Raw genomic sequence first — 56,851 nt, 5'->3', positions numbered from 1 at the left:
AGCTGCGTGCCGGCGAGCGGCTTGCCGAACTGTTTTCTGTCGAGGCCGTATTGCCGCGCCCGCTGCCAGCAATCCTCGGCCGCACCCATGGCGCCCCAGGAAATGCCGTAACGCGCCCGGTTGAGGCAGCCGAACGGACCGCCGAGGCCCTTGGCATTGGGCAACAGCGCGTCCTCGCCGACCTCGACGCCCTCCAGCACCACCTCGCCGGTGATCGACGCGCGCAGCGACAGCTTGCCGCCGATCTTCGGCGCCGAAAGTCCCTTCATGCCCTTTTCCAACACGAAGCCGCGGATCTCGTCCTTGCCGTTGTCGCCCTTCAACTTCGCCCAGACGACGAAAACGTCGGCGATCGGGGCGTTCGATATCCACATTTTGGAGCCGGAGAGCTTGTAGCCGTTCGCCGTCTTCTCGGCGCGAGTCTTCATGCCGCCCGGATCGGAGCCGGCATCCGGCTCGGTGAGGCCGAAGCAGCCGATCCACTCACCCGACGCCAGCTTCGGCAGGTATTTCTTGCGCTGCGCTTCCGAGCCATAGGCATGGATCGGATACATCACCAGCGAGGACTGCACGCTCATCATCGAGCGATAACCCGAGTCGACGCGTTCAACTTCCCGCGCGACCAATCCGTAGGTCACGTATCCGGCGCCGAGCCCGCCATACTCTTCCGGAATGGTGATGCCGAGCAGGCCCGCCTCGCCCATCTCGCGGAAGATCGACGGATCGGTCTTCTCGTCGGCATAGGCTTCCTCGATGCGCGGCGCGAGCTTGTCGGCGGCGAAGGCGGCCGCGCCGTCGCGCACCATGCGCTCATCCTCGGAAAGCTGGTCCTCGATCAGGAAAGGATCGTTCCAGACGAAGGCGTTCTTCTCGGCGGCCATGGCCAACACTCCCGGCAAATTCTTGGATTGCCCGGCTTATCGGCCTCCACGTGCAAAAAATCAAACGAAATTGCATCACGGATCAATGAGCGTTAGTAATGGATCATGAACGTCCAGCGCCGCCTTCTGCCGAACACCGCCGCCCTTGCTGCCTTTGAAGCCGTAGCGCGCCTCGGCTCCTTCACCGCCGCCGCGCGTGAACTCGATCTGACTCAGGGTGCCGTCAGCAAGCAGATAAGCCTCTTGGAGGAACAGTTCGGCCGGACGCTATTCGAGCGTGACAGCCGCAATGTCCGCTTGTCCGCTGCAGGCGAGGTCTATACCGAGGCGGTGCGTTCCGCACTTGGCCAACTGCGCGACGCAGCACTTGTATTGATGAGCAATCGGCATGGCGGTGTCCTCAATGTTGCGATCCTGCCAACCTTCGGCACACGCTGGCTGATGCCGCTGATCCCGGATTTCGTCGCCCGCCACCCGGACATCACCATCAACTTCGCCACCCGAATCGGACGGTTCGATTTCGCCCGCGAGCGGCTGGACGCCGCGATCCATCACGGCATGCCCGACTGGCCGGAGGCCGACTGCACGCTCTTGATGCGCGAAACCGTGATGCCGGTCGTTTCGCCCGAATTCCTGGCCGCCCGCGCCGTCGCCACGCCGGCCGATATCGGCCGCATGCCGCTGCTGCATATGGCAACGCGCCCCGGCGCCTGGAGCGAATGGTTCGAGCATCAGGGGCTCGAGGCGCCGACCGGTCCCGGCATGCAGTTCGAGCAGTTTGGCACCGTCGCCCAGGCCTGCATGGCCGGGCTCGGCGTGGCGCTGTTGCCGGAAATCCTGATCGCCGGCGAACTGCAGCGCGGCCAATTGGTGCCCGCGCCTGGCCAACCGATGCAGAGCCGCAGCGCCTATTACCTCGTCGTGCCGCACGACAAGCGCGGCCACCCGCCGGTCGCCAGTTTTCGCGACTGGCTGCTGGGTCAGATCGGCAAGGAGCCGGCTGTCCTGGCCTGGTAGCTACTTCCGCTTCATCGCCTCGGCGAGCGCCGCGCCAAACGCGCCCTGTGACGGCCGCTCCGGCTGGCGCTGCGGCGCTGGCAAGCGCGGCGCCGGCTTGCCGCCGCCATTGTCGCGTGGGCCTCTCGGCGCTCCGCCCTCGCCGCCGTCCTTGCGCATCGACAGCCCGATGCGCTTGCGCTTGATGTCGACATCGACGACCCGTACCTTCACGACATCGCCGGCCTTCACCACCTCATGCGCGTCCTTGATGAAGCGGTCGGCCAGTTGCGAGACATGCACCAGCCCGTCCTGGTGCACGCCGATATCGACGAAGGCGCCGAAGGCCGCGACATTGGTGACGGTACCCTCGAGCAGCATGCCCGGCTTCAAATCCTTGATGTCGTCGACACCGTCGGCAAAGGTCGCCGTCTTGAAGCCGGGGCGCGGGTCGCGTCCAGGCTTTTCCAGCTCGGCGATGATGTCGCGCACCGTCGGCAGGCCGAACCGCTCATCGACGAAGACGCGCGGATCGAGCGCCTTGAGTGCGGCGCTGTCGCCCATCAGCGCGCGCACGTCGCGGCCGCAGGCAGCGACTATTCTTTTCGCCACCCCATAGGCTTCCGGATGCACCGATGACGCATCGAGCGGCTCTGCGCCGCTCGGGATTCGCAGGAAGCCGGCGCTTTGCTCGAACGCGCGCGGCCCGAGTCGCGCCACCTTGAGCAAATCCTTGCGGCTGGCAAACGGCCCGGCCGTGTCGCGATGCGCGACGATCGCCTCGGCGAGCGACGGCCCAAGTCCCGATACGCGCGCAAGCAGCGGCGCCGAGGCCGTGTTGAGATCGACGCCGACCGCGTTCACCGCGTCCTCCACCACCGCCTCCAGGGAGCGGCCAAGCCGGTACTGGTCGACATCATGCTGGTATTGCCCGACGCCGATCGATTTCGGCTCGATCTTGACCAGTTCGGCCAGCGGATCCTGCAGGCGCCTGGCGATCGACACCGCGCCGCGCAGCGAGACATCCAGGCCCGGGAATTCCGCCGCTGCCGTGGCCGAAGCGGAATAGACCGAGGCGCCGGCTTCGCTGACGATGACCTTGAGCGGCTTCGGTCCGGTAGCGGCCGGCAGGTCCGACAGCATGTCGGCAACTAGCTTCTCGGTCTCGCGGCTGCCCGTGCCGTTGCCGATCGAGATCAGCTCAACCTTGTGCTGGCGGATGAGGGCGGCAAGTTCGGCCTGCGTGCCGCGCACGTCGTTCCTTGGCGGGAACGGATAGACGGTCGTCGTCGCCACCAGCTTGCCGGTGCCGTCGACCACCGCAACCTTGACGCCGGTGCGGATGCCTGGGTCGAGCCCCATGGTTGGCCGCGAGCCGGCGGGCGCGGCAAGCAAAAGGTCCTTCAGGTTGCGGGCAAAGACATGGATCGCCTCTTCCTCGGCCCGCTCGCGCAAATCGCGCATCAGGTCGAGCGTCAGATGCAGCGACAGCTTTATCCGCCAGGTCCAGCCGGCCACCTCCATCAGCCATTTATCGCCGGGCAGGCTGCCGCCGATCGCATAGGCATTGGCGATCATGCGCTCGACCGGCTTCACCGGCGATTGATCGTCTGCATCGACCTCGATGTCGAGCGACAGCACTTCCTCGTTGCGGCCGCGCAGCGTGGCCAGGGCGCGGTGGCTTGGCACGCCCGCCCAGCGCTCGACATGGTCGAAATAGTCGGAGAATTTCGCGCCGGCCTCCTGCTTGCCGTCGACGACCCTCGCGCGCAGGAAGGCGCGTTCCTTCATATAGGCGCGCAGCTTGCCGACCAGATCGGCATTTTCGGCGAACTGCTCCGACAGGATGTCGCGCGCGCCTTCGAGCGCCGCCTTGGCGTCGGCCACCTCTTCCGTGACATAGGCGAGCGCAAGCTCGGCCGGAACTTTCGAGCGATCGGCCAGAATCGCCTCGGCGAGCGGCCCGAGCCCGCGCTCCCTGGCGATCTCGGCCTTGGTGCGCCGCTTCGGCTTGTAGGGGAGATAGATATCCTCGAGTTCGGCCTTGGTGCTTGCCGCCGCGATCTTGGCTTCCAGCTCCTCGGTCAGCTTGCCCTGCTCGCGGATGGAACTGACGATCGTCTCGCGCCGCGCGTCGAGCTCGCGCAGATAGGAGAGCCGCTCGGAAAGGTCGCGCAATTGCGTGTCGTCGAGCCCGCCGGTGACTTCCTTGCGGTAACGCGCCACGAACGGCACAGTCGCGCCCTCGTCGAGCAGCCCGATTGCCGCCGCGGCCTGCTCCGGCCGCGCGCCGATCTCGGCCGCGATGATTGCTGCGATGCGCTTGATGTCCGATGCCATGCTGGTCCCTGCGGAAAAGAGCGGCGACCATAGGCCGGGAGAACCGCTACGCCAACCGCAACGGTTTCATCATGCTCCGAAGGTCCACAGAAAACAGCCCTAGGAACCAACCCCGGGTCGGCTCAAACCAGCCCGCTCAACGCCTCGAAGAACGCCACGAGCTCCCCATCCAGCTTGTCGTCCACCGGTTCCGGCTGCGACGACATCTTGGCGATGACCACTTCGCTCTTCGGATTGACGTAAAGCCACTGGCCGTGGATGCCGATGCCGCAGAAGGCGCCGCTGTCATGGCCGGTCTGGTACCATTTGTTGCGGTAGCGTCCCTTCGGGAACAGGAACGCCATCGTGCCGCGTTGCCAGGCCTCAAAGCTGCCGCCGGTGGCGACCGTGTCTCGCACCCAGGCTTCCGGCACGATGCGGCGGCCATTGGCGGTGCCGCCCTGCCGCATCATCTCGCCGATGCGGGCAAGGTCGCGCGGCGTCATCGACATGCCGCCGGCCGTGCGCGCCGTGCCTTCCATGTCGACCGTCACCGACATTTCGCTTGCGGCACCCAGCGGCTGCCACAGTTTCTCGCTGAGCAATTGGCTGACGCGCTTGCCGGAGGCGCGTTCGACCAGGATGCCGAGCACATCGGAATTGGGCGAACGGTAGCGATAGGTCTGGCCATGCGGCTCGGCAAGCCGCTGGATCGTCATCAGGAATGCCGCGAGGCTTTCCGATCCGCCGCCGGGGTTCCACAACGTCGAGCGTCGGTAGCGGGCAAAGGCGCTTTCCGGATCGAGATAGGCTTCCTCGAAATCGAGGCTGACCGTCATGTCGAGCACGTTGCGCACGCTCGCATCGCCATAGGCGGAGCCCTTGGCTTCGGGGATGTATTCTGTAACCGGTGCGTCGAGGTCAAATATCCCCTCACCTTCCAGTATGCCTGAGAGAATCACCGTCACCGACTTGCTGATCGAAAAGATGATGTGGCGGGCTCCGAACGGCATATGCGGCGCCGACCAGTCGCCGATCAGCTTGCCCGCCTTGAGGATCGTCAGCCCGTCCGTGTCGGAACGCTTCAGGAAGCTCTCGACGGTCTCGCCGCCACCGGCGAGCGGTATCTTTTCCTCAAGCAATGCGCCGAGCGATTTCGCTTGGCTCTCGCCGCCGGGCGCCGCCGCGACATGCACGCTCGGCACCAGCTCGCCGACATTCTGGAAGGACCATCGGTTGAACGGCGCCAGTCGCCAGTTGTCGAGCCGCACATCCTTGCGGGCAAAGCCATATTTGGTCTCGAACGCGGTCTTGCCGGTCACGACACTCTCCCGGATCTTATTTGCGGTTTCAGGCCAGCGCGGCGGCGATGGCGTGCACCGCCTTCTGCGTCGCCACCGAATAGGCGGAGTTGAGGAAATCCGGATAGGTCGAAAGCTTCACCACGACCATCCGGTGTTCCCAGCTCATATGGATCAATTGGCCGAACACGCCGCGGCACATCAGCGAGCGCGAGCGCGAATCCTCGATCCAGAACTGGTTGCGGTAGCTGCCGTCCGGCAGGCTCGGGCTGAAATTCGGCCCGTGCTTGCCGTTGCGCGTCGCCTCGATCCAGTCGGCCGGGATCACGCCGCCGCCATTGTCGAGAATTAGTTGCCCGAAGCGGCCATAGTCGCGCAGCGTCGCGTTGAAGCCGCCATCGGCCAGCGCATAGCCGGCACTGTCGACGGTGAAGCAGGCGCTCTCGTCGGCGCCGAGCTTCTGCCAGAGTTCTTCGGAGACGAGCCGCGCCAGGCGCTTGCCGCTCACCCGTTCCATGATGAAGGCGAGCACATCGGTCTCGATTGAGCGGTATTCGAAGGCCTCGCCATGCGGGCGCACTCTGTCCTTCAGCCGCAGGATCAGCTCGAACAGGTGCGACGGCCACGCAAATTCCGGGTCGCTGCCCGGCGGGATGGGCTTCCAGCCGGTCGCGACATCGACCTGACCAATCTCGGAGTAGCGATCGGTGTATTCCTCGGAAAAGCGCACGCCCGTCGTCATGTCGAGCACCTGCAGCACGGTGGCGCCGGCCCAACCGGTCTCGCCGAGCTCCGGCAGATAGTCGGTGACCAGCCTGCCCGGATCGATCAGGCCGCGCCCGACCAGGATGCCGCACACCGCTCCGGTGACCGATTTCGCCATCGATTGCGACAGATGCAGCGTGCGCTCGTCCATGCCGTTGAAATAGCGCTCATAGGCTATTCTGCCGTCCTTCAGCACCAGGAAGCCGTCGGCATAGGTGTCGTCGAGCAGGCCGGCGAGCGTTGTCGGCGCTCCGTTGCTGTCCACGACAGCCAACCCATCGAGGTCGACTTCGTTGCGCTCCAGGCGATGGCGATGGCCGCTGCCGCGCCAGACCTCGACCGTCGGCAGGAATTCGCGGATGTGCTGGAAGGCCCAGCGGTTCCACGGCGGCCGGTCCCAATCGAGCTTCGGCGGCACCAGCTTCGGTGGCGAGCCCTGCATGATCGGCGGCCGTGGCTCGGAGTTGCGATAAGACGTCATAGTGTCCTCCCAGCAGACACAAGAAAGGGAGGCCGGAGCCTCCCCTCCTTCATGCGTTCCGGCAAAATTATTTGCGCAGGTTGGTCCAGATCTTGTTGTAGATCTCCACCACGTCAGGTGGGCATGGCGGCACGAATTCCGGCGTCGGCGAGCCGGCCGGAGGGCTGATTTCCGGCGAGTTGGCGAATTCCGTAGGCAGGAATTTGTGGCTGCCGGCGATGCCATTGTCGTAGCCGGCGAACTCCGAGATCAACGCCGCGTTCTCAGGCGCCATGACGAAGTCCTGGAACAGCTTGGCGTTCTCGAGGTTCTTGGCCCCCTTCAGCACCGCGACATTGTCCATCCAGCCTTCGATGCCTTCCTTCGGATAGGAATACTTGATCGCCGGTATCTTCTGGCGCGAGCGGTAGCTGGCGCCGTTCCACTGCTCCGACACGATGACGTCGCCGGAGGTGATCTTGGTGATGGTATCGTAGCTGAAGGTCTTCCAAGACGGCTTGGCGGCCATCAGTATGTCGTTGACCTTCTTCAGGCTGGCCTTGTCGGCGCCGCAGCGCGGCACGCCGGCGTAGCGCTCGGCCGCGTGCATGACGGTGTTGACGTCGTCGAGCACATTGATCTGGCCCTTGAGCTCGTCCGGCGGGTTGAACAGGATCGCCAGCGTGTTGATGTCGCCCTTGAACTTGTCCATGTTGACCGAGAACGCCGTCGTGCCGAACTGCCACGGTGCGGTGTAGTGCCGGCCGGAGTCCCAATAGACGTCGACGAAGCGCGGATCGATGTTCTTGCCGTTTGGCATCGCGTTTGGCTCGGTCTTTTCGAGCAGGCCCTCTTCGACCATGATCTTCACGGTATAGTCCGACGGCACGACGATGTCGTATCCGGAATTGCCGGCGCGCACCTTGGACAGCATCGTTTCGTTGGAATCGTAGTCGTCGAGCGTCACCTTGACGTTGTACTGCTTCTGAAACTTGTCGATCAGCTTGGGGTTGGTGTAGTCGCCCCAGTTATAGATATGCAGTTCGCCGTCGGCGAGCGCCGGTACTGCCCATAGCAGAACGGCCGCGGAAACGGCCGTCATCAGTTTTCCAGACATTTTATGTTCTCCTTGCCTTCCCATTGTTGTGTTGGAGCTCTTGGATCATTTTGCGCGTCGCCGTGCGATCAGGAACGAGACCGAGACGAACAGGATCGACACCAGGAGCAGGATGGTCGAGATGGCGTTGATCTCCGGCGTCATCGGCCGCCGGATCTGGTTCCAGATATAGAGGGGCAGCGTCGTCTGGCCGGGGCCGGCGACGAGCTGCGTGATGGTGAAATCGTCGAAGGAGACGATGAAGGCCAGCGCCGCGCCCGACATGATGCCGGGGACCAGCAGCGGCAGTGTGATGCGCTTGAAGGCGTTCCACGGCGTCGCGTAAAGGTCGGCCGCCGCATATTCCAGCGTCAGGTCCATGTCCTCGAGCCGCGCCCTGATCGGCATATAGGCGAAGGGGATGCAGAACACTGTGTGGGCGAAGATCAGATTGCCGATGCCGAAATTCAGCCCGAACGTCCCGGCGATCAGCGCGAAGAAGGAAAGCGTCGCCACCGCCGTGATGATCTCCGGCACCATCAGCGGCAGGTTGATGACCATGAATGCCGCGGCAAGCCCGCGCCATGGCTTCACCCTTGTCATGCCGATCGCGGCAAGAGTCGCGCAGATGGTCGAGACGATCGTCGCGGTCACCGAGATGATCAGCGTGTTCTTCGCGGCGCTGTGGAACTCCTCGTTGAGGAACGCGCTACCGTACCAATTGAGCGTGACGCCTTCCCAATGCGTGACCAGCGAGCCGCTGTTGAACGAGAAGATCATTAGGATCAGCACCGGTATATAGAGCACCAGCAGGCAGATGATGGCGATCGAGCGGAAGCCCGGCTGGTCCTTGATGTCCATGACGCGGGGCTCAGCCATGCTGCATCTTCCCCGACGTGTTGCGGACATAGAAGAACAACGCCACCAGCACCGCCGCCATCAGGATTAGTGCCTGCGCGCAGCCGAGCGGCCAGTTGCGGCCCGAACCGAATTGCTGCGCGATGAGATCGCCGATCATCAGGTGCACGCCGCCGCCCAGGATCAGCGGCGTCACATAGGCGCCGAGCGCCGGGATGAAGACGAGCAGGCAGCCGGCGATGATGCCGGGCTTGGACAGCGGGATGATCACTCGCCAGAGCACCTGCCGGCGCGTCGCGTAAAGATCGTAGGCTGCCTCGACCAGGCGGAAGTCGAGCTTCTCCAGGCTCGAATAGAGCGGCAGCACCATGAACGGCAGGAAGGCGTAGAGCAGGCCGAGCTGGATGGCGAAGTTGGTGTAGAGCATCGTGATCGGCTTATCGATCACGCCGAGCGCCAGAAGCGCGTCGTTGATCAGGCCCTCGTCGCGAATGATGAACATGATCGCCAGCGTGCGGACCAGAAGGTTCGACCAGAACGGGATAGTGATCAGAAGCACCCACCAGTTGCGCTGCGCCGGCGATCGCGTCGCCATGAAATAGGCGGTCGGAAACCCGAGCAGCAGGCAGATGATCGTCGTCACCACCGCGAACAGGAAGGAGCGCAGGTAGATGATCAGGAAATCCGGCGTGAATTGCAGCGTATCGTCGAAAATGTCCCGCTGGAACAGGAAGTTCAGATAGGCGTCGGTCGAGAAATGCCATTGCACGCCGCCATAGGGCGCGGCGACGAGGAACGAGTAGACGCAGATGATGATGAGCGGCAGCACGCCGAATATGCCGATGATGATCAGCGCCGGCAGCGACAGCAGCCGGTTGCGCCGCGCGCCGGCTTTCACCGCCTGGGCCTCGAACAACGCGGCCTTGGAGAGCGGTGGTTGCGACAGCGGGCTTGGGGAGAGCGTGGCTGTCGTCATCAGTCTTTCAGAACGCGGGCGGCGTCCTCCTCGAACTGGATGCCGACCTTGGCGCCGGTCGCGTAGGTCACCGGCGACGAGCGGCTGTTCTGATGGCGCACGATGAAATTGTCGCCGCCGTCGAGCTTCACGTGATAATGCGTGTCGGTGCCGAAATAGACGATGTTGGACAGCGTTCCGGCGATCGTGCCCTTGGCCGGATCGGGCACAAGATCGGCATGCTCGGGCCGCACCACCAGCGTCACCTCGTCGGTCGGATCGAAGCCTTCCGGATAGCCTGCGGCGATCGTCGCGTTGCTGGCGAACTTGACCGTCGCCACCCCGGCCTGCTTCGACACCACCGTGCCTGGCAGGAAATTCGTCTCGCCGATGAAGTCGGCGACGAAGCGTTCGGCCGGCCGGTCGTAGATGTCGCGCGGCGTGCCGACCTGCAGGATCTTGCCGGCCGACATGACCGCGATACGGTCGGACATCGTCAGCGCTTCTTCCTGGTCGTGGGTGACGAAGATGAAGGTGATGCCGGTTTCGTTCTGCAGCCGCTTCAATTCGATCTGCATTTCCTTGCGCAGCTTGTAGTCCAGCGCAGACAAAGGCTCGTCGAGCAGAAGCACCTTCGGCTGCGGCGCCAGCGCCCGGGCCAGCGCCACGCGCTGCTGCTGGCCGCCCGAAATCTGGCTGGTGCGGCGCGCCTTCAGCGCCTCCATCTTGACCAGCTTCAGCATCTGGGCGACACGCGCTTCGGTCTCCCCTTTCGGCTTGCCGAGCATTTCCAGCCCGAAGCCGATATTCTGCGCCACCGTCATGTGCGGGAAGAGCGCGTAGCTCTGGAAGACAGTGTTGACCGGGCGCTTGAAGGGCGGCAGCGGCGCGATGTCCTGCCCGTGCAGCAGGATCTCGCCGGCGGTCGGGAAATCGAAGCCGGCAATCAGTCTCAGCAGCGTCGTCTTTCCGCATCCGGACGGGCCGAGCAAAGTGAAAAACTCGTTTTCGCGGATCGACACCGACACCGTGTCGAGAGCGGCTACCTGGTTTTCGCCGGTACCAAAGACCTTGCGAACACCGCGAACTTCAATCGCGTTCTTACCCGGTTGTTCCGGCACGATTACCCCATTGAGAGAGCCTGCTCTTGTCGGCAGGTGTGTTCCTGTTTGATTGTCACCACAAGCCGGTCGGCTTGGCAACTGCGCAGCAGTGACTCGATCCGAGTCCCTATTCAATTAAGCAATTCCTATGCCATCGTTAGGCTTGGTAGGTGATCTTCCCTCCGCAGATGGTGGTCACCGGACGCACGGTGTGCAGCGCTTCCGGCGCGGTCGCCTCGATATCGGCCGACAAAACGACGATATCGGCGAGATATCCGGTTTTGAGGCGACCCTTGCGGTCCTCCTTGAACTCGGCGTAAGCGCCCTCGACCGTGTAGCCCTCTATTGCTTCCTGCAACGAGAAGCTCTGGTCCGGCATGCCTTCTGCCCAAGGCTTGCGCATCACTGCCGCCTGGATGGACAGGATCGGATCGACCGGCGAAACCGGCCAGTCGGACGCGAACACCACGCGCGCGCCGGCATTTTTCAGCGTGCGCCAGGCATAGCTCAGCGCCCACTTGTCGCGGCCGATGCGCGAGATCGTCGGCTCCATCGGGAAGTTCATGGCGCCGGGCGGATGTGCCGGCTGCATCGAGGCAAGCACGCCAAGCTCCGCGAAGCGCGGCACGTCGGAGGCCGTGGTCACCTCGATATGCTCGACGCGATGCCGGCTGTCGCGCCGGCCGTTCTTCTTGAGCGCCGTCTGGTAGCCGTCGAGCACCGCCCGCACCGCGCCGTCGCCGATCGAATGCACGGCAATCTGCAGGCCGCGCCTGTCGGCTTCGACCGCCACTTCGGCGAAATGCTCCGGCGAAAACAGCGGCTCGCCGCGCCATCCGGGACGGTCGGCATAGTCGTCGACCATCACCGCCGTCCAGGAATCCAGCACGCCGTCGTAGAAGAGCTTGACCATGCCGGACGACAGCCATTCCGAATTGTAGCTCGCGGCCATCCGCGAGGCTTTTTCCAGCATGTCCAGCTTCATGAAATTCTTGAAATGGAACGGGATCTTGGTGCGGCAAAGCAGCCGCCCCTCTTTTTCCAGCCCGGCCAGCAACTCGAGCTGGTAGAGATTGCCGTCCATGTTCTGGATCGAGGTGATGCCATGCTTGGCGCACCATTCAAGGCCGCGATGCATCAGGTCGCGATCGGCTGCCAGTTCCTTCGCCGAAGGATAGGGATCCGGCTCGGCGCCCTCGAGGCCGAGCCGCGTCCGGTTTGCCCCGTAATGGTCGAGGAGCGGCCCGAACGCCTCGCCTTCGCGCAGCTCGCCGGCGGCAAGCCCGTCGGCGCCCATGACGATCTCGTTGCCTTGTCCGACCTGCCTGCCATGCAGCAGCCCGGCCTCTTCCAGTGCCTTGGTGTTCGCCCACATCGTGTGGTGGTCCGAAGCCGACATGGCGAAGGGCCGGTCGGGAATGATGCGGTCGAGATCGTGGCGCGTCACCGGCTCCGGCAGGATCGCGTAGTCGACGCCGGCGCCGATCAGAAGCCTGGCGTCCGGGCGCTTGGCGGCGAAATCCTGGATCGCGTCGCGCAACGCGTCGAAGCCGTGCACGCCCGCCAGATGCAGATTGTCGAGCTCGGCCGCGCCGCCGAAGAGATGCATATGTGCTTCGATGAAGCCCGGCAGGACGGAGCCGCCCTGGGCGTCGACGACCTTTGTCGCCGGTCCCTTGAGTTCTTCGATAGAAGCGCGGTCGCCGATGGCAATGATGACGCCGTCCTTGACGGCAACAGCCTCGGCAGCGGGATTGTCATCGTCCATGGTCAGCACGCGGCCGTTGACGACCACCAGATCCGCACCACCATCCGCAACCGACATCGCGACTCCACATTCTGCTGAGGGACCGACACGCCACGTCCGACGAGCCGCCGCTCCACCGGGCGACGCCATGAACAAAAGTCGATGCCGATGCGCCGTCTTCGAAATTCCCCTTGTTATCGTGGAAGACAGCGTGGATAAAGAATGCGACTGTTTATTCGCGTTTGTCAACAGCCGGAATTTGGAATGTATAGTGGACTGCACCGCGCGCCGATGGTGAGGCCGAGCGGGGAACGGGGGGGGCAACGAGCAGTGAAGCGCAGTCTCGACCGCAAGACCAAGATAGCGCTCGAACCGCGCAAGCAGCCGCGGCAGCAACGGTCAAGCAAGGTGGTCGACAGGATACTAGACGCGGCGCTGATCCTGACGCGCGAGCAAGGAACCAGAACGCCGACGACGCTCGCCATCGCGCAGCGCGCGGGCTTGTCGGTCGGTTCGGTTTATCAGTACTTTCCCAACAAGGAGGCCATTCTTCTGGACCTGGCCCGGCGTTGGCTGTCATCTTTTCCCAAGGTCATCCAGAAGCGCATCGACGTCCCCCGGCCAACCAACCGCGACGAATTTCGGCGCGAAGTGCGTAAGCTCTTCATCGACACGTCCAGGCTCTATCTCGACAACGCCACGTTGATGCCGGTGATCGAGGCCATATCCGGCAATGCCGACCTGAGGCCGATCCAGGACGAATATGACAAGGAGATCATCGCCCTCTACGCCGCGTGGCTGCAGCATGTGAATCCGGCTCTCGAAGACAAGATCGCCAGCCGGCTCGGCGTGCTGATGATGGAAGTCGGCCATGTCTGCCGGCTTGTCGGGCTGAAGAGGGACCGCAGGACATTCGACCTCATCGAGGACGATGTGGAAGCCATGTGGCTCGCTCTGGTGACCCCCCATCTCAACCTCGAGTGATTTTCGCACCTCCAACCGATTTCGCACTTCCAGGGGAATTTCTATGAAAACTGTCTATTCGCCGCTTCATGCCGGCCATTCAGGCCAGATGGAACTGGTCACATCGGCGATCGTGCCGGGCTTCGAGAAGCCGTCGCGGGCCGAATTCATCAGGGCGCGGGTGGAGAGCGAGAAGCTCGGGCCGATCGTCGGACCGACCGAGCACGACCTCGCCGCCGCCAAACGCGTGCATGAAGCCCGTTACATCGATTTCCTGCCGACGGTGTGGCCGGAATGGGTTGCCGCCGGCTTCAAGGGCTCGGCCATGGGCTTCACCTGGCCGACGCGCGGCCTGCGCGGCGACGTGCCGCCGAAGCGCGTCGATGCCTTGCTCGGCTATTATTCCTTCGACGCCGGCGCCACCTTCGTCGAAGGCACCTGGGCGGCGATCAAGTCCTCCTATGACGTCGCGCTGACCGCCGCCGCTTTGGTCAAGGGCGGCGAGCGCACCGCCTTCGCGCTTTGCCGCCCGCCCGGCCATCACGCCGGCGCTGCTTTCATGGGCGGCTACTGCTTCATCAACAACGCCGCCGTCGTCGCGCAGTGGTATCGCGACCAGGGCGCCAAACGCGTCTCGATCCTCGATGTCGACTACCATCACGGCAACGGCACGCAGGAGATCTTCTACCGCCGCGGCGACATCCAGGTCCTCAACCTGCATGGCGACCCGATGGTCGAGTATCCGTTCTTCCTCGGTCATGCCGACGAGCGCGGCGAAGGCGAAGGCGAAGGTTTCAACGTCAATTACCCGATGCCCTTCGGCACCAGCTGGGACGGCTGGAGCGCGTCGCTGGAGGATGCCTGCGCCAGGCTCGCGGCCTACGCCCCCGATGTTGTCATCGTCTCGCTCGGCGTCGACACGTTCGAGAAGGATCCGATCAGCCAGTTCAAGCTGAAGAGCGAGGACTACCCCAAGATCGGCCGCCGCATCGCCAGGCTCGGCCTGCCGACGCTGTTCGTCATGGAAGGCGGCTACGCCGTCGAAGAGATCGGCATCAACGCCGTCGGCGTGCTGACCGGTTTCGAGGATCGCTAAGCCAATCCCGTTCAAGGAGATACGCCCTCGGATGCAACCGGGGGCGTATTTTTACGACCCCGCCGCGAAATCATCGGCTCAATTCGACTTTGAAATCACCGCCAAGTAACGCCAAGACCGGCTGCTGAGTCGCAAAGCGAGTCCATCAGATTCGATTTTGTCAAATCGCGTTTGATGTCGGATTCATCTGCGGGTAGATTAGACCCGAATCAGCCGGTCCATGGGGGGCGCGGCGACCACCCAAAGTCTCAAGTCCCGGCGCCAGGCCGGTACCAGACGCGGACGGTTTCGCGTTCCCTAGAGGGATTCGGCGCGGTTGGCGCCGTTCGCGCCCGTGGGTGTGTCTTCGTAAACGTGACGCGTTTCGGGTCCGGCCGCTGGTTTTGCCAGCACCGGGCACAAGGATCGATTCCGGCAAGAATCCAAGAATTGAAAATGAGCAGTCCCGCCGCGCTTCTCCAACCCGACGCTTCAGGCTCGCGCCTGACGTCGCGCGGCGATCTCACCAGCTTCTTCATGCAGCTTGCCGCCGATATCGGCGCCGACAGCTACATGCTGGTCGCCATCGTGCATGACCAGGACCGCAACGATGCGCGCATCGTCTCCTCGAACTGGATCTTCGATGCCATCGAGCTGATCGGCAAAAGGCTGATTGCCAACCTGGCGCTGGGCCCCTTGACCGTGGCGCCGGGCGTACGCCCGAAGCCGCTGGTGGCGGCGCACGCGCCCGACGCCGGCGCATTACTGACCGGCGAGGAAGCCCGCCTGCTCGACGTGCTCGGCCACGCCGAGATCTATTCGTTGCGGCTCAACGTCGGCCGGCAGCGCGTGTTCGTCCTGTTCTCGGCCGCCGAGGCGGGCAAGATCGACCTGGCCGCCCTGATGAAGGCGCAGATCAAATGCTGCTACGCGCTTTCCAGCATTCCGCAGCTGATCGCCGCGGCGTCCATGCAGGATCCGCTGTCGGACCGCGAGCGCGAATGCCTGTTCTGGGTTTCGGAAGGCAAGACCACCGATGAGGTGGCCGTCATCCTCGGTGTCTCGTCGAACACCGTCAACAGCTACATCACGCACGCCATCCAGAAGTTCGCGGCCTCGAACCGCGCGATGGCGATCGCGACCGCGATCAGGAGCGGCATCATTTGAAGCACGCACAGGTCAAAGAGGCCGCCGCGGCCCTTTTCAACGATCAGCGCAATCCGTTCGGCGCCTTCTCGCTCGGCTCGGAGACCCATCACGCGGTCACCATTCCGGATGCCGTGCGCCGCTGCCGCTGGATCGCCGTCGATATCAACGCCTCGGCCTTCGGCCTCTATTTCGTCAGCCCCTCGCCCGAGCGCGCGCGTCTCGTGGCGTGTTTCGATTCCGACTATCCCGGCACCGCTGTCGCGACCAAGTTCATCTCCGGCGCCAATGGCGAGGACATGGTGCGCCACAGCCGCATCTCGACGACGCCGCGCTGGTGGGCCGACGACGGCGCCGCCGGATCGCGGCAAGCCTTTCAGCAGCTCGCCTGGACCGAGCCGACCGCGCCGCTGGCGCCCGGCACCAACGGCATCGCCTTTCCGGTGCATGCCGATCGCGGCCAATTAGGGCTGGTCGTCTTCATGGGCTCGGAGATCGCTCTGTCCGACGAAACGCTGTGCGAGATCCATGCCCGCTCCTTCGCGCTTTTCGCGGCGGTCGCCCGCATCCGCCCCGGCGACACCGGCAGGACGCGCTCGATCTCCAAGCGCGAGCTTGAATGCCTGAAGCTGACCGCCAACGGCAACACCAGCGAGGAGATCGCCAAGCTCCTCAAGCTCTCGGTGCATACCGCCAACCAGTACCTCACCCAGTCGACGCAGAAGCTCAACGCGGTCAACCGCAACCAGGCGGTCGCCAAGGCGTTGCGGCTCGGCCTGATCGAATAGCTACACAGCCGCGGCGCTGTAAACGCTGCAGCGAGATTGGCTCGGCTGCAATCAAATCGTCAGGGGAATGCGAGCGGCTCGGTCCTGCGGATGCGAGCCTCTTCGATCGCGTCCTCGAGCAAGGCGGTGTTGTGCTCGGGCGTCTCGCCGGGCTTCTCGAACGACACGTAGTTGACCACCACGGACGCCTCGTGCTCGGTCAGCGTCAGCTGGAAATAGACCGTCACGCCGCGCGGCCGCAGCTCGAGATCGAGCACGATGCGCGGGCTGCCGCTCCAGTCGACATGCGCCTCGCCGCCATGGCCGAGCCGCAGCGTGCCCGGCCGGAAGTAAAGCTCGGCCGCCGAATCCACCAGGTCCGACAGGCAGGCGAAATGCTCGAGCCGGATGAAGGCGATATAGTCGGCAACGTCGATGAGCCTCAATTCGCCCACCACGGGCTCGATGGCGCTGGCGACGATCAGCTCGCGGGAATTGGCGTGTGGTTGCCGGTCCATGGATTAGCGGCGTCCGTTCATTGGGTTGCTTTGCGCGTGGCCTTCTTCGAGTAGACGATCCGCACCAACTCGGCGACCGCCTGGTAGAATTGCGACGGGATCACGCTATCAACCGAAACTTGCTTGTACATGGAGCGCGCGAGCGCCACGTCCTCGAAGATCGGGATGTTGTTCTCCCTGGCGATCTCGCGGATCTTGAGCGCCACCAGGTCCTGCCCCTTGGCCAGCACGATCGGCGCGGAATCTTCCTCCCGCACATATTTCAGCGCGATCGAATAGTGCGTCGGGTTGGCGATCACCAGCGTCGCGCGCGGCACGGCCGTCATCATGCGCTTGCGCGCCCGGTCGCGCGCCAGCGAGCGCAGCCGCGACTTGACGATCGGATCGCCTTCCGACTGCTTCAGCTCGTCCTTGACTTCCTGCTTGGTCATGCGCAGGTCGCGCCGCCAGTGGAAACGCGACCAGACGATGTCGACCACCGCGATCAGCCCCATGACGAAGACGATCGCCACCAATATGTCGATGAAGATGCCGCGTATGACCAGGCCGAACGAGACCGGATTGGTGATCATCCCGGCGAGCAGCTTGCGATGATCTTCCGAGAGCGTGAAGGTCAACACCGCGATAGCGAAGCCGAGCTTGGCCAGCGACTTCAGGAATTCGACCCAGCCCTGCACGCCGAACATCCGGCTCCAGCCCTTGGTGATCGAGATGCGCGACAGCTGCGGCCTGATCCGTTCGCCGACGATTTGCGGCATATTCTGGAACACCGAGGCGCCGATGCCGGCAACCGTCAGCAGCACCAGCAGGCTGACGACGGCGCCGCCGATCTCGACCATGACCTGCTTGTAGAGCGAGATGACGTCGGTCTCGGTGTCCATCGGCCAGGCTTCCGGCTTTTCCAGGAACGTCGACAGGAACATGCCGAGATCGACGATCGCGTCCTTGGCGTAGAAGACGGCGAAAACCAGTATGGCGAGGAAGGACGCAAGGATCGCGGTCTCACGCGAATGGGGCAGCTTGCCCTGTTCGATCGTGTCGCGGATCTTCTTTTCTGTGGCTTCCTCTGTTTTGGAATCCTTGTCGACCGCTTCAGCCATGGCTCTTTGACCGGGTGGCTATCGTCAGGCGGCTTCGGCGGTGGCGGTCTGCGTCGAGGGCAGATCGAAAGCCCCTTCGCGCGACAGCCGGATGGCGGCGACCGATATGCTCTTGCGCGCCGCCATGATGTCGGCAAGCGCAATGCCTTCCGATCCTTGTCCGAGTTCGGATTCGATCATGCGGCGAGAGCGCGCGCCGATCGCCGAGAGCGCCGATTCGGCGAGTTCCGACGGCGCGCCCCGCAGCGCCAGCGTGACGAGCTCGGTCGATAGCCCGTCGAACAGCAGAACCCGGGCTTTCTGCGGCAGCAGCGGCAGGTCGTCGAAGGCGAACAGCCGCGCCCTGACGCCGGCGAGATCGGGCGTGCCGACGTCCTCCAGATCCTGCATGAGGTCGTCCAGTTCCGGCTTCGCCATTTCGTTGAGCATGCTGGCGACGCGCTCCTGGCCCGCAGTGGTGTCCCGGCTCGCTTTCTGCGACAGCACGCTCATGCGCAGCTGGTTCTCGACGATCCGCGATGCCGCGTCCGGGATGTTGGCCATTGTCACCATGCGTTTGATGATCTGGCTGCGCATCGGCTTTTCCATGGTGAGCAGCACGTTCGCGGCCGTCTGCGGCGCGAGCTTCGAAAGCACCATGGCCGAGGTCTGCGGATGCTCTCCGGCAAGGAAGCCGCCAAGGCGCGCCGGCTCGAGCTTCTCGAGGTCCGGCCATATCGGCGGCGGCCCTTCCGGGACCGGCTCGAACTTCTTGTCGCCCATGATGGCGCTCATCTCCTCGGGCGACAGCGATTCGTTGAGGATCGTATCCATCCGGTCGGCTGAATCGAGCAGGCCGGCGCCCTCGGTGAACTCGGCTTCGAACTCGGCGACGATACGTTCCAGATCGGCCTGTGGAATGGTGCGTAAGAGACGCGCACCCTCGATCAGCGCCTTCAGCTCGTCCTGTTTGAAGAATTTGAGCAGACGGCTGGCCGCGGGCTTGCCCATGGCCACCAATATGGCTGCCGCCTTTTGCGGACGTGTCAGCGCTAATGCCGTCGTCATGCGTATTGCCCTCGCTGCCGATTGGTCCGCTCGCCGGCCATTCTCAGGCGCTCTTCGTCGCGGCGATGATTTCGGTGAGCCGGATGCCGAAACGCGTCGGATCGCTTTCCAGCACCGTGATCTCGCCACGCGCTATTCTGCGGCCGTTGACCACGACGTCGACCGGCTCGCCGATGCGGCGATTGAGCGCGACGGTGGAACCCTTCTGCAGCGCCATCAGCTCCGACACGGGCATCTCGGTGCTGCCCAGGATGATCTGCACGTCGACCGGAATGGTCATGATGATCGAGGAATTGGCCCCCGACCGAAGCGCATCGTCCGGACGGCCCTCCTCTTCACGGAGCACGCCGCGCAGTTCTTCGATAGCGCGATCAAGCTGCTCGTTTGGTTGGCCGGTTTCCGTTTCGGCCTCGGCTTCCACATTTGTCGCTGCCATGCTTCGTCTCCATGAATCCCGGGCCTGGCGTCAGCCCGGCATCAGTCCGTCGATGAAATCCTGCCCGGCATCATGCGGATGGCTGATGCGGACGGTGTAGTTCTGCCCCAGCTTGCCGAACTCGCAGACAAACAGTGTCTTGTCGCGGGCGCTGAGCCTGGCGTTGAGCTGCGCGTTCTCCTCGAATTCGATCACCTGGCCGGGTTCGAACGCGGCGAGGTCGCCGAGCGTCAGCCGGGCGAGCGGCATCGTCGCCTCGAGCCGGACGGTCGAGCGCATCACCTCTTCGGAGAAGCGGGCCCGCCAGTCGAATTCCGTGGTCTCGCCGTTCTCGCCCGTGGCGACGTCGCCGCTGCGCGAGGAAAGCAGCAGGCGCTGCGGGATCGTCACCGTGAGCGTGCCGCTGTCGGACGGTATCGACAGGCCATAGACGATGCGCACGGCGGCGCCGTCGCGCAGCACGCGCCGCCTCGCATCGTTGCCCGACATTGCTTTCGGCACCGGCAGGCGCAGGTCGAGCGAACGTTTGCCGGAACCGTTGAGCGCCGCCGCGACCTCCTGGAACACGCTGGTAGCGACATCGGCCTCGATCTGCGACAGGTCGCGCTCGATCGGCGCCACCGGCTGGTCGGGATCGCCGCCGAACAGCGCGCTCACCATGACGGCGACCGCTTGCGCATCCATCACCAGCGTCATGGCGTCGGCCGAGGCCGGCGAGGCAACGACGGTCAGCGCAAAGGCATCGCCGGCGCGCGAACGCGCCTCGGGAACGCGGCCGACCTCCACCGCTTGCAGGTCGACGGCCACCGGCGCGCCGAGCTCGCCCGCAAGCGCCTTCTGCAACACCGGCAGCGCCCGCTCGGCCATGCCGCGGCCGACGCCGATCACCTGCGCCGCCTCGCCGCTGTCGCCGACGAGCCGCTCGATGATCAACTCCCGGGTTTGCGAAGGACTGCCCGGACTTGTCATGACGGCAGGCGGCCTTGTCTGGGATGCTGCATGCTCAGGCCGCCTTCTTCTCGGCGGAGCCGGCGTTCATGGTGCTCTGCTCGACGGCATCGATCGTCGGACGCTCGTAGGAAGAGATGGTCTTGCGACCGAATTCGATCGCCACCTGCGGCAAGGCGCCGTTCATATACGCAAGCAGCGTCTGCTTGACGATGATGTAGAGGCGGTTCTTCTTTTCGCGCACCGTCTTGATCTTGGTGGCCACCGGACCCACCACGGCATAGGACAGGAAGATGCCGAGGAAGGTTCCGACGAGTGCCGCGCCGATCAGGCCGCCGAGGATTTCCGGCGACTGGTCCAGCGCGCCCATCGCCTTCACCACGCCGAGCACGGCCGCCACGATGCCCAGCGCCGGCAGGCCGTCGCCGACCGCGACCATCGCGTGATAGGCCTTCAGCTTGTCGGTGCGGATCGTCTGGATCTCTTCGTCCATCAGCGCTTCGATCTCATGCGAGCGGGCATTGCCGATGATGATGATGCGGCAATAGTCGCAGATGAAGTGTGTCAGGTCGTGGTTCTTCAGCACGGTCGGAAAGGCCTGGAAGATGGCCGACTCCTCCGGATTGTCGATATGCGCCTCGACTTCGCTGCGCGACTTCGAGCGCAGCTCGCGCATCAGGCTGTGCAGGACGCCCAGCGTCTCGAGGTAGTCGCGCTCCTTCGGCACCGCCTGCTTGAAGGCTTCGAGAATACCCTTGCCGGTATCCTTGACCGTCTTCATCGGATTGGCGACGAGGAAGGTGCCGAGCGCAGCGCCGCAGATGACCACCGCTTCCCATGGCTGCAGCAGCACATGCAGATGCCCGCCCATGGCCATGAAGCCGCCGAGGACGCAGCCGAGCGTCACCACAAGTCCGATCAGAATGCCCACGACAGGTCCTTCCGCATATCACGTCGTGGATCAGGGATAGTCCCCGTGCCTTGTGTGAGGCTTGAATCGAAGGCAGCGAACGCGATTCAGCTTCGCGCAAGGAAGTGACGCTATTGTGCTGCGATAGCTTCGGCCGGAGGCATGTCCTTTGCTCAATACCTACACCAGCTACCAGTTGATCGTCAAAGATATCACCAAGTCCATTGCCCGCATCGAGCAGCAGCCGACGGTCGATCGCGATACCCAATATTATCTGGACAACATCACCAACGTGAAATCGATCGACGATTTCGTCAACAACGACCGCCTGTTCAAATATGCCATGAAGGCCTACGGGCTGGAGGACATGGACTATGCCAAGGCCTTCATGGTCAAGGCGCTCAAGGAAGGCGTGTCCGATCCCGACAGCTTCGCCAACAAGCTGACCGACAAGCGCTACGCCCAGTTCGTCAGCGCCTTCAATTTCGCCGCCAACGGCGCCGATACGACGGTTTACAACAAGGCGCAGCAGTTGGTGACCAAGAACTATGCGCTGCAAGTCCAGATCGGCGCCTCGCAGACCGGGCTCGCTTACTACCAGAGCGAGACCGCCTACTACGCCACCAACATCTCCAAGGTGAAGTCGATCGACGATCTGATGGGCGACAGCCGCCTGCTGACATACGCGATGGCCGCATTTGGGCTGGACGCTGAAACCGAACCGGCAGCAACCGTCAGGGCGATGCTGGAAGGTGGCGTCAGCGATCCCAACAGCCCCGCCAACAAGCTGACCGACAAGAGCTACGCCAATTTCGTCGCCGCTTTCGACTTTGCCCAGTACGGCGACCAGACGACCACCCGCGATCAGGTCCAGCAGGCAGTTCCGGCAGGCTACGTGGCTGGAACCGGATTGAAACTGGTCGAGCCGAGCGCGCAATACATCAAGAGCGAGGCCGATTATTACGCGGCAAACATCTCCAAGGTGAAGTCGATCGACGACCTCATGGCCGACAAGCGTCTGCTGACCTTCGCCATGGCTTCCTACGGACTGGATGCGTCGACCGAAACATCGCGGCAGATCCGCACGATGCTCGAGGGCGGCGTCAGCGATCCTGACAGCCCTGCAAACCAGCTGACGGACAAACGCTACGCCAACTTCGTCACGGCTTTCGACTTTGGCCAATATGGCGATCAGACGACGTCGCGCGATGTGGTGCTGAAAGACACGCCGAAGATCTATACGACGGAGTCGGCGCTTGGCCTGATCCCGCCGAATGCGGGCTACATCGCGTCAGAGACCGCGTACTACCTTGCCAATGTCACGAACGTGAAATCCATCGACGATCTGATGGCCAACAGCCGATTGTACAACTATGCGCTCTCGGCTTATGGGCTCGATCCGGCCACGGAGAGTAAGGACCTCATCCGCAGCGTCCTTGCCGGCGGCGTTCGCGACCCCGACAGCGTCGCCAACAAGATGACCAACAAGGCCTATGCCGGGCTCGCCACCGCCTTCAACTTCGAGCAGTACGGCGAAAATGCGACCACCACCAACCCGGCGCAGCAGCCGACTGTCGACATGTACATGCGCCAGACACTGGAGGAGGATGCCGGCAAGACCAATGAAGGCGTGCGGCTGGCGCTTTATTTCCAGCGCAAGGCACCGGACATCGCCAGCTGGTACGACGTGCTCGCCGACACCGCTTTAGCCAGCGTGGTCCGCAGCGCGCTCGGCCTGCCCGATTCCTTCGCCACCGCCGACATCGACAAGCAGGCGCAGCTCTTCGAGCAGAAGCTAGACATCTCGGACTTCACCGACCCCGAGAAGCTCGGCAAATTCCTGACCCGCTTCACCAGCATGTACGAGATCGACCATCCGACCTCGACGGCCGTGTCATCGGTCAGCGTGCTCTTTGCGCAGCCGACCAGTGTCGGCATCTCCACCGATCTGATGATGGCCATGCAGCAGTTGAAGTTCTGAGAAGATCATGCAGGACAGTCTTTACGTCGCCCTTTCCTCTCAGATCGCGCTCGAGCGTCGTCTCGACACCATCGCCGATAACGTCGCCAACGCCTCGACCATCGGCTTTCGCGCCACCGGCGTGAAGTTCGAGGATGTGGTCTCGGGCACCGGGCCGAAGTCGGTCTCCTTCGCCTCGCCCGGCAAGACCTATCTTTCCGGCGCGCATGGCGCGTTGACCGAAACCGGCAACCCATTCGACTTCGCCGTCCAGGGCGACGCCTGGTTCGCGATCGAGACGCCCGCCGGCACGGTGATGACGCGCGATGGCCGCTTCTCCATGAACGAGAACGGCGAACTGATGTCGATCGAAGGCTACCCGGTGCTGGACAGCGGCGGCGCTCCGATCCAGCTCGATCCGCGCAACGGCCCGCCCAAGGCGGGCGCCGACGGCTCGCTCAGGCAGAACGACCAGCTGGCCGGCGCGATCGGCCTCTACAATTTCGACCCTGGCGAGAATTTCGTCCGCTACGGCAATTCGGGCATCGTTCCGGCGCGCACGCCCGAACCCGTCACCGATCGCTCGGACGTCGGCGTCGCTCAAGGGTTTCTGGAAGAATCGAACGTCAACCCGGTGCTGGAAATGACCCGGCTGATCCAGGTGCAGCGCGCTTTCGAGAACACGGCGGCGATGATGCGGCAGACCGATTCCTCGACCGACGACGCGATCAAGACGCTTGGCTCGAAGTGACGGCATGACGACCGCCTCGTCCTTGTTGCGCGCTTCCGAAGGCCCGGCGGATACCGGACGTGCCGACAGGCTGGCCGCGCTCGAACGCGTCTGGCGGCGGTTCGACGATCCGCAGGCGCTGCTTTCGCGCGGCGGCCGCGTCGCCGAGATATCGCCGACGCATTACAAGGTCCGCGGCCTGTCCGGGATTGCCAGGCTCGGCGACATCGTCGAGCAACGCGGCAAGGCCGGCGCACGCCGCGGCGAGATCGTCAAGATCGGCAGCGACGAGGTGGTGGTCGCGCCTTTCGAACGCAGCACCGATGCCGGCATTGGCGATGCCGTCTTTCGCCGCGGCCCGCTCGCGGTCGCGCCGCATGTCTCCTGGCGCGGGCGTGCCATCGATGCCTTGACCCGCGTCATTGACGGCGGACCGCCGCTGATCAGGCCGAATGCGGCCGATGTCGCGGACGGCGCGACGCCCGGCGCCCTGGCGCGCCAGCGCGTCGGCACCGGCTTCCTCACCGGCGTCAGGGTGATAGACATCTTCACCCCGCTCTGCTTCGGCCAGCGGCTTGGCATCTTCGCCGGTTCCGGCGTCGGCAAGTCGACGCTGCTTGCGATGCTGGCCGGCGCCGAGGCCTTCGATACGGTGGTCGTGGCGCTGATTGGCGAACGCGGCCGCGAGGTGCGCGAATTCCTCGAGGATACGATCGGCGCCGAGAGCCTGGCCAAGACCGTCGCCGTCGTCGCCACCAGCGATGAAAGCGCCATGATGCGCCGGCGCGCGCCCGACACCGCCATGTGCGTGGCCGAGCATTTCCGCGACCAGGGCCATCGCGTGCTGCTGGTGCTGGACTCCATCACCCGCTTCGCCCATGCGCTGCGTGAGGTGGCGACCGGAACCGGCGAGCCGCCGGTCGCGCGCGGCTATCCGGCCTCGGTCTTCACCGACCTGCCGAAGCTGCTCGAACGCGCCGGGCCGGGAGCCGAAGGCCCCGGCGTTAAAGGAAGGGGTTCGATCACCGCCATCATTTCCGTGCTGGTCGATGGCGACGACCACAATGATCCGGTCGCCGACTCGGTGCGCGGCATCCTCGACGGCCATGTCGTGCTCGACCGTTCGCTTGCCGAGCAGGGTCGTTATCCGCCGGTCAATCCGCTGTCGTCGATCTCGCGCCTTGCCGACAAGGCCTGGAGCCCGGAGCAGCGTATGCTGGTGACAAAGCTGAAATCGATGATCGCGCGCTTCGAGGACACGCGCGACATCCGTCTGCTGGGCGCTTACCAGAGCGGCGCCGATGCCGAGCTTGATAACGCGGTGCGCCAGGTGCCGCTGATTTATGAGGCGCTCACGCAATCGCCGAGGGACCGCGCATCGGTCGATCCGTTCGCCGACCTCGCCCGCCACCTCAAGGGGAAGCTGAATGGCGATCAAGGAGACTGAGTTCCAATACACCGAGCGCATGTTGCGCGACATGCTTGCCGAGGCCGAGGCGGCGGAAAGGGCCGAGGCCGACGCGGCAAGACTTGCCAAGGACAAGGCCGCGCGCGCCAAGGCTGAGAAGGCGACGGCGCTTCTGACCAAAGCCGAAAGGCCGCATCCGCCGCGGACATTCACCACCGGTACCGCCGACGTTGCACAGGCCAGCCGCGATTCGTTGCTCGATGGCCTTTTTCCCCGCGCCGAATGGCCCGAGCCGCCGAAAGCCCAGTTCCCGCGCCTCACCGACAAGAGCGCCGACCGCCGCAGCGATTTAGTCATCGCCGCGCTCGGCATCACGCTCGGCCTTATCTGCGCGTTGTTCCCCTGGTATATCTTCTTCAATCAGGAGCAGTTCGGCGTTCAGGCGATCAAGTTCGGCGGCAGCGGCAGCAATTTTGGACGCGCCGGCGGTGGCGTCGTGGCCGAACGCAGCAGGCCGCTGCCGGCCAAGGACGTTCCCAACGCCGATATCGACCTGTTCGCCACCGGAACGGTGCAGGACGACCCTGCGCCGCCGCCCGGCGACCAGCCCTTCCCGGCCGCCGCTTCGGAATTCAAGATGGTGCATGTCGCCAACGGCCGCGCCATGATCGAGGACGATACCGGTCTGTGGATCGTCCAGCGCGGCTCGGTTCTGCCCGATTCCAGCCGCGTCGCCTCGATCGAGCAGCGCGGCGGCAAGTGGGTGATCGTCACCAGCACCGACAAGCTGATCCAGCTCTCCAGGTAGGAACCCGGGCCTTACAGCTCGTCCCGCGCAAGGTCCGCGCAAGACTGACCGCCTAGTCTTGTGGGTACTTGCCCGGGAGATTCCCATGGAACCCGTAAATCTTTTCGATCTTGCCACGCGGCAATCGCAATGGTTGGCCGTGCGCCAGTCGGCGATTGCCTCGAATATCGCCAATGCCAACACGCCCGGCTACACGGCCAATGACGTCGAGCCCTTCGAAAAGGTCCTCGACCGCACCGCCGTGACGCTTGCCGCCACGCAGGCTGGCCACCTTGGCGCCGAAGCTGCCAATGCCGGCTTCAACGTCAAGCCGCAAGACCCTGACGGCGCGATCATGCCGTCGAAGAACACCGTGGTCCTCGAGCAGGAACTGATGAAGGCCGGCGAGGTCCGCCGCTCCTTCGAGCTCAACACGGCGATCGTCAAGGCTTTCCATTCGATGATGACGATGGTGGTGAAAAGCTGATCATGGACGCCCTCACTGCATCCCTCAAAGTCGCGGCTTCCGGTCTTGGCGCCCAGTCGGAGCGCCTGCGCGTGGTCTCCGAAAACCTGGCCAACGCCCAATCGACCGGCAGCACGCCGGGCGCCGATCCCTATCGTCGCAAGACGATCACCTTTCAGTCCGAGGTCGACCGCGCAACCGGCGGCTCGCTGGTGGAAGTCAGCGCGATCTCCCGCGATCCTTCGGACTTCCCGATCGAATTCCAGCCCGGCAACGAAGCCGCCGACGACAAAGGGTACGTCAAGATGCCCAACGTCAACACGTTGGTCGAAATGGCCGACATGAGCGAGGCGAACCGCTCCTATGAGGCCAACCTGCAGGTCATCAAGCAGGCTCGCGATCTGATTTCCATGACCATCGACCTGATGAGGAACCAGTAATGATCGGCGGTATCGGGGCAATACAATTCAAAACGGCGGTCGATGGAGCGGAACAGGCTTCACCGGGTCTGCTGCAGGGCGGTATCGGAACCCAGGCCGGCGAAAGCGTCGGCAGCACCTTCGCCGAAGTCCTCGGCCAGGCGGCGACGAAGACCGTCAACACGCTGCAGGGCGCAGAGCAGATGTCGATACAGGCGCTCAAGGGCGATGCCGACACGCGCCAGGTCGTCGATGCGGTGCTGAGCGCCCAGCAGGCGCTGCAGACGACCATCGCGATCCGCGACAAGGTCGTCTCGGCCTATCTCGAAATCAGCCGCATGAGTATCTAGGAGCGCGTCATGAAAGCCCTTGCGATCGCCGCCACAGGCATGAACGCCCAGCAGACCAACCTGGAAGTCATCGCCAACAACATCGCCAACATCAACACCACCGGCTACAAGCGGGCGCGGGCCGAATTCTCCGATCTGCTCTACCAGGTCGACCGCACGCAGGGCGTGCCCAATCGCTCCAACACCTCGCTGGTGCCGGAAGGCGTCTCGATCGGTCTTGGCGTCAAGACGACGGCGGTGCGCAACGTCCACACGCAAGGTGAATTGGCCAGCACCGGCAACAGCTTCGACCTGGCGTTGACCGGCAGGGGCTGGTTCCAGATCGAGGGCGCCGACGGCGGCACGCTCTATACCCGCGCCGGCGCCTTCAACACCAATGCCACCGGGCAGCTCGTGACCGCCGACGGCGCCAACGTCATTCCGGCCATCACCGTGCCGACGGACGCCGTCGAGGTGATCGTCAACAAGACCGGCCAGGTCTTCGCCCGCATCGACGGCCAGACCGACCTGCAGCTGCTCGGCCAGCTTCAGATCGTCAACTTCGCCAATGAGGCGGGCCTGGCGCCGCTCGGCGACAACCTTTTCCAGGAAACACCGGCCTCCGGCCCGGCCAATGTCGGCGTTCCCGGCGATCCGGGCTTCGCCACGATCCAGCAGGGTTATCTCGAGTCTTCCAACGTCGATCCAGTCAAGGAAATCACCGAGCTGATTTCGGCCCAGCGCGCCTACGAAATGAATTCCAAGGTCATCCAGGCCGCCGACGACATGGCCTCGGTGGTCTCCAAGAACATCAGGTAACGGATGATGGCCGGGCCGATCTCCTCCGCGCTCCGTCGCGCCGCGCTGGCCACCGCCCTGGTGGCCGCCGGCATGCCGGCTTTCGCGCAGGACGCGACCGGCCAGTCGGTGAGCCAGATCGCCGCCGGCCAGGCCGTCGGCGAGGCCGTGCTGATCCCCAACAGGGTCATCTATCCCGGCGAGACCATCGAGTTCGCCTCGCTCAAGCAGGTGACGCTCATCCCCGGCAAGCACAAGCCGGACGGCATGGCGACGCGCTCCGAGGAACTCCAGGGCAAGGTCGCCAAGCGCACGCTGCTGCCCGGCCGCTACATCCCGATCAGCGCCCTCCGCGACGCCTGGCTGGTCGAACAGGGCGCTTCCGTGCAGGTCTATTTCACTGCCGGCGCGCTCACCATTTCGGCCGCCGGCGTCACGCTGCAGCCAGGTGCTGCCGGCGACCAGATCAAGATCCGCAACATCGACAGCGGCAAGATCATCTCGGGCACTGTGATGGCCGACGGCACCATCCAGGTCGGCGCTTCGTGATGCGCGTCCTTCTCCTTCTGCTGAGCGCGGCCATCGGCCTTCAGCCGGCATTGGCGGATGGGCTGACGCCCAAGGCCAAGCGCGAGCTGGCGCAGAAGAACGGCGGCGTCTACGACGATCCGGAATACGATCCGGCCACCACCCAGCGCATGTTCCGGGTCTCGACCGGGCCGAGCACGCTGCCGCCCGGCCAAGTCGCGGCGCGCATCAAGGACATCGCCCAACTGCAGAGCGCGCGCGACAACCAGCTCGTCGGCTACGGCCTGGTCATCGGCCTCGCCGGAACCGGCGACAGCCTGCGCAACTCGCCCTTCACCGAACAGTCGATCCGCGCCATGCTGGAGAATCTCGGCATCGCCACCGAAGGCGGCAGCGCGCGCGCCAAGAACGTGGCCGCCGTCATCGTCACCGCCAACATGCCCCCCTTCGTCCAGTCGGGCAGCCGCATCGACATCGACGTCTCCTCGATGGGCGACGCCACCTCGCTCGCCGGCGGCACGTTGGTGATGACGCCGCTGAAGGCCGCCGACGGCGAAATCTATGCTGTCGGACAAGGTTCGGTCATCGTGGGCGGCTTCGTCGCCAAGGGCCAAGCCGAGCAGTTGACGCAAGGTGTGCCCACCGCGGGCCGAGTGCCGAACGGCGCCATCACCGAGCGCTCGGTACCGGCCGAGTTCGACGACCAGGGCGTGTTGACGCTGCAATTGCGCAATCCCGATTTCTCCACCGCCATCCGCATCGCCGACGCCATCAACGACTACACCTCGCAGCGCTTCGGCATGCGGGTCGCCGCCGAACGCGACGCCCGCACGGTGCAGATCAGGCGGCCGAAGAATGTCTCCGCCGCGCGTTTTTATGCCGAGATCGAAAATCTGGTCGTCGAATCCGACTCCCCTGCGCGCGTCGTCATCGACGAGCGCACAGGCACCATCGTCATCGGCAGCAATGTCAGGATCTCGCGCGTGGCGATCAGCCACGGCACGCTCACGGTGCGCATCACCGAAGCGCCGAAGGTGGTCCAGCCGGAACCCTTCTCCAGGGGCGAGACCGCGGTCGAGCCTTTCACCGCCATCGAGGCGAGCCGGCCCGACGCGCGCGTCGCCGTGCTCGACGGTCCCGATCTCGAAACGCTCGTCTCCGGCCTCAATCGCCTCGGTGTGAAGCCCGACGGCATCATCGCCATCCTGCAAGGCATCAAATCGGCCGGCGCCTTGCAGGCCGACCTGGTTCTCCAATAGGCACGCCGATGATCGCGCTTTCCTCCCCAACACCCCGCCGTCACCTGAGCTTCTGCGCCATCGCAGCAATGGTTGCTCTGCTTGGCGGAACCGCCGCCCACGCGGACGAGGTACGACAGGTCCTGCCCGGCGGACAGGCGCCGGCCCAGCCGGCCGAACTCACGCACGAGAGGGAGCCGGTTCAGCCCGCAGCGCTTGCGGCCGGCAAGGCGCCGGGCGAAAGCGAGATCCAGCGCTTCTGCTCCAACATCGCGGACGCCGCGCGCGACCGCCGTTACGCGCTTCAGGCCGAGGAATTGAAGCAGCTGCAGGCCGGCATCGACGAGCGCATGAAAGCGCTGGAGGCAAAGCGGGCCGAATACGAGGAATGGCTGAAGCGCCGCGAGGTGTTCCTGGCGCGTGCCGAGGACGGCGTCGTCAAGATCTATGCCGGCATGAAGCCCGATGCCGCCGCCGAGCGTCTGGCGATGGTCAACGCCGAGCTCGCAGCCGCCATCCTGATGAAGCTCGATTCGCGCAAGGCCGGCGTCATCCTGAACGAAATGGACCAGAAGGCGGCGGCGACGCTCACCGGCATCATGGCCAGCGCGGCGCGAAGGGTTGATCCGTCATGAAGTTGAAATTGCTTGCCCTGATCGCCATCGCCAGCCTGGCCGGCTGCGGTACCGATCTCAAGGAGGTCGGCAGGGAACCCGCTTTGTCGCCGGTCGGTTCCGGCATGGGTGAAGGCGGTCCCGGCCCTTACAGCTATCCCGAGCCGCCTGCCTCGCGGCCGAAGAAATTCTCGCTGTGGGACGATCGCCAGAGCCGGCTCTTCACCGATCCGCGCGCGCTGAGTGCCGGCGACATCCTCACCGTCAACATCAAGCTCAACGACAAGGCCAATTTCAAGAACCAGAACGACCGCAGCCGCACCGCCGCGCGCAAGCTCGGCTACGACATCAATCTCGGCTGGGAAAAGGCAAGCACCAGCGGCAAGGGCGATGCCGGCCTGAGCTCCAGCACCGAGACCAATGCCGACGGCGAGATCAAACGCTCGGAAAACCTCGAGCTCAACGTCGCCGCCGTCGTCACCGAGGTGCTGCCCAACGGCAATCTGATGATCAGGGGCTCGCAGGAGGTCCGCGTCAACTACGAGCTTCGGGTGCTGACCATCGCCGGCATGGTTCGTCCGTCCGACATCGGCGCGGAGAACACCATCCCCTACGAGCGCATCGCCGAGGCGCGCATTTCCTATGGCGGCCGAGGCCGTGTGAGCGAGGTCCAGCAGCCGGCCTATGGCCAGCAGGTCCTCGACCAGGTTCTTCCCTTCTAGGACCGGAGAGCGCTGCCGTGGCCAATGTCGAGCAGGTCCAGCCCAAGAAGGGACCTTCCCTGGTGATCCAGCTCGCCATGCTGTTGGTCATGACGGGCGCCGCGGTCGGCATGGGCTGGCTTTCCGGCGGCTATCTCAAGCAAGGCGAAACGCCGGCACCGGTGCCCGCGGCTCCGGGAAACGCCGGCACCGCGGAGAAACCCGCCGAAGGCGGCAAGGCAGCCGCCGGGCCGGCGCTGGTTCAGCTGGCGCCGATCACCACCAATCTCGCCTCGCCGTCGGACGTCTGGATCCGGCTGGAGGCGTCGCTGCTCTACGATGCTCCCCAGCCGCCGGAAATGGCCGAGCAGATCCACCAGGACCTGCTTGCCTATGTGCGCACGCTCAAGCTGCATCAGATCGAAGGCGCCAGCGGCTACCAGCATCTCAAGGCCGATCTCGAGGAGCGCGCGGCGCTGCGCAGCGGCGGCCACGTCAAACAGGTTCTCGTCAGGACGATGCTGCTCGAATGAGAAAGTTCCTCATAGCCACGGCGCTCATCGTCGTCACCACTTCCGTCGCCGCGGCCCAGCAGCTCGATCTTGGCGGCATCGGCAAGGCCGACGGCACGACCGTCGGCTATCTGATCCAGATGTTCGGCCTGCTCACAGTGCTTTCGGTGGCGCCGGGCCTCCTGATCATGGTGACGAGCTTCACCCGCTTCGTCATCGCCTTCTCGATCCTGCGCGCCGGCATTGGCCTGCAATCGACGCCGGCCAACCTGATCCTGATCTCGCTCTCGCTGTTCATGACCTTCTATGTCATGGCGCCGACCTTCGACCAGGCCTGGAACACCGGCGTCAAGCCGCTGATGGACAACCAGATCACGCAGGCCGAGGCGTTCGAGAAGATTTCCGGCCCGTTCCGCGACTTCATGCTGCACAATGTGCGCGACAAGGACTTCGATCTCTTCGCCGACCTCGCCCGCGAACGCGGCCAGACCGTCTCGCGCGAGAGCGTCGACCTGCGCATCCTGGTGCCGGCCTTCATGATCTCGGAGATCCGGCGCGGCTTCGAGATCGGCTTCCTCATCGTCCTGCCCTTCCTCGTCATCGACCTCATCGTCGCCACCGTCACCATGGCCATGGGCATGATGATGCTGCCGCCAACGGTGGTATCGCTGCCGTTCAAGATCCTGTTCTTCGTGCTGATCGATGGCTGGAACCTTCTGGTCGGCAGCCTGGTGCGATCCTTTACTTGACGTTACGGCAGCGGCGTTGATCAAACGCCTGACCCGCACAAATTCTATGCAATATATTTTCGGTTAACCGTCCGATTTAGGTCTTTGGTAGGGACTTGCCCGCATATTGCTCGCAGATGGCGGGTGATCGGGTTCCACAGATCATTGGCATGATGCCGCACCGTCATACCGGACATGCCGGTATGTCAAAAAAATCCGTGTAAAAACAAGGTACGTGTACCATGGCCAGTATCATGACCAACGCCTCGGCGTTGACCGCTCTGCAGAGCTTGAACGCCACCCAGAAGAACCTCGACACCACCCAGGCCCGCATCTCGACGGGCTATCGCGTCTCCCAGGCTTCCGACAACGCCGCTTACTGGTCGATCGCCACCACGATGCGCTCCGACAACCAGGCCATGTCCACCGTTTCGGACGCGCTCGGCCTCGGCGCCTCGAAGGTCGACACCGCCTACACCGGCATGGACAGCGCGATCAGCACCATCAACCAGATCCAGCAGAAGCTGACCGCTTCCTACGGCCAGACGGATGCTTCGAAGGAAAAGACCCAGGTCGAAATCGCCGCCCTTCAGAACCAGTTGAAGGCCTATGCCGATGGCGCCACCTTCTCCGGCACCAACATGCTCTCGGTCAACAGCGGCGCGACCGCCACGACCGCGGCCGACGTCAAGATCGTTTCGGCTTTCAACCGCAACTCCACCGGCGCGGTTTCGATCTCCACGATCGACGTCAACGTGGAAAGCATCAAGCTGTATGAAGCCGGCACCGCGGCAACCGTGTCGAAGGGTATCCTCGACGCCAACCGTCTCGGCACCGATGGTAGCGTCGTGACCGCGGCCTCGGCCCCGACGCTCGGCGCTGCTGCGGCGGCCACCGACACCTACACGGTCGCCAGCCTGAAGATCTTCTCCGGCACCACCGCTGCCAGCGACACCCAGATCCAGGCGATGATGAACGTCGTCGATGCCGCGCTCAAGTCCATGACGAACGCCGCGACCAAGCTCGGCGCCGCCAAGAGCTCGATCGACCTGCAGAAGACCTTCACCTCGAGCCTGATGGACTCCATCGACCGCGGCGTCGGCCAGCTCGTCGATGCCGACATGAACAAGGAATCGACCCGCCTCCAGGCGCTGCAGGTTCAGCAGCAGCTGGGCGTCCAGGCGCTGTCGATCGCCAATGGCTCGTCGCAGTCGATCCTGTCGCTCTTCCGCGGCTGATCGCTCCATACTGACCGGACCAAAGCATCGGGCCGCGCCAAAAGCGCGGCCCGATTTGCGTTTGCTCAAGGCTCGCGCAACCCTCGTTCCTTAACCTCCCCGAAGCCTACTTTTAACAGGCCATTAACCATATCGCGCTAGGTATGGTTAACCAATCACTTAGGTTGTCGAATCGGCCCGACCGGCACGATCGCAGCCAATGGGCAGGCCGAACCGGCCTGCGTGGCATGCCGGCTTTTGAGAAGGAGCGAGTTTCTTGGCGAGCATCATGACGAACGCTGCGGCGTTGACTGCACTTCAAAGCCTCAACGCCACCAACAAATCGCTCGAACAGACACAGGCCCGGATCTCGACCGGCTACCGGGTATCCGAGGCCGCCGACAATGCCGCCTACTGGTCGATCGCCACCACGATGCGCTCCGACAACTCGGCGCTGTCGACGGTGCAGGACGCACTCGGGCTCGGCGCCTCGAAGGTCGACACTGCCTACACTGGCATGAACAATGTGCTGACCACCGTCGGCCAGCTCAAGACCAAGCTGCTTTCGATGGTCGGCCAGACGGATGCCAGCAAGGCGAAGACGCAGACGGAAATCACCACGCTGCAGGCGCAGATGAAGTCCTTCGCCGATGCCGCGACCTTCTCCGGCTCGAATTTTCTTTCGGTGATCTCCAAGCAGGTCACCAACCCCAATGACGGCGTCCAGCCCGACGCCAAGATCGTTTCCTCGTTCAACCGCTCTTCCTCAGGCGCCATCTCGCTCGGAACGATCGACGTCGATGTCGAAAGCACCAAGCTGTTCGACAACGGCCTGCCCACGGCCGTCAAGAACCAAGGCATCCTTGACCGCCAGACTTCGGTCTATGCCACCGCCGCGGCCCAGTCGCTGTACGACAGCGCCTATGCCGCCACGATCGCCAGCGGCGGCAGCGACATCGCCGCCAACACCGCCGGCCAGACAGCAGCGGGGTCGACGGTTGCCAAGATCGACAACGTGTCCGCCTTCAATCTCGACATTACGGCGACTGGCGTGACCGACGACATCATCACGCAGATGGTCACCAAGATCGACAACGTCATGAGCCAGCTCACGGACTCCGCCACCGTGCTCGGCGCCGCCAAGAGCTCGATCGACCTGCAGAAGACCTTCACGCAGAGCCTGATGGACTCAATCGACCGCGGCGTCGGCCAGCTCGTCGATGCCGACATGAACAAGGAATCGACCCGCCTGCAGGCGCTGCAGGTTCAGCAGCAGCTCGGCATCCAGTCCCTGTCGATCGCCAACAGCTCCTCGCAGTCGATCCTGCAACTGTTCAAGAACGGCTAAGCCGCCCGGTCACCTCGACCGACGAAAAGGGCCGCGTCTGAAGCGCGGCCCTTTTCGTTACTCGGGAAAAAGACGCCAGTTCAGCGTTTCGCTGGCTCTGCGGCGGCACGCCTATCATCCTCGCACAAGCTTCGCGGTCTAGTCTTCCGGCGGACAGTCATGCTGGGAGCGGTTGAATCGTGCCGGAACAGATCCAGAGCGTCATCGCGAATTTGAAGAGCTTCGGCGTCAGGCGTCTGGCGCTGATGGGCGGCATCGCGGCCCTGGTCATGGCCGTCATCGGCATTGCTTCCGTCTATCTCAACCGGCCGGCCTATGAGACGCTCTATGTCGGCCTCGAGCGTTCCGACGTCAACCAGATCGGCCTGGTGCTGGCCGATGCCGGCATCGGCTTCGATGTCGGCTCCGACGGAACCTCCGTGCTGGTGCCGGCTGGCACCACCGCGCAGTCGCGCATGCTGCTTGCCGAGAAAGGCTTGCCGACCAGCGCTAATGCCGGCTACGAGCTGTTCGACAATGTCGGCTCGCTCGGCCTCACCTCCTTCATGCAGCAGATCACCCGTGTGCGCGCGCTGGAAGGCGAGATCGCGCGCACCATCCAGTCGATTTCCGGCGTCAAGGCGGCGCGCGTCCACATCGTCATGTCCGAGCGCGCCAATTTCCGCCGCGACGAGCAGCAGCCCTCCGCCTCGGTGGTCATCCGCTATGCCGGCAACGATGCCGAGAAGAGCGCCATGTCGATCCGCCACCTCGTCGCCGCGGCTGTTCCCGGCCTATCGGCCGACAAGGTCACCGTGCTCGATTCCAACGGCAACCTTTTGGCCGCCGGCGACGACCCGTCCAATACGAGCGCCGCGCGCACGCTGGGCGTCGAGCAGACGGTCGAGGCGCAGATCGGCGACAACATCCGCCGCGCGCTCGCCCCTTATCTCGGCCCGGATAATTTCCGCGCCAGCGTCAAGGCCGACGTCAACACCGACACGCGCCAGACCGAGGAGACGATCTTCGATCCGAACTCACGCGTCGAGCGTTCGGTGCAGTCGGTGAAGACCAACGAGGCCAGCAACCAGAAACAGGCCTCGACCCCGACCAGCGTCGAGCAGAACCTGCCCGAGACGCAGACCACCAGCACCGAGGGGCCGCAATCCACCTCGCAGAACGACCGCAAGGAAGAGATCACCAACTACGAGATCAACTCGAAGAAGATCGCCACCGTTTCGAACGGTTACACGGTCAACAAGATGTCGATCGCGGTCGTCGTCAACCAGGATCGCCTCAAGACCATCCTCGGCAAGGACGCCACCCCGGAACAGATCGCCAAGCGCGTCGCGGATATCCAGAAGATGGTGGCCTCGGCGACCGGCTTCGACGACAAGCGCGGCGACATCATCGACGTTTCGGCGGTGGAATTCATCAACGGCCTCGACGGCGAGCCGATCGATCAGCCGGGCATCCTTGCCGCGATCGGCACCTATACCGGCACGCTGATCAATGCCGGCGCTTTCATCGTCGTCGTCTTCCTGGTGGCCTTCTTCGGCCTCAAGCCGATGGCCGCCGCGCTGACGGCGTCGGCGAGGCCCGCGGCCATTGCCGGCCCGAGCTTCGACGACGTGCAGCGTTCCTTGCCGACGCCCGATGCGCCGGTCGCCGCGATCACCGCCGAGACCACGGCCGGCGCGCGCGCCGGCGCAACCCCGCTCGATGACCTGCGCCAGAAAATCCGACCGGCGCCGCAGGAGCGGCTTGCCCGCATGGTCGACCTCAACGAGGAGCGCACCGCGCAGATCCTGCGCAAATGGGCAGCCGTCCCGGAAGCCGTGGGTTAGGCCATGGCCTCGGCGCTCTTCGACCTCCTGCCCGATTTTGGTTCGCGGACGCCGCGTGCCAGCCAGGCGACGACCGCACGCGCCGCCGAGCATATGCCTCCCGCCGCGCCGGCGCCGCAGGCCGATATCGGCGCGCTGATCGCCGAGGCGGTTGCCGATGCGGAGGCGGCGCTCGAGGCCCGCCTTGCGCTCGCCCATCAGGCTGCGCTCGAAGCCGAGCGTCAGGCCAGCGACGATGCGGCGAAGACATTCCTTGAAAGCTTCGGCGGCGATCTCGGTGCTGCTGTCGCCACGCGCATCGAGGTCATGGAGCAGCGCGTTGCCGAGCTTGCCGGCGCGACCGTCGCGCGCATCGTCGGCGGCCTTCTCAGCGACGACCTGCAGCAGCGCTCGCTCCTAGCCCTTTCCCGCGCCATCGGTGAAGCGGTCGCCGACAGCGAGGCCGTGCGCATCGGCGTCCGGGGGCCGCTCTCGCTGTTCGAGCCGCTGCAGGCGGCGCTCGGATCCCGCGCCGCCAATCTCGACTTCACCGAGGCGCCGGGCTTCGACCTGACCGTCACCATCGACGAAACGGTGTTCGAGACGCGTATCGCCGAGTGGTCGGCGTCCTTGTCGGAGGTCCTGTCATGAGCGCCGTCGACCATGCCGACCCTCGGCACGAGATCATCATCGTCAAGCGCAATCACGACGGTCATGACGACGCTCACCATGGTGGCGTGTGGAAGATCGCCTTCGCCGACTTCATGACGGCGATGATGTGCTTCTTCCTCGTCATGTGGCTGATCAACGCCGCCAACGAGCAGACCAAGGCAGCCGTCGCCAGCTATTTCAATCCGGTCGAGCTGATCGACCGCAATTCCAGCCGCAAGGGCCTGGAGGATCTCGGCGATGGCCCCAGCAAGGTCGGGCTGACCGCGGACAACCCGCAGCAGGGCGCGACCAAGGCGGGCGATAACGGCAAGGGCGGCGCCGGTTCCTCCGAGCGCCGGCAGACCAAGGACGGGGCGCAGGATGCCCAGCTCTCCGATGAGAAGCTGTTCGCCGATCCCTACGCGGTGCTGGCGGAGGTCGCGGCCGATACAGGCGTGATGCAGAACGTCAGCGCCAAGGGCGAAGGCGGCGCCCAGGCGGCCGGTCCGGCAACCGGCGCCTCCGGCGGCGAATCCTATCGCGATCCGTTCGCGCCGGATTTCTGGTCGCAGCAGGTGGCGGCGCCTGGCGCCGAGGCGACCGCCGAGCGCGCCAAGATCGATGGCGATCCGGTCAAGCCCGGCGAGAAAGTCGCCACGGTTGCGGTGCCGAAGGTGAAGGTCGTTCCGGCCGCTCCCCCGCTGACGGCCGCGCCGCTGGAGCCGCTGGCAACCCCGGAAAAGACCGACGCCAAGATCGGGCCAAAAGCCGCGCAAGGCGAGGCCGAGAAGCTGTCGGGCGAAGCAAACAAGACCGAGAAAGCCCAAGGCGGGAAAGCTGAAGTCGACAAGCGCGAGGCTGCAGCGGCCGACACCAAAGTCGAACCTGCCAAGGCTGAAAAGACCGAATCCGAGCAGGCCGCCGACAAAGGTGACAAGGCGCCGAGCAAAGCCACCCTTCAGGAAGCGGCGGATATCAAGAAGGAACTCGCCAAGGCATTCCTGCCGGGCGAAAAGCTCGCCGGCGGCGTCTCGGTCGAAGCCACCGACAAGGGTGTCGTCATTTCGATCACCGACCAGCTCGATTTCGGCATGTTCGAGATCGGCTCGGCCATGCCGCGCCGCGAGCTGGTGCTGGCGATGGAAAAGATCGGCCACATCATCAACGAGAAGAAGGGCACCATCACCATCAGCGGCCACACCGATGCGCGGCCGTTCCGCAGCGACACTTACGACAACTGGCGGCTGTCCACCGCGCGCGCCCATTCGGCCTACTACATGCTGGTGCGCGGCGGCGTCGACGAAAGCCGCATCACCGAGGTCGCGGGCTTCGCCGACCGGCAGCCCAAGATCGCCTCCGATCCGATGGCTGCCGCGAACCGGCGCATCGAAATCCTGATGGCGGCCGGCGGATGAGGGCCAGGACCGTCATCGGCGGCGCGCTGGAGCACTTCACCGTTTCATCGAAACGGCGAACCGCTCCATCTCTTTGCCTTGGCGCAATTCCGAACGGAAAACCGCGTCACACTTTTCCTGGAATTGCGCTCGCGCTGCTGCTGTTCGCCGCAGGGTCGTCACCGGCGGCTTTGGCGCAAGATGCGCTGCAGCCCTATCAGCTGGTGCGTTCGCTGCAGCTGGTCCAGGATCGCATTGCCGGCGGCGATCACGCCGCGTTGCCGATGCAGGCAAAACTCCTCGAAATGATCGACGCCCGGATGCGCGACACGAGCGCCGAGGATTTCAAGGAGCCGAAGAACTTCCGCGCCTTGCTCGTCTATGGCATGAGCGGCGGCAATCCGGTGACGGTCGCGGCGGCGGCTTCGCGCGCGGTGACCGACCCGCAAAGCCTGGCCATCGCCAAAGGCGTCGTCGCCTATCTGAGCGGGCAGCCCGCGGAGGCGATCGAAATGCTGAAGCCGATCGATCCGATGAGCGTGCCCGCCGATCTCGGCGCCTTCCTGGCGCTGGTCAAGGGCTCGCTGCTTGCGACCGACGACCCGTCGGCAGCGCTTGCGCTGCTCGACGAAGCGCGCCTGCTCAGCCCCGGCACGCTGGTCGAGGAGGCTGCGCTTCGCCGCTCCGTGGGCATCGCGGCCGCGCAGGGCGACGCCGCCCGTTTCGCGCTGGCTTCGACCCAGTATGTCGCGTCCTTTCTTTATTCGCCCTACGCCAGCCAGTTCGCCGATGCCTTTGTTTCCGGCGTCATCACGCTGCACATGGCGATCAGCCAGGACAAGATCGCCGACATCACCTCGATGATGGATTCCGAGCGCGAGAAAGTGATCTACCTGCGCATCGCGCGCCGTGCCGCGATCGACGGCATGACGGAGCTCTCGGCTTTCGCCTCGGCCAAGGCCGAACTGGGCCGCAACGGCAACGGCAACCGGGACGACCCGCGCACCCAGCTCTATTCGAGCCTCTCCACCATGACATCGGCCAATGTCGATAAAGTGCGCGCCAAGTTGGGCAAAATCGATCGCGGCAAGCTTTCGCAAAGCGACCGCGACCTGCTCGACGCCGCGCAAGCTGTCGCGGGCGAAGTGATGGCGCCGGTGAAGGCGGCCGCCAGTGCTGAACCTAAGCCGGCGACCGTTGCGAAAAGTGACGAGGCGAAATCAGCGACTGAGGCCTCGGCCGATCCGGCCAATGCGGACTTGCCGCCGGTGGAAGGAGCGATGCCCGACCAGCCAGCGGTCGCGGCAAGCGACCCGCCGAAAGACACGCCTTCACCGCCCGCCGTCCCGCAACCGGCGCAAGCATCGGCTGAAACGCCGGTGTCCACGCCGGCACCGATTGACGCCGCGCCGGTGGCGCAGGCATCGGCGCCGGCGACGCCCGATGCGCAAGACCCAATCGATGCGGCGGTGACCAGCACGCGCCATCAGCTAGACCAGATCGACCAGTTACTCGGAGCAGCCCCCAAATGACCAGCGTCAACCAGACCCTGCCGGGCTTTGCTTCGAGCCAGCCCCGGCAGCACTCGACCGGCGGCGAGGACAAGGATCGGAATTTCGGCGACCTGGTGCATGGGCCCGAGAAGACCGATCGGCCGCAGGACAAGCACGCGACCGGACCGGTGATGCCGGACGCGCATCCGGCAAGGCGCTCACCAGCCAATACCGGCAAGCAGGAGCCGGACCAGGGCCCTCAGGAGGGGAAGACCGGCTCGCAGAAGGCAGCCACGGGAAAGTCCGGGAAGACCACCGCCCAGGCCGATCAGGCGAAGCCGACGGCGGACAAAGATTCCACGGCGCAAACCGACGAGTCCGCGCCGCTGCAGGATCGCCTGCCGTTGCTGATGGCGCTGAGCGACATGAAACATTTCGCGCAATCGTCGGGCACGGGCGGAAAGGGTTCCGCCGACGGTGAAGAGGCCGCGAGCGACGGAGCATCGTTGGAATTGCGGCTGCGCCCAGGCAAGCGCGCGGTGGTCGACGATTCCGTAGAGCCGCGGTCGCGATCCGCTCGTTCGACGGCGGCGGAAGATTCCGGGCCCGATTTTGGGCAGAAGCCGGTGAAGGCGCAAATGGCTGTCGATATGCCGGGCCGCAGCGATACCAAAATCTTGCCGGTGCAAGGGGATGAGCCGGCGGCCGACAACCCGGTGCCGCCGCATGGCTGGCGGCCGGCTTCCGCCTCCAAGGCCTCGCAGCAATCGCTATCGACCACGCAGCAGACACCGGCCAAGCCGTCTTCTTCCGCCGCACGCATGGAAGTCGTCAGCCAGCAGAGCTTCCCTGCGCCGGCGCAAAACCCGATCGGCCAGACGGCATCGGCGCTGGTTGAAGGGCTTGCCTCCGACAATGGTGTTCAGCAGGCCTTTGCAAGCGCCTCGGCAGGCTCCCAGACGACCAATTCTGTTGCCGTTCCGACACATGTTCTGAAGATCGAGCTCCACCCTTCGGAGCTTGGATCGGTTATCGCCAGCCTGCGGCTCTCGGGGGAGCAACTTTCGATTGAGATGAAGCCCGAGACACACGAGGCATACCGCCGCCTCACCGCCGACAGCGACGCCATAGTCAAGTCCATGCGCAGCCTCGGCTTCGATGTCGACAAGGTCACCATCCTGCAACCCTCGATAGCAGCGCATGCGGCCAGCCGTACCGACGCAACCGGGGCCATGCCGATGTCGACAGGCCGCGACCAGCCTTCGTTCCAGCCTGGGAACTCGGGCGGCAACGGCGCGGGCGGCGGCCGGCAACCGGGAAGGAACGATGGCAATGGCGCACAGGAATTCGGTCGTGCCGCTTCGCCTCTTCGCGAGCGCGCTGACGACGATATGTATATCTAGTTTCGCTGCCGGCACGGCCAGCGCCGCCGCCAATCCCTGCGAGCCGGAGATCCTGCGCGCCGCCGATCGCTACGGTGTGCCTGCCGGGATCCTCTACGCCGTCGGCCTCACCGAGACCGGAAAGAAGGGCAGCCTTCAGCCTAATGCTTTGAATATAGAAGGAAAAGCCGTGTTCCCTCGCAGTCGCGGCGAGGCGCTCGCCGCATTCGAGGACGCGCGTCGCGAGGGCAAGACGCTGATCGATCTCGGCTGCATGCAGATCAACCATCGCTATCACGGCGATCATTTCCGCAGCGTCGAGGACATGCTCGACCCGCATCAGAACGTCGACTACGCGGCGCGTTTCCTGGCGAGCCTGCATGCTCGGCATATGACCTGGTCGATGGCCGTCGCCCGCTACCATGCCGGTCCCGACAACGACCCGGCGCAGAAGGTCTATGTCTGCCGCGTCATCGCCAACATGGTCGCCACCGGCTTCGGCAAATGGACGCCGAATGCCAGCACATTCTGCAATCAATAGTTGCTAAGTCTTCAACGCCGATCGGGCTTCGTCGGCCTGTGCGCCGACGCCAATATTCGCCTACCAAAAGTGGGGGCAAATACACCTGCGTAACCGCTTTTATTACGGCTCCCAAAAAAACTCCCAAGAAAATAGCTACAAGAAATGATGGTTTTTCAGGATTCGTCGAGCCGGGTACCCCTTTCCGCACGGGGCAAGTGAAATGATTCGGAGGGCGGGCCGATGATCGTGATCGTTGACGAGCGAGAGCTCGTGACAGAGGGCTACTCTTCACTTTTCGATCGCGAGGGGGTGGCCACTGCCGGCTTCGCGCCAGGCGAATTCGGCGAGTGGGTGAGTTCCGCCGCAGACACCGATCTCAGATCCGTCAGGGCCTTTCTCATCGGCGACTGCCGCGAAGGTGCGATATCGCCGCGCCAGATCCGCGACCGCACCGGCGCGCCGGTGATCGCGCTCAGCGAACATCACTCGCTCGAACACACGCTGCGGCTGTTCGAAAGCGGCGTCGACGACGTCGTCCGCAAGCCGGTGCATATCCGTGAGATTCTCGCCCGCATCACCGCCATCCGCCGCCGCGGCTCCGAAGAGGCCGCCTATACCGAAGTCGGGTCGATGCGCATCTTCATGGACGGCCGCGATCCGGAGATCAACGGCGAGCCGCTGCCGCTGCCGCGGCGCGAGCGGCGCATCCTGGAATATCTGGCCAGCAACCGCGGCCGACGCGTGACCAAGACCCAGGTCTTCAACGCCATCTACGGCATCTTCGACGAGGAGGTCGAGGAGAACGTGGTGGAGAGTCACATCTCGAAGCTGCGCAAGAAGCTGCGCGAGAAGCTCGGTCACGATCCCATCGATTCCAAGAGGTTCCTCGGCTACCGGCTGGTGTTTTGATGGCCGCCCTGGAGCATGATCCCGAACCGAAGGTCAGCGAAAGCAAAAAGTGGGAACCGGTTTTCGGACAAAGATCATGCTCCAACAAAGAGTTGGACCGTGACGGCGATTCAACGAAGCACCATCACGGCCTAGGCCCATCCCGCGCCAGCCTCGCGCAAGACACGAGGCATAATTTTATGGCCTGCTACCCAGGCACTGCGGAGATCGATCGATGAGCCTCTACGGAATGATGCGGACCGGCGTTTCCGGTATGAACGCGCAGGCCAACCGCCTCTCCGCGGTGGCCGACAACATCGCCAACTCGGACACCACCGGCTACAAGCGCTCTTCGGCCGAGTTCTCGACATTGATCATGCCCGGCACCGGGGGCGCCTATAATTCCGGTGGCGTGACCACCACGATCCGCTCGGCCGTCGGCACGCAAGGCGTCATGACCTACACCACCTCGGTGTCCGACCTTGCCGTTAACGGCGACGGCTTCTTTGTGGTGCAGGACGCCGGCGGCACGCCCTATCTCACCCGCGCCGGCTCCTTCGTTCCGGACGCGCAGGGCCGGTTGGTCAATGCCGCGGGTTACCAGCTCATGGCCTACAGCTACGCCAATGGCGATCCGGCCGCGACCGCCAACGGCTTCGAAGGCCTCGTGCCGGTGCAGATCTCCGACCAGCAAATGACGGCGACGCCGAGCACCGAGGGCCTGTTCTCCGGCAATCTGCCGGCGGGCGCGACGCCGCCCTCTGGCCCGTTGCCGTCCAGCAATAGCGCGACCGCCGAATACACGTCGAAAACCTCGCTGGTTGCCTATGACAATCTCGGCAACAAGAAGCTGCTCGACGTCTACTTCACCAACACCGGCGCCGGCACCTGGCAGGTCTCGGTCTTCGACCAGTCGAAGGCGACCGCGGGCACCTCTTTCCCCTATACGGGCGGCGCGCTGGGATCGGCCAACCTCACCTTCGACACCACGACTGGCAAGCTTACCGGCGCGACGGACAGCGTCTCGTTCACGGTACCGGGCGGCTCGACGCTGGACCTCGATCTCTCCCAGCTGACGCAGCTCGGCACGGGCTTCACCGTTGCCGACGCCAAGGTCAACGGCAACGCGCCGAGCTCCATCCAGAAGGTCCAGATCGGCCAGGACGGCATTATCTACGCGCAGTTCGAGGACGGCTCGACCAAAGCGCTTTACAAGATCCCGCTGGCTGACGTTCAGAGCCCCGACAACCTCACCGCAATGCCCGGCAACGTCTATGTGCAGAGCACCGACTCCGGCGCCGTCCACATCGGCTTTGCCAATGAAGGCAAGCTCGGCTCCATCGTCTCCGGGGCGCTTGAGAACTCCAACGTCGATATCGCCGAGGAACTGACCAACATGATTGCGGCGCAGCGCAGCTACACCGCCAATTCCAAGGTCTTCCAGACCGGTTCGGACCTGATGGACGTCCTCGTCAACCTGAAGAGATAAACGACGGGCGCCCGCCCGTGAAAGATCAGCATGTCGCTTTCCTCCGCACTAAGCATTGCCCAGTCGGCGCTCCTGGCCACGTCCAAGCAGACCAGCGTCGTATCGCGCAATGTGGCCGATGCGTCGAACCCTGACTATACCCGCCGCATCGCCGTGGTGACCAGCACTGCGCCCGGCGCCAGGGTGGTGGAAATCCAGCGCACCGCGAACGATCTCCTGTTTCGCCAGAACCTTTCGGCGCTGTCGGCATGGAGCGGCCAGAGCGCGCTTTACAACGGCATGGATCAGCTCGATCTGTCGGTCAACGGGGTCGACAATGCGTCGTCCCCCTCCACCGCGATCGCCAACCTGCAGAAAGCCCTGCAGCTCTACGCCACCACGCCGTCGAACCAGAACCTCGGCACCAGCGTCGTCGACGCCGCCAAGCAAGTGGTGAACTCGCTGAACAGCGGCACCCAGGCGATCCAGGATTTCCGCACCCAGGCGGACAGCCAGATCTCTACCGCCGTCGACGATCTCAACTCGCTGCTCAGCCAGTTCCAGGACGCCAACAAGGCCGTCATCTCGGGCACCCGCTCGGGCACCGACGTGTCCGACCCGCTCGACCAGCGCGACGCGATCCTGAAGAAGATATCGGAATACGTTCCGGTCTCTACCTTCACGCGCGGCGACAACGACATGGTCATCACCACCAAGGACGGCACGACGCTGTTCGAGACCGTGCCGCGCTCGGTGACCTTCACGCCGTCGGCCGGCTACTCGGCCGGCACGTCCGGCAACACGATCTACATCGACAACGTGCCGGTCTCGGCCGGCACCGGCGACACCACCACCGCCGACGGCAAGATTGCGGGCCTCTTGAAGCTGCGCGACGGCGTCGCCTCGACCATGCAGAGCCAGCTCGACGAGATCGCGCGCGGCCTTGTCACGGCATTTGCCGAAACCTCTTCGTCGCAGCCCAATGCTGCGGGCCTGTTCACATGGTCGGGCGCCCCGGCAATTCCGGCCGCCGGCACCCTGGTCGACGGCCTCGCCGGATCGATCAGCGTCAACGCCGCCTTCGATCCGAGTGCCGGCGGCAATCCCGCGCTGTTGCGCGACGGCGGCGCCAACGGCGCGGCCTATGTCGTCAACACCGGCGGCGCATCCTATTCGGACCTGCTGATCAGCTACGGCAACAAGCTCGATCAGCCGATGGCCTTCGACAGCTCGGCCGGCATCACCGTCAGCTCGGGCGTCTCCGACTACGCGGCCAATGCCATCGGCTGGTTCGAAGGCGTGCGCCAGCAGGCCTCGACCAATGCCGACAGTAAGCAGGCGCTGGCGGCGCGCACGGCCGAGGCGCTGTCCAACGACACCGGGGTCAATGTAGACCAGGAGATGTCCCTGCTCCTCGACCTCGAGCACACCTATCAGGCCTCGGCGCATATGATGAAGACGGTCAGCGACATGCTGGACTCCCTGATGGCCGCGGTAGGATAATCCATGAAAGCGACTGGCGTTTCCTCAGCTGCCATCTCCAACGCCCTGCGTTACCAGCAGGCCAAGATGCAGGCCGACCTCGTCAAGGCGACCAGGGAATCGCAGACCGGCGCCGTCGCCGATGTCGGCCTGGCGCTTGGCAGCCGCACGACCCAGGCCGTCACCTTCCAGCGCGATCTCGACCGGCTGAACGGCATCGTCGATTCCAACGCGCTCGTCACCGCGCGCCTGACATCGACCCAGAATTCGCTCGGCCAGATCGCCGGTGCCGCGCAGAGCTTCCTGTCGGCCCTGACCAGCGGCGTGTCGGGCGACTCCTCGACCAGCATCCTGCAGACCGCCGGCGCCTCGGCGCTGCAGCAGATGACGGGTATCCTGAATACCAGTGTCAACGGCGAATATCTGTTTGCCGGCACCAACACCGACGTCAAGCCGATCGACGATTTCAACGCCGCCGGCTCGCCGGCCAAAGCCGCCTTCGATGCCGCCTTTTCGAGCTATTTCGGCTTTGCCCAGACCGACCCGGCGGCGGCCAACATCACCGCCGCGCAGATGGACGATTTCATCACCACCAAGGTCGAGCCGCAATTCCTGGGCGCCGGCTGGCAGGCCAACTGGTCGAGCGCCACCGACGATCAGATCACCAGCCGCATCTCGCTCAACGAAACCACCCAGACCTCAGTCAGCGCCAACGAACAGGGCATCCGCAAGCTCGCCATGGCGGCCGCCATGGCCAGCGGCCTGCTTACCGGCAGCATCAGCGAGGCCGCCCAGAACGTGGTCGTCGACCGCGCGCAGGCGCTGGTCGGCGAAGCCATCGGCGGCATCACCCAGGTGCGGGCCGAAACGGGCCTCGCGCAGCAGCGCGTGTCCGACGCCAGCGACCGCATGAAGACCCAGGTCGACCTCTTCGAGAAGCATATCGTCGACCTCGAAGGCGTCGATCCGGCCGAAGCCGCCACCCGCGTCGCCGACCTGACGCAGCATATCGAGACCTCCTTCGCCTTGACCGCGCGTCTGCAGCAGCTCAGCCTGCTGAACTATCTGACTTGAACACATAAACCGGAACGCCAGAGCGCCGACGATGTATCAATTCTCCTACGCCGACATCCAGACCGACTCCGTCGCCGACGCCAAGGACCGGGAGCGGCAATTGCTCACTCGTTCGATCGACATGCTGGCCGCGGCGGCAGCCGTCGGCACCGAGTCGATGGAAGCGGTCGAGGCGCTGCACTTCACCAACCGCGTCTGGACCACCTTCGTCCAGGATCTCGGCTCCAGCGACAACGCCCTGCCCAAGGAGCTGCGCGCCAACCTGATCTCCATCGGCCTGTGGCTGCTGCGCGAGACGGAAGACATCCGCCAGGGCCGCACCAACAATTTCGAAGGATTGATCGAGGTCTCCCAGATCATCCGAGACGGCATCCAATGACCAACACGCTGAAGATCTCGCTGAAGCCCAACGAGAAGATCTATGTCAACGGCGCGGTCATCCGCGTCGATCGCAAGGTCACCATCGAGCTGATGAACGACGTGCAGTTCCTGCTCGAAAGCCATGTCATCCAGGCCGACCAGGCGTCGACGCCGCTCAGGCAGCTTTATTTCATCGTGCAGATCATGCTGATCAACCCGGTCGGCGCCTCCGAGGCGCGCGACATGTTCCGCCGCTCGCTGCCGATGCTGATCGCAAGCTTCGACAACCAGGACATCTGCAAGGGCCTGAAGCAGATCGACCGGATGGTCGGCGAGGATGATATCTATGAGGCGCTGAAAGCGATCCGCACCCTCTATCCGCTCGAGCGCAGGGCGCTCGAAGACCATGACGACATTCCCGAAACGCCGCGCGCATTGGCTGTAGGAGCATAAGATGGCCGTGGACATGACGACAACGATCCCGGTTGGCGCCAACCAGGCCAGCCAGCAGACCTCGAAGACGGCCGTGGACTACCAATCGTTCCTGAAGCTCCTGATCGCCGAGATGAAGAAGCAGGATCCGACCAAGCCGATGGATTCCACGCAATATGTCGCGCAGCTCGCCACCTTCTCCCAGGTCGAGCAGTCGGTGCAGACCAACACCAAGCTCGACCAGATCATGCAGTCCTCGGCCTTGTCGCAGGCCGACGCGCTGATCGGCCGCTCGATCACCTCGGCCGACGGCAAGACGACCGGCACGGTGGCTTCGGTGACGCTCTCCAGCAGCGGCCTTATCGCCGTGCTGCAGGACGGCACCCAGGTCCCGGTCGGCGCGGGCGTGTCGATCAAGCCGGCCGCCTGAGCAGGTCTCGCGAAAGTGGGTCCGGTTTCGGGACAAAGACTGCTTAAAATCAAAAAAGCTAAAGCAGGTCGCGTGAAACCTTTTTCACGCGACCTGCTTTAGCCGGCTTCGCATGAGGGACAGCCGATGAACGAGGCCGACGCCCTCGATATCGTCCAGTTCGCCGTGTGGACGGTGCTTACCGCTTCCGCCCCCGTGGTGCTGGTGGCGATGGTCGTCGGCATCGGCATCGCGCTCATCCAGGCGCTGACCCAGATCCAGGAAATCACGCTCACCTTCGTGCCGAAGATCGTCGCCATCATGCTCGTGGTGGCGCTGACCGGCCCGTTCATCGGCAGCCAGATCTCGGCCTTCACCAACGTCATCTTCGAGCGCATCGAACACGGCTTCTGAAGCTTCGTGGCATGCGCTCGGGCTTCGCATGAGCAGCGCGATGATAGACCTGGCCGAGGTTGAAGGCGCGAAATAGCGAAATTTTGGTCCAGACCGGCCAGATGCTTGGTTTAAAGCTTCGCCGACGCATTTTCGCCTTTGCCATCCTATTGTTGGGACGCACTCTTTGGCGAGTCGCCCGCCCCTTAAGGTGCGGCGAGCCTCTACAGCGGACGAAGGCGCACCATGATCGACGACGAGCCGGAAAGCGAACGCGTCTCCGCGCTGGCGCCGTTCCGGCACGGCATCTTCCGCGCCGTCTGGTCGGCCAGCCTTGTGTCGAATTTCGGCGGCCTGATCCAGGGTGTCGGCGCCGCCTGGATGATGACCACGATCGCCACCTCGCCCTACCAGGTGGCGCTGGTCCAGGCCTCGACCACCTTGCCGATCATGCTGTTCGCGCTCGTTGCCGGCGCCATCGCCGACAGCTTCAACCGCCGCAAGGTGATGCTGGTGGCACAGACCTTCATGCTGGTCGTCTCGGCGTTGCTGACCTTGTTCACCTGGCAAGGCTGGATGACGCCCTGGACGCTGCTTGCCTTCACCTTCCTGATCGACAGCGGCACGGCGCTGAACAGCCCGTCATGGCAGGCCTCGGTCGGCGACATGGTGCCGCGCGCCAAGGTGCCGGCGGCGGTCGCGCTCAATTCGCTGGGTTTCAACATTACCCGCAGCGTCGGCCCGGCGATCGGCGGCGTGATCGTCGCCGCCGCGGGCGCGGCGGCCGCCTTCGCAGCCAACGCCGTCAGCTATATCGGCCTGATCGTCGTGCTCGCCCGCTGGAAGCCGGCGCTGCCGGAGCAAACCCTGCCGCGCGAGTCGCTGGGCGCGGCGATGGGCGCCGGCCTGCGCTACGTCGCCATGTCGCCCAACATCGCCAAGGTGCTGGTCCGCGGCTCGGCCTTCGGCTTCAGCGCCGGCGCGGTGCTGGCGCTTCTTCCCCTGGTGGCGCGCGACGTCGTCAAGGGCGACGCGCTGACCTATGGCATCATGCTCGGCGCCTTCGGCATCGGCGCGGTCGGCGGCGCGCTGATCAGCGTGCGGCTCAGGCAGCTGCTGTCGAGCGAGGTGATGGTTCGCATGGCCTTTTGCGGCTTCGCGCTCTGCGCCTTCAACGCCGCCGTCAGCCACAACGGCTGGCAGACGTCGGCGGGCCTGCTCATCGGCGGCGCCTGCTGGGTGATCGCGCTCTCGCATTTCAACGTCACGGTGCAGATGTCGACGCCGCGCTGGGTGGTCGGCCGCGTGCTGTCGATCTACCAGACGGCGACCTTTGGCGGCATCGCGCTGGGCAGCTGGATCTGGGGTGTCGTCGCCGACGCGCATGGCGCCGAGACCGCGCTGATCGCGGCAGCGGTCGCGATGCTCGCCGGCGGCGCCATCGGCTTCGCCCTGCCGCTGCCGCGGCAGACGCTGCTCAACCTCGATCCGCTCAACCGTTTCAAGGAGCCGATGCTGGCGCTCGATCTCAAGCCGCGCAGCGGCCCCATCGCCATCATGATCGAGTACGTCATCCGCGAGGACGACGTGCCGGAATTCCTGGCGACCATGGCCGAGCGCGGCCGTATCCGCCGCCGTGACGGCGCCCGCAACTGGACCTTGGCCCGCGACCTCGAAAATCCGGGCATCTGGATCGAGCACTACCACACGCCGACCTGGGTCGAGTATATCCGCCACAACCGGCGCGCCACCCATGCCGACGCCGTGGTCGGCGAACGCATCCGCGCGCTGCACAGCGGCGAGAACCCGCCGCGCGTGCGCCGCATGATCGAGCGCCCGACCACCGCAGGCACGACGCTCGTCTCGCCGAAAGGCCCGATCGATCACTAAGCAATTCCAGGAAAAGTGTGAGCGGTTTTCCGTCCGGAATTGCGTAAAAACAAAGAGTTGACGGCATGTCGTCCGAAGCCCGCTTCCGGCAAACGACGTGCGCCGAAGGGTCAGGGATCAATCGGCGCTCTGGATCATGTAGAGCTTGCGGGTGGTCTCGTGGATGCGCCACTCGCCCTTCCATCCCTGCGGCAGGACGAGAAGGTCGCCCGGCCCGAGCTCGCGCATCTCGCCATCGGCGCGGCTCACCTCGGCGCGGCCGGAGATGATGTGGCAGATCTCCGACGAGGTCGTGCGATCGGCGGTGAACCGTCCGGGCGTGCATTCCCAGATGCCGATGTCGACGGTCCCGTCCGGCGATTGGAAGAACGACCGCGCGGCCTCCAGCTGATCCCCTTCGAAAGAGGTCGGCTTCGGTGAAAAAGCCCCGATATCGGCCCTGGCGAGGTCGTGGAAAGTCGAGAGATCGATCAAGCTGGTCTCCATGGATCAGGGCAATTCCGGCGGTCTGGAACTGCGCGAGAGCGAAACGGTTGGAGCGGCTTTGCGAACCGCTAATGGCCGGTGATGCTGTCGGCGAGAGCGGCCAGTTTCGAAGTGTGACTGAGCCCGGCAGCTTCGCGGTTATCGGCGACGCGGTAGAGCTGGTACATCGAATGGACGCCCAGCCAACGGAACGGTTCCGGCTCCCATGGCCGCACCTTGCGGTTGACCCAGGGCAGCCGCGTGAGTTCGGTGCTCTCGCCGAGCACGAGATCGCTCAGCGTGCGCCCCGACAGGTTGGAGCTCGACACACCGAGCCCGACATAGCCGCCAGCCCAACCGATGCGTGTCGCGGGATCGAGGCCGACCGTCGTGCACCAGTCGCGCGGCACGCCGAGCACGCCGCACCAGGCATGATCGATGCGGCATCCGGCTGTCTGCGGCAGCAGCGTGGTCAGGATCGCGTGCAGCTGGTCGATCGTCGCCTGCTGCGTCTGCCCGTTGACGTCGGTGCGCGAGCCGTAGCGGTAAGGCACGCCGCGCCCGCCCATGGTGATGCGCCCCTCGCGCGTGCGCTGGGCATAGCAATAGGCATGCGCGGCATTGCCGAGCAGCTCGTGCCCCTCCCAGCCGATCTTGCGCCAGAACTCTTCCGACAGCGGCTCGGTGACGATCTGCGCGCTGTTGAGCGCCAGCCAGGTCCGCTCCTCTCCAGGAATGCCGGCCGTGAACCCTTCCGTGGCGCGGATGACGGTTTCGGCCCGCACCGCGCCCCGGTCCGTTGTCACCACGCCCTTGGCGATTGTCGTCACCGTCGTCTTTTCGTAGATCGAAACACCGAGACTCTCGACCGCCGCCGCCAGCCCGCGCACCAGCTTGGCCGGCTGCACGCGCGCCTGGCCGTGGATGACGAAGCCGCCGAGCACATTGTGGATGTTGATGCGCGCACGGGTCGCAGCCTGGTCCAGCAGTTCGATGCGTTCGGGGTCGGCATCCCAGGAGCGGATCGTCTCGAACTCCTCGCGCACGCGCTCCAGCTGCGCCGGATTGGTGGCGACCGTCAGATTGTCGACGCGACGGATGTCGGCGTCGATGCCTTCTTCCGTCGCCACCCGGATCACCTCGTCGACGCAGCCGGCCATTGCCTTCTGCATGGCGGTGACGCCTTGCCGGGTCGACGTCTTCAGATATTTCTCGCGCGACCAGCCAAAGCCGCCCGACAGCCAGCCGCCATTGCGCCCCGAGGCGCCGAAGCCGGCAAACTCGCGCTCGACGAGCACGATGCGCAGCGACGGCTTCGCTTTTTTCAGATAGTAGGCTGTCCAAAGCCCGGTATAGCCCGCGCCGACGATCGCGACATCGGCCTCGATGTCGCCGGGCAAAGGCGGTCTCGGCGCCGGGATGTGACCCAGATCTGCATACCAGAACGAGATGTCGCCGTTGCGCTTGACTTGCATGGGATGGCTTCCAGGAATTGTGAGCGTTTAATTGGCCGGCTGTCGATCGGGTTAGCCCTCGCCGGCCAGGTCGCGGCGCGCCTTGTCGAGTTCTTCGGCGTAGCGGCGCATCAGATGGCTCTCGGTGAGCAGGCCAAGCACGATGCGCTCGTCGAAGTCCTCGACCACCGCCAGTTCTTCGGCCCCGGTGCGCTGGAAGGTCTCGGCGGCGGTCTGGACATTCATCGACGGCACCAGCACCGCATCCTTGAACTGGGCGAGCGCGCTCACCGGCGTCTCGCCATCGGAGGGATCGCTGTGCAGCTCCGGCACCAGCAGCATGCCGACATACTGGTCGGCCTGCTCGACGGCGATGACGCGCTGGCCTGAGCCGAGCGGGGTCTCCTTGCGGAATTCGGCGAGCGTGGTCGAGGCGGGAATGGTGCGGACGTCCTTGCGCATCATCGAGCCGACGGTGAGGCTGCGCATCCAGCCGACGTCGTGGGCGCTGCGGATCGTCTCGCCGCGCAGATGGAAACGCCAGGTCGAGAAGGAGTAGCCGAAGGTCTCGCGCACCAGGATCGCCGACATGATCGAGGCCGCCAGCACCACGCCGGTGAGCGTCAGGTCGCGGGTCGATTCCAGCGCCAGGAACGTCATCGTCAATGGACCGCCGACGACGCCGACCGCGAGCGAGGTCATGCCGACGACGGCGGCGATCGCCGGGTCGATGCCGACGGACGGCGCGGTCAGCGCCATGACGCCGGCGAAGACCTTGCCGAGCAGCGCTCCCAGGAACAGCGAAGCGAAGAACAGGCCGCCGCGGAAGCCCGAGCCGAGCGAGATGGCGGAGGCCGCCAGCTTCATCACGAAGACGCTCGCCACCACCGGCAGCGCATAATTCATGGCGAACTCGCGATGCAGCGCGCCGTGGCCGCTGGAGAGCACCTGCGGCGTGACCAGCCCGAGCAGGCCGACGAAGATGCCGCCGATGAACGGCCTGACCGACGCGTCGATCGAGAGCCGCACGAAGAGACGCTCGACGATGCTCACCAGATGCATGATGGCGATCGAGGCTGCCCCGCCGAGCAGTCCGAGCAGTAGGAACGGCACATACTCGCTGGCGGTCAGATTCGGCAGACCTGACAGTTCTAGCGGGAACGGCACGCCACCGAACATTTCCGCCGTCAGCGAGGCGGCGATCGCCGCCGTCATCACCGGCGCCACATTGACGACGGAGTAGATGCCGATGACCAGCTCGAAACCGTAGAAGGCTCCGGTCAGCGGCGCGTCGAAGGCGGCGGCAATCGCACCGGCGGCACCGCAGCCGACCAGGATGCGGACGTCATTGCGGCGCAGCCGGAACGCGCGCGCAAGCCGGGAAGCTACGCCGGAGCCGATCTGCGTATAGCCGGCTTCCAATCCCACCGAGGCGCCGAAGCCGCTGGAGATCATCGTCTGCGCCACGATGATGAAAGTGTCGGTGAGCGACATGCGCCCGCCATAGAGCGCGTTGGCCTCGATCGGGTCGACCGGGGTGCGGAACTTGCGCTTTCTGAGCCAGATGACGGAAAGGCCGAGCAGCAGGCCGCCGATCGCCGGGAACATTGCCTGCACCGGGTCGGCGAGCGAGAACATTGCCGAAAGGCGGCCGCCCGGCTGCACGTCGAACAGCAGCCAATGCATGCCTTGCACCAACACGCTCATGCCGGTGACCAGCGCGCCCGCGATGGCGCCGACCATGCCGGCCATCAGCACGATCGCAATGCCGCGCGCCTCGAGCACGGGGATCGAACGGATCAGCACCGCGCGAAGCCGGCGGGCATAGACTTGTGGGTCGTTTCTGGCAGGCAACGGAACGGCTCGCCGGTATGCGAAAGATAAACAACTGCCGTGCCTGATACGCGCGGCGGCCTTGCGTGGCAACCGCAATGCCGACCGCATGTGGCGCCATTTTGGCGTTGCGCGAATTAGCGTTAATGCATGTCCCCCAGAAGTGTGCAGCGGTTCTGGGACGACGACATGCATCAAGCAAAGACCTAAAGCGCGTTGCGCTCTAGGAAACGCTTTCCGCCGCGATAAAGGCGATAGATTTAGTTCGGTAACGGAATGGTCAGCGGGCCGCAGTCGTCCTCCGCGACGAAGATCGCCAGCAGCTCCGCCGGCTCGGTGGCGCTGGCGTTCTCGGCGAAAGAATGGATCGCGCCTGGCGCTTCGAACCAGGTCTGGCCTTGAGTGTAAGTAACAGCCGGTCCGCCTTCCATCTGCGAACGCAGCGCTCCCTTGATGACGAAGGCCGTGACGGAACCGGGATGGCGATGTCGCGGCGTGTAGGCATTGGGCGGAAACTCGACCAGCGCCGTGGTGATCGAATGCCCAGGCACATTCGGCAGCTTTTCGCAGGAGAGCGGCTTCACCGTGGTGGTCGGACGCGCCATCGCCCCCTCCCCGGCATCAGCCCCCATCATGTGGACATGCGAGTCCATAGCGCCAAGACCGGTGACTGCCCTGTTGTTGTGGACCACAGTGCCGAGCAGTCCGGCAGAGATCGCGGCAGCGCCGAGCAGCGCCAGGCTTCGGGAAGAAACGTCTACGGTCATGACGGCACCCCTTCACCCGGCCAGGCGAAAGCCGGCGCGCCAGCCGAGTTCGGCGACGGCCTTGTCGGTCGTGATATGGCCGTTCGGCTCCGCGACGTTGAAGGCGCCCTGCGTTCCCCGCTCGACGGCAAGCAGAGCCGCGTTGGCGGCGGCATCGACATGCACCGCCGGGTCCGCGGCGGCTGCCGCGCCGGTGCCTGGCCCGTAGAGATGACCGTAGCGCAGCACGATGCCAGTGATCAGCGAGGCGTCGAGCACATGCTTCTCCAGTGCAATGACGCCGCCGACGCTGACGGCCCGGCCGCCTTCCGCACCGCTGTCCAGCGCGTCGCTCTCGGCATGCGGCTCTGCACCCGGAGCATAGACCCAGGCGATGCTTTGCGCGATCAGCCGCTTCGCACCGGCAGCCTTCGCCGCCTCGACGAGGTTGCGGGTTCCTTCATCGCGGATGCGGGCGTTCCGAGCGATTGCCTCGGCCATTTTCGATGGATCGAGCCCAGCTGGGAGGTCCGTGAGCTGGTGGATGACGATCTCCGGCTTTGCCGCCAAGACAGCCGCGCGCAACCCGTGCGCATCGAACACATCAACCACCAACGGATCGGCGCCGAGCGCTCGAATATCTTCTACTTTTGCCGCCTGACGCGTCGTCGCCGTCACCTCATGCCCGGCCGCCACCAGCTGCGGCACCAACCGGCGGCCGATCGCGCCCGAGGCGCCCGCAAGAAAAATGCGATGGCCCATCGTCTTTCGCTCCTTGACGCGATAATATCAGAATACGAACACCATATAAGAGCTATGATATCATGCGCAAGGGGAATCCATCCATTCCGTCCGCAGGCGAAGGCAAGCGCGGCGAGCAAGGCTATCTGGGCTATCTGCTGCGCCAGGCGGCTGGCGCCTACCGCCTGAAGGTGGAGCGGGCGCTGGATGAATTCGGCGTGACACAGGCGCAATTCGCGGCGCTCACCATGGTTTCGGCCTATCCCGGCCTATCCAATGCCGATCTGGCCCGGTTGGCGGTGCTGACGCCGCAGACGGTGAGCGTGATCGTCGGCAATCTGGAAAAGGCCGGTTCCCTCCTCCGCCGGCCCCATGCCGTCCACGGCCGCATCCAGCATCTCGACCTTTCGGACAGCGGCCGCGCCTTGCTGAAGAAATGCCGTGAGCGGGTTTATAAATTGGAGGGCGAGCTCACCGCCGGCCTCTCCGCCGAGGAGGAGCGCGCCGTGCGGCGCTGGCTGGTCGCCGTCGCGACCGCGGATGCGGCACAGCCGTAAATGCTCTGACGATCAGGTCGGCGCGCCGCCGTCCGTTTCGTAAAGCGTGAGCTTGCGGTCGCCGATGCCGAGCTCGGTCCAGCTCGCGCGCCATTCGGCGATATGCGCCGATTTGAAATGCGCTTCGAGCGCGGCACGGTCGCTCCAGGCCTCCGAGACATGGATGAGCCCGGCATCCAGCACGTCCTGCGCGTAGGAATAGCCGAGGCAGCCCGGTTCGGCACGGCTCGACGAGAT

The 56,851-nt window shown here is 64.6% G+C and carries 58 protein-coding genes (2 of these 58 cut by a window edge); 37 read left to right on the top strand and 21 right to left on the bottom strand.

The genetic code is table 11. The annotated features are described in order from the left end of the window. Positions 1-881 carry the 5' portion of an acyl-CoA dehydrogenase gene (locus tag FJ956_RS03670; RefSeq protein ID WP_140677972.1) on the bottom strand. Its footprint begins 316 nt before the window's first position, so only the first 881 of its 1,197 coding nucleotides appear in the window; its start codon is at positions 879-881; the stop codon falls past the left edge of the window. Between the two features lie 105 nt (positions 882-986). Between FJ956_RS03670 and FJ956_RS03665 the strand changes: the two genes are divergently transcribed. Further along, positions 987-1,898, top strand: a complete 912-nt coding sequence (locus FJ956_RS03665; protein ID WP_140677974.1) for a LysR family transcriptional regulator — start codon at positions 987-989, stop codon at positions 1,896-1,898. On the opposite strand, the gene FJ956_RS03660 is transcribed toward FJ956_RS03665, so the two are convergent. The 8 genes from FJ956_RS03660 to FJ956_RS03625 form a co-directional block, all read right to left on the bottom strand. Then, a complete protein-coding gene (locus FJ956_RS03660; protein ID WP_140677976.1) occupies positions 1,899-4,217 on the bottom strand; it encodes a Tex family protein in 2,319 nt (772 codons plus the stop codon). A gap of 122 nt (positions 4,218-4,339) precedes the next feature. Continuing rightward, entirely contained in the window at positions 4,340-5,518 is a 1,179-nt protein-coding gene (locus FJ956_RS03655; protein WP_140677978.1) for a serine hydrolase, read from the bottom strand. 28 nt (positions 5,519-5,546) lie between these two features. Next, the gene (locus tag FJ956_RS03650; RefSeq protein ID WP_140677981.1) at positions 5,547-6,743 is read right to left on the bottom strand and encodes a serine hydrolase; all 1,197 of its coding nucleotides are present in this window, start codon (positions 6,741-6,743) and stop codon (positions 5,547-5,549) included. A gap of 67 nt (positions 6,744-6,810) precedes the next feature. Next, the gene (locus tag FJ956_RS03645) at positions 6,811-7,839 is read right to left on the bottom strand and encodes an extracellular solute-binding protein (protein ID WP_181170218.1); all 1,029 of its coding nucleotides are present in this window, start codon (positions 7,837-7,839) and stop codon (positions 6,811-6,813) included. Positions 7,840-7,884: 45 nt separating this feature from the next. Then, positions 7,885-8,697 (bottom strand): ABC transporter permease, encoded by an 813-nt coding sequence (locus FJ956_RS03640; protein WP_140677984.1) that lies wholly within the window; start codon positions 8,695-8,697, stop codon positions 7,885-7,887. Continuing rightward, positions 8,690-9,652 (bottom strand): ABC transporter permease, encoded by a 963-nt coding sequence (locus FJ956_RS03635; RefSeq protein ID WP_140677987.1) that lies wholly within the window; start codon positions 9,650-9,652, stop codon positions 8,690-8,692. The genes FJ956_RS03640 and FJ956_RS03635 overlap by 8 nt, the downstream gene beginning before the upstream one ends. Further along, positions 9,652-10,752, bottom strand: a complete 1,101-nt coding sequence (locus FJ956_RS03630; protein WP_140677989.1) for an ABC transporter ATP-binding protein — start codon at positions 10,750-10,752, stop codon at positions 9,652-9,654. Before FJ956_RS03630 ends, FJ956_RS03635 begins: the two co-directional genes overlap by 1 nt. Before the next feature lie 139 nt (positions 10,753-10,891). After that, on the bottom strand, positions 10,892-12,559 hold the full coding sequence (locus tag FJ956_RS03625) for an amidohydrolase (RefSeq protein WP_140677994.1): 1,668 nt from the start codon (positions 12,557-12,559) through the stop codon (positions 10,892-10,894). 252 nt (positions 12,560-12,811) lie between these two features. Here FJ956_RS03625 and FJ956_RS03620 point away from each other — a divergent pair, with 252 nt between their 5' ends. From FJ956_RS03620 to FJ956_RS03605, 4 genes are all read left to right on the top strand, one after another. After that, positions 12,812-13,465, top strand: a complete 654-nt coding sequence (locus tag FJ956_RS03620) for a TetR/AcrR family transcriptional regulator (RefSeq protein WP_140677996.1) — start codon at positions 12,812-12,814, stop codon at positions 13,463-13,465. Between the two features lie 43 nt (positions 13,466-13,508). Next, positions 13,509-14,540, top strand: coding sequence for a histone deacetylase family protein (locus FJ956_RS03615; protein ID WP_140677998.1), 1,032 nt, complete (start codon positions 13,509-13,511; stop codon positions 14,538-14,540). A 435-nt stretch (positions 14,541-14,975) separates the two neighbouring features. Then, entirely contained in the window at positions 14,976-15,686 is a 711-nt protein-coding gene (locus tag FJ956_RS03610) for a helix-turn-helix transcriptional regulator (protein ID WP_140678000.1), read from the top strand. Then, a complete protein-coding gene (locus tag FJ956_RS03605; RefSeq protein ID WP_140678002.1) occupies positions 15,683-16,453 on the top strand; it encodes a helix-turn-helix transcriptional regulator in 771 nt (256 codons plus the stop codon). Before FJ956_RS03610 ends, FJ956_RS03605 begins: the two co-directional genes overlap by 4 nt. Positions 16,454-16,512: 59 nt before the next feature. Here the strand turns inward: FJ956_RS03605 and FJ956_RS03600 are convergent, their stop codons facing one another. The 6 genes from FJ956_RS03600 to motA are packed head-to-tail and all read right to left on the bottom strand — an operon-like array spanning position 16,513 to position 21,412. Further along, the gene (locus tag FJ956_RS03600; RefSeq protein ID WP_140678004.1) at positions 16,513-16,950 is read right to left on the bottom strand and encodes a hypothetical protein; all 438 of its coding nucleotides are present in this window, start codon (positions 16,948-16,950) and stop codon (positions 16,513-16,515) included. A 17-nt stretch (positions 16,951-16,967) separates the two neighbouring features. Beyond that, positions 16,968-18,050 (bottom strand): flagellar biosynthesis protein FlhB, encoded by a 1,083-nt coding sequence (gene flhB, locus FJ956_RS03595; RefSeq protein ID WP_140678006.1) that lies wholly within the window; start codon positions 18,048-18,050, stop codon positions 16,968-16,970. Between the two features lie 24 nt (positions 18,051-18,074). Beyond that, positions 18,075-19,097: a flagellar motor switch protein FliG gene (locus FJ956_RS03590; RefSeq protein WP_140678008.1), complete on the bottom strand. Its 1,023-nt coding sequence runs from the start codon at positions 19,095-19,097 to the stop codon at positions 18,075-18,077. Positions 19,098-19,140: 43 nt separating this feature from the next. After that, the gene (gene fliN / locus FJ956_RS03585) at positions 19,141-19,533 is read right to left on the bottom strand and encodes a flagellar motor switch protein FliN (RefSeq protein ID WP_140678010.1); all 393 of its coding nucleotides are present in this window, start codon (positions 19,531-19,533) and stop codon (positions 19,141-19,143) included. 30 nt (positions 19,534-19,563) lie between these two features. Next, positions 19,564-20,502 (bottom strand): FliM/FliN family flagellar motor switch protein, encoded by a 939-nt coding sequence (locus FJ956_RS03580; RefSeq protein ID WP_140678012.1) that lies wholly within the window; start codon positions 20,500-20,502, stop codon positions 19,564-19,566. A 34-nt stretch (positions 20,503-20,536) separates the two neighbouring features. Beyond that, the gene (motA, locus tag FJ956_RS03575) at positions 20,537-21,412 is read right to left on the bottom strand and encodes a flagellar motor stator protein MotA (protein ID WP_140632262.1); all 876 of its coding nucleotides are present in this window, start codon (positions 21,410-21,412) and stop codon (positions 20,537-20,539) included. Between the two features lie 148 nt (positions 21,413-21,560). Here motA and FJ956_RS03570 point away from each other — a divergent pair, with 148 nt between their 5' ends. From FJ956_RS03570 to FJ956_RS03420, 31 genes are all read left to right on the top strand, one after another. After that, on the top strand, positions 21,561-23,372 hold the full coding sequence (locus tag FJ956_RS03570; RefSeq protein ID WP_140678014.1) for a DUF1217 domain-containing protein: 1,812 nt from the start codon (positions 21,561-21,563) through the stop codon (positions 23,370-23,372). Between the two features lie 7 nt (positions 23,373-23,379). Beyond that, complete coding sequence (flgF, locus tag FJ956_RS03565) at positions 23,380-24,102, top strand: flagellar basal-body rod protein FlgF (RefSeq protein ID WP_140678018.1); 723 nt, start codon at positions 23,380-23,382, stop codon at positions 24,100-24,102. A gap of 4 nt (positions 24,103-24,106) precedes the next feature. Further along, entirely contained in the window at positions 24,107-25,528 is a 1,422-nt protein-coding gene (fliI, locus tag FJ956_RS03560) for a flagellar protein export ATPase FliI (RefSeq protein ID WP_140678022.1), read from the top strand. Beyond that, entirely contained in the window at positions 25,509-26,297 is a 789-nt protein-coding gene (locus tag FJ956_RS03555) for a hypothetical protein (protein WP_140678025.1), read from the top strand. The genes fliI and FJ956_RS03555 overlap by 20 nt, the downstream gene beginning before the upstream one ends. An 85-nt stretch (positions 26,298-26,382) precedes the next feature. Continuing rightward, positions 26,383-26,763, top strand: coding sequence for a flagellar basal body rod protein FlgB (flgB, locus tag FJ956_RS03550; RefSeq protein WP_140678027.1), 381 nt, complete (start codon positions 26,383-26,385; stop codon positions 26,761-26,763). A 2-nt stretch (positions 26,764-26,765) separates the two neighbouring features. Further along, positions 26,766-27,182, top strand: a complete 417-nt coding sequence (flgC, locus tag FJ956_RS03545; protein ID WP_140678029.1) for a flagellar basal body rod protein FlgC — start codon at positions 26,766-26,768, stop codon at positions 27,180-27,182. After that, positions 27,182-27,511, top strand: a complete 330-nt coding sequence (locus tag FJ956_RS03540) for a flagellar hook-basal body complex protein FliE (protein WP_140678031.1) — start codon at positions 27,182-27,184, stop codon at positions 27,509-27,511. Before flgC ends, FJ956_RS03540 begins: the two co-directional genes overlap by 1 nt. Positions 27,512-27,520: 9 nt before the next feature. Next, positions 27,521-28,309, top strand: a complete 789-nt coding sequence (flgG, locus tag FJ956_RS03535) for a flagellar basal-body rod protein FlgG (protein ID WP_140678033.1) — start codon at positions 27,521-27,523, stop codon at positions 28,307-28,309. Between the two features lie 6 nt (positions 28,310-28,315). Then, complete coding sequence (flgA, locus tag FJ956_RS03530; RefSeq protein WP_181170219.1) at positions 28,316-28,837, top strand: flagellar basal body P-ring formation chaperone FlgA; 522 nt, start codon at positions 28,316-28,318, stop codon at positions 28,835-28,837. 149 nt (positions 28,838-28,986) lie between these two features. Next, on the top strand, positions 28,987-30,075 hold the full coding sequence (locus FJ956_RS03525; RefSeq protein ID WP_246672077.1) for a flagellar basal body P-ring protein FlgI: 1,089 nt from the start codon (positions 28,987-28,989) through the stop codon (positions 30,073-30,075). Positions 30,076-30,143: 68 nt separating this feature from the next. Continuing rightward, positions 30,144-30,689, top strand: coding sequence for a MotE family protein (locus tag FJ956_RS03520; protein ID WP_246672078.1), 546 nt, complete (start codon positions 30,144-30,146; stop codon positions 30,687-30,689). Continuing rightward, complete coding sequence (flgH, locus tag FJ956_RS03515; RefSeq protein ID WP_140678041.1) at positions 30,686-31,390, top strand: flagellar basal body L-ring protein FlgH; 705 nt, start codon at positions 30,686-30,688, stop codon at positions 31,388-31,390. The genes FJ956_RS03520 and flgH overlap by 4 nt, the downstream gene beginning before the upstream one ends. A 17-nt stretch (positions 31,391-31,407) precedes the next feature. Next, the gene (locus tag FJ956_RS03510) at positions 31,408-31,902 is read left to right on the top strand and encodes a flagellar basal body-associated FliL family protein (protein ID WP_140678043.1); all 495 of its coding nucleotides are present in this window, start codon (positions 31,408-31,410) and stop codon (positions 31,900-31,902) included. Further along, positions 31,899-32,630 carry a flagellar type III secretion system pore protein FliP gene (fliP, locus tag FJ956_RS03505; protein ID WP_140642132.1) on the top strand — a complete coding sequence of 244 codons (732 nt, stop codon included), beginning with the start codon at positions 31,899-31,901 and terminating at the stop codon, positions 32,628-32,630. Before FJ956_RS03510 ends, fliP begins: the two co-directional genes overlap by 4 nt. A gap of 221 nt (positions 32,631-32,851) precedes the next feature. Then, on the top strand, positions 32,852-33,847 hold the full coding sequence (locus tag FJ956_RS03500) for a flagellin (protein ID WP_140781948.1): 996 nt from the start codon (positions 32,852-32,854) through the stop codon (positions 33,845-33,847). Between the two features lie 256 nt (positions 33,848-34,103). After that, positions 34,104-35,174 (top strand): flagellin, encoded by a 1,071-nt coding sequence (locus tag FJ956_RS03495; RefSeq protein WP_140673824.1) that lies wholly within the window; start codon positions 34,104-34,106, stop codon positions 35,172-35,174. Between the two features lie 179 nt (positions 35,175-35,353). After that, a complete protein-coding gene (fliF, locus tag FJ956_RS03490; RefSeq protein ID WP_140673822.1) occupies positions 35,354-37,000 on the top strand; it encodes a flagellar basal-body MS-ring/collar protein FliF in 1,647 nt (548 codons plus the stop codon). Positions 37,001-37,003: 3 nt separating this feature from the next. Beyond that, positions 37,004-37,630 (top strand): hypothetical protein, encoded by a 627-nt coding sequence (locus FJ956_RS03485; protein WP_140673820.1) that lies wholly within the window; start codon positions 37,004-37,006, stop codon positions 37,628-37,630. Further along, positions 37,627-39,045 carry a MotB family protein gene (locus FJ956_RS03480; protein WP_140673818.1) on the top strand — a complete coding sequence of 473 codons (1,419 nt, stop codon included), beginning with the start codon at positions 37,627-37,629 and terminating at the stop codon, positions 39,043-39,045. Before FJ956_RS03485 ends, FJ956_RS03480 begins: the two co-directional genes overlap by 4 nt. Further along, positions 39,042-40,556, top strand: coding sequence for a chemotaxis protein MotC (locus tag FJ956_RS03475; protein ID WP_246671987.1), 1,515 nt, complete (start codon positions 39,042-39,044; stop codon positions 40,554-40,556). The genes FJ956_RS03480 and FJ956_RS03475 overlap by 4 nt, the downstream gene beginning before the upstream one ends. Before the next feature lie 152 nt (positions 40,557-40,708). Continuing rightward, positions 40,709-41,920, top strand: a complete 1,212-nt coding sequence (locus FJ956_RS03470) for a flagellar hook-length control protein FliK (RefSeq protein ID WP_181170100.1) — start codon at positions 40,709-40,711, stop codon at positions 41,918-41,920. Beyond that, the gene (locus FJ956_RS03465) at positions 41,871-42,440 is read left to right on the top strand and encodes a lytic transglycosylase domain-containing protein (RefSeq protein ID WP_246671986.1); all 570 of its coding nucleotides are present in this window, start codon (positions 41,871-41,873) and stop codon (positions 42,438-42,440) included. Before FJ956_RS03470 ends, FJ956_RS03465 begins: the two co-directional genes overlap by 50 nt. A 222-nt stretch (positions 42,441-42,662) precedes the next feature. Next, a complete protein-coding gene (locus FJ956_RS03460) occupies positions 42,663-43,331 on the top strand; it encodes a response regulator transcription factor (protein ID WP_140673814.1) in 669 nt (222 codons plus the stop codon). Between the two features lie 214 nt (positions 43,332-43,545). Beyond that, positions 43,546-44,799 carry a flagellar hook protein FlgE gene (locus FJ956_RS03455; RefSeq protein WP_140673812.1) on the top strand — a complete coding sequence of 418 codons (1,254 nt, stop codon included), beginning with the start codon at positions 43,546-43,548 and terminating at the stop codon, positions 44,797-44,799. A 30-nt stretch (positions 44,800-44,829) separates the two neighbouring features. Further along, the gene (gene flgK, locus FJ956_RS03450) at positions 44,830-46,281 is read left to right on the top strand and encodes a flagellar hook-associated protein FlgK (protein ID WP_140673810.1); all 1,452 of its coding nucleotides are present in this window, start codon (positions 44,830-44,832) and stop codon (positions 46,279-46,281) included. Between the two features lie 3 nt (positions 46,282-46,284). Next, entirely contained in the window at positions 46,285-47,334 is a 1,050-nt protein-coding gene (locus tag FJ956_RS03445) for a flagellar hook-associated family protein (protein ID WP_140673808.1), read from the top strand. A gap of 31 nt (positions 47,335-47,365) precedes the next feature. Further along, positions 47,366-47,713 carry a flagellar biosynthesis regulator FlaF gene (gene flaF, locus FJ956_RS03440; RefSeq protein ID WP_140673806.1) on the top strand — a complete coding sequence of 116 codons (348 nt, stop codon included), beginning with the start codon at positions 47,366-47,368 and terminating at the stop codon, positions 47,711-47,713. Beyond that, the gene (gene flbT / locus FJ956_RS03435) at positions 47,710-48,147 is read left to right on the top strand and encodes a flagellar biosynthesis repressor FlbT (protein ID WP_140673804.1); all 438 of its coding nucleotides are present in this window, start codon (positions 47,710-47,712) and stop codon (positions 48,145-48,147) included. Before flaF ends, flbT begins: the two co-directional genes overlap by 4 nt. Position 48,148: 1 nt before the next feature. Next, complete coding sequence (gene flgD / locus FJ956_RS03430) at positions 48,149-48,556, top strand: flagellar hook assembly protein FlgD (RefSeq protein ID WP_140673802.1); 408 nt, start codon at positions 48,149-48,151, stop codon at positions 48,554-48,556. 126 nt (positions 48,557-48,682) lie between these two features. Beyond that, positions 48,683-48,949 carry a flagellar biosynthesis protein FliQ gene (fliQ, locus tag FJ956_RS03425; RefSeq protein ID WP_140673800.1) on the top strand — a complete coding sequence of 89 codons (267 nt, stop codon included), beginning with the start codon at positions 48,683-48,685 and terminating at the stop codon, positions 48,947-48,949. A 225-nt stretch (positions 48,950-49,174) separates the two neighbouring features. Next, positions 49,175-50,818: an MFS transporter gene (locus FJ956_RS03420; protein ID WP_140673798.1), complete on the top strand. Its 1,644-nt coding sequence runs from the start codon at positions 49,175-49,177 to the stop codon at positions 50,816-50,818. 117 nt (positions 50,819-50,935) lie between these two features. On the opposite strand, the gene FJ956_RS03415 is transcribed toward FJ956_RS03420, so the two are convergent. From FJ956_RS03415 to FJ956_RS03395, 5 genes are all read right to left on the bottom strand, one after another. Continuing rightward, a complete protein-coding gene (locus FJ956_RS03415) occupies positions 50,936-51,304 on the bottom strand; it encodes a cupin domain-containing protein (RefSeq protein ID WP_140673796.1) in 369 nt (122 codons plus the stop codon). A 68-nt stretch (positions 51,305-51,372) separates the two neighbouring features. Next, positions 51,373-52,758 (bottom strand): FAD-binding oxidoreductase, encoded by a 1,386-nt coding sequence (locus tag FJ956_RS03410; RefSeq protein ID WP_140673794.1) that lies wholly within the window; start codon positions 52,756-52,758, stop codon positions 51,373-51,375. A 51-nt stretch (positions 52,759-52,809) separates the two neighbouring features. After that, entirely contained in the window at positions 52,810-54,591 is a 1,782-nt protein-coding gene (locus tag FJ956_RS03405) for a chloride channel protein (RefSeq protein ID WP_140673792.1), read from the bottom strand. A 239-nt stretch (positions 54,592-54,830) separates the two neighbouring features. Beyond that, positions 54,831-55,337, bottom strand: coding sequence for a cupin domain-containing protein (locus tag FJ956_RS03400; RefSeq protein ID WP_140673790.1), 507 nt, complete (start codon positions 55,335-55,337; stop codon positions 54,831-54,833). Between the two features lie 12 nt (positions 55,338-55,349). After that, positions 55,350-56,078 (bottom strand): NAD(P)-dependent oxidoreductase, encoded by a 729-nt coding sequence (locus FJ956_RS03395; RefSeq protein WP_140673788.1) that lies wholly within the window; start codon positions 56,076-56,078, stop codon positions 55,350-55,352. Positions 56,079-56,140: 62 nt separating this feature from the next. Here FJ956_RS03395 and FJ956_RS03390 point away from each other — a divergent pair, with 62 nt between their 5' ends. Next, positions 56,141-56,614 (top strand): MarR family transcriptional regulator, encoded by a 474-nt coding sequence (locus FJ956_RS03390; RefSeq protein WP_140673785.1) that lies wholly within the window; start codon positions 56,141-56,143, stop codon positions 56,612-56,614. Between the two features lie 12 nt (positions 56,615-56,626). On the opposite strand, the gene FJ956_RS03385 is transcribed toward FJ956_RS03390, so the two are convergent. Continuing rightward, positions 56,627-56,851: the 3' portion of a putative quinol monooxygenase gene (locus FJ956_RS03385; RefSeq protein ID WP_140673783.1), read on the bottom strand. It continues 75 nt past the right edge of the window; only the last 225 of its 300 coding nucleotides appear in the window; its start codon lies off the right edge, out of view; the stop codon is at positions 56,627-56,629.

The sequence above is a fragment of the Mesorhizobium sp. B2-4-3 genome (assembly GCF_006442815.1).
Taxonomy (GTDB): Bacteria; Pseudomonadota; Alphaproteobacteria; order Rhizobiales; family Rhizobiaceae; genus Mesorhizobium.
Note: the sequence above shows the minus strand (reverse complement) of the source record. Positions and strands in the feature narration are given on the sequence as shown.

Excerpts from the sequence above, each read along its gene's own strand:
- FJ956_RS03665 (WP_140677974.1), top strand. The coding sequence starts at position 987 with ATGAACGTCCAGCGCCGCCTTCTGCCGAACACCGCCGCCCTTGCTGCC.
- FJ956_RS03660 (WP_140677976.1), bottom strand. The coding sequence starts at position 4,217 with ATGGCATCGGACATCAAGCGCATCGCAGCAATCATCGCGGCCGAGATC.
- FJ956_RS03650 (WP_140677981.1), bottom strand. The coding sequence starts at position 6,743 with ATGACGTCTTATCGCAACTCCGAGCCACGGCCGCCGATCATGCAGGGC.
- FJ956_RS03645 (WP_181170218.1), bottom strand. The coding sequence starts at position 7,839 with ATGTCTGGAAAACTGATGACGGCCGTTTCCGCGGCCGTTCTGCTATGG.
- FJ956_RS03640 (WP_140677984.1), bottom strand. The coding sequence starts at position 8,697 with ATGGCTGAGCCCCGCGTCATGGACATCAAGGACCAGCCGGGCTTCCGC.
- FJ956_RS03635 (WP_140677987.1), bottom strand. The coding sequence starts at position 9,652 with ATGACGACAGCCACGCTCTCCCCAAGCCCGCTGTCGCAACCACCGCTC.
- FJ956_RS03625 (WP_140677994.1), bottom strand. The coding sequence starts at position 12,559 with ATGTCGGTTGCGGATGGTGGTGCGGATCTGGTGGTCGTCAACGGCCGC.
- FJ956_RS03615 (WP_140677998.1), top strand. The coding sequence starts at position 13,509 with ATGAAAACTGTCTATTCGCCGCTTCATGCCGGCCATTCAGGCCAGATG.
- FJ956_RS03610 (WP_140678000.1), top strand. The coding sequence starts at position 14,976 with ATGAGCAGTCCCGCCGCGCTTCTCCAACCCGACGCTTCAGGCTCGCGC.
- FJ956_RS03600 (WP_140678004.1), bottom strand. The coding sequence starts at position 16,950 with ATGGACCGGCAACCACACGCCAATTCCCGCGAGCTGATCGTCGCCAGC.
- flhB (WP_140678006.1), bottom strand. The coding sequence starts at position 18,050 with ATGGCTGAAGCGGTCGACAAGGATTCCAAAACAGAGGAAGCCACAGAA.
- FJ956_RS03590 (WP_140678008.1), bottom strand. The coding sequence starts at position 19,097 with ATGACGACGGCATTAGCGCTGACACGTCCGCAAAAGGCGGCAGCCATA.
- fliN (WP_140678010.1), bottom strand. The coding sequence starts at position 19,533 with ATGGCAGCGACAAATGTGGAAGCCGAGGCCGAAACGGAAACCGGCCAA.
- FJ956_RS03580 (WP_140678012.1), bottom strand. The coding sequence starts at position 20,502 with ATGACAAGTCCGGGCAGTCCTTCGCAAACCCGGGAGTTGATCATCGAG.
- flgF (WP_140678018.1), top strand. The coding sequence starts at position 23,380 with ATGCAGGACAGTCTTTACGTCGCCCTTTCCTCTCAGATCGCGCTCGAG.
- fliI (WP_140678022.1), top strand. The coding sequence starts at position 24,107 with ATGACGACCGCCTCGTCCTTGTTGCGCGCTTCCGAAGGCCCGGCGGAT.
- FJ956_RS03555 (WP_140678025.1), top strand. The coding sequence starts at position 25,509 with ATGGCGATCAAGGAGACTGAGTTCCAATACACCGAGCGCATGTTGCGC.
- flgB (WP_140678027.1), top strand. The coding sequence starts at position 26,383 with ATGGAACCCGTAAATCTTTTCGATCTTGCCACGCGGCAATCGCAATGG.
- flgC (WP_140678029.1), top strand. The coding sequence starts at position 26,766 with ATGGACGCCCTCACTGCATCCCTCAAAGTCGCGGCTTCCGGTCTTGGC.
- FJ956_RS03540 (WP_140678031.1), top strand. The coding sequence starts at position 27,182 with ATGATCGGCGGTATCGGGGCAATACAATTCAAAACGGCGGTCGATGGA.
- flgG (WP_140678033.1), top strand. The coding sequence starts at position 27,521 with ATGAAAGCCCTTGCGATCGCCGCCACAGGCATGAACGCCCAGCAGACC.
- flgA (WP_181170219.1), top strand. The coding sequence starts at position 28,316 with ATGGCCGGGCCGATCTCCTCCGCGCTCCGTCGCGCCGCGCTGGCCACC.
- FJ956_RS03525 (WP_246672077.1), top strand. The coding sequence starts at position 28,987 with ATGTTCCGGGTCTCGACCGGGCCGAGCACGCTGCCGCCCGGCCAAGTC.
- FJ956_RS03520 (WP_246672078.1), top strand. The coding sequence starts at position 30,144 with ATGGTTGCTCTGCTTGGCGGAACCGCCGCCCACGCGGACGAGGTACGA.
- flgH (WP_140678041.1), top strand. The coding sequence starts at position 30,686 with ATGAAGTTGAAATTGCTTGCCCTGATCGCCATCGCCAGCCTGGCCGGC.
- fliP (WP_140642132.1), top strand. The coding sequence starts at position 31,899 with ATGAGAAAGTTCCTCATAGCCACGGCGCTCATCGTCGTCACCACTTCC.
- FJ956_RS03500 (WP_140781948.1), top strand. The coding sequence starts at position 32,852 with ATGGCCAGTATCATGACCAACGCCTCGGCGTTGACCGCTCTGCAGAGC.
- FJ956_RS03485 (WP_140673820.1), top strand. The coding sequence starts at position 37,004 with ATGGCCTCGGCGCTCTTCGACCTCCTGCCCGATTTTGGTTCGCGGACG.
- FJ956_RS03480 (WP_140673818.1), top strand. The coding sequence starts at position 37,627 with ATGAGCGCCGTCGACCATGCCGACCCTCGGCACGAGATCATCATCGTC.
- FJ956_RS03475 (WP_246671987.1), top strand. The coding sequence starts at position 39,042 with ATGAGGGCCAGGACCGTCATCGGCGGCGCGCTGGAGCACTTCACCGTT.
- FJ956_RS03470 (WP_181170100.1), top strand. The coding sequence starts at position 40,709 with ATGCCGGACGCGCATCCGGCAAGGCGCTCACCAGCCAATACCGGCAAG.
- FJ956_RS03460 (WP_140673814.1), top strand. The coding sequence starts at position 42,663 with ATGATCGTGATCGTTGACGAGCGAGAGCTCGTGACAGAGGGCTACTCT.
- FJ956_RS03455 (WP_140673812.1), top strand. The coding sequence starts at position 43,546 with ATGAGCCTCTACGGAATGATGCGGACCGGCGTTTCCGGTATGAACGCG.
- flgK (WP_140673810.1), top strand. The coding sequence starts at position 44,830 with ATGTCGCTTTCCTCCGCACTAAGCATTGCCCAGTCGGCGCTCCTGGCC.
- FJ956_RS03445 (WP_140673808.1), top strand. The coding sequence starts at position 46,285 with ATGAAAGCGACTGGCGTTTCCTCAGCTGCCATCTCCAACGCCCTGCGT.
- flaF (WP_140673806.1), top strand. The coding sequence starts at position 47,366 with ATGTATCAATTCTCCTACGCCGACATCCAGACCGACTCCGTCGCCGAC.
- flbT (WP_140673804.1), top strand. The coding sequence starts at position 47,710 with ATGACCAACACGCTGAAGATCTCGCTGAAGCCCAACGAGAAGATCTAT.
- flgD (WP_140673802.1), top strand. The coding sequence starts at position 48,149 with ATGGCCGTGGACATGACGACAACGATCCCGGTTGGCGCCAACCAGGCC.
- fliQ (WP_140673800.1), top strand. The coding sequence starts at position 48,683 with ATGAACGAGGCCGACGCCCTCGATATCGTCCAGTTCGCCGTGTGGACG.
- FJ956_RS03420 (WP_140673798.1), top strand. The coding sequence starts at position 49,175 with ATGATCGACGACGAGCCGGAAAGCGAACGCGTCTCCGCGCTGGCGCCG.
- FJ956_RS03415 (WP_140673796.1), bottom strand. The coding sequence starts at position 51,304 with ATGGAGACCAGCTTGATCGATCTCTCGACTTTCCACGACCTCGCCAGG.
- FJ956_RS03410 (WP_140673794.1), bottom strand. The coding sequence starts at position 52,758 with ATGCAAGTCAAGCGCAACGGCGACATCTCGTTCTGGTATGCAGATCTG.
- FJ956_RS03400 (WP_140673790.1), bottom strand. The coding sequence starts at position 55,337 with ATGACCGTAGACGTTTCTTCCCGAAGCCTGGCGCTGCTCGGCGCTGCC.
- FJ956_RS03395 (WP_140673788.1), bottom strand. The coding sequence starts at position 56,078 with ATGGGCCATCGCATTTTTCTTGCGGGCGCCTCGGGCGCGATCGGCCGC.
- FJ956_RS03390 (WP_140673785.1), top strand. The coding sequence starts at position 56,141 with ATGCGCAAGGGGAATCCATCCATTCCGTCCGCAGGCGAAGGCAAGCGC.